51 protein-coding genes and 1 pseudogene (2 of these 52 running past the window's edge) are annotated in these 55988 nt (G+C 61.9%); 27 read left to right on the forward strand and 25 right to left on the reverse strand.

Features of this window, described 5'->3' with window-relative positions:
• The 3 genes and pseudogenes from KI237_RS03750 to KI237_RS03755 all read right to left on the reverse strand — a co-directional run.
• A protein-coding gene (locus KI237_RS03750) for a hemagglutinin repeat-containing protein (protein WP_502937104.1) crosses the window boundary here: on the reverse strand, window positions 1–4253 show its start. The gene continues 4513 nt to the left of window position 1, outside the view; only the first 4253 of its 8766 coding nucleotides appear in the window; its start codon is at window positions 4251–4253; its stop codon lies off the left edge, out of view.
• Window positions 4238–5123, reverse strand: a pseudogene (locus KI237_RS30870) (filamentous hemagglutinin N-terminal domain-containing protein); the annotation flags it as partial. The pseudogene KI237_RS30870 and the gene KI237_RS03750, both read right to left, overlap by 16 nt.
• Window positions 5124–5158: 35 nt before the next feature.
• Window positions 5159–6850 (reverse strand): ShlB/FhaC/HecB family hemolysin secretion/activation protein, encoded by a 1692-nt coding sequence (locus tag KI237_RS03755; RefSeq protein WP_212798858.1) that lies wholly within the window; start codon window positions 6848–6850, stop codon window positions 5159–5161.
• A gap of 333 nt (window positions 6851–7183) precedes the next feature.
• Between KI237_RS03755 and KI237_RS03760 the strand changes: the two genes are divergently transcribed.
• Window positions 7184–8194 (forward strand): DUF6515 family protein, encoded by a 1011-nt coding sequence (locus KI237_RS03760; RefSeq protein WP_212798859.1) that lies wholly within the window; start codon window positions 7184–7186, stop codon window positions 8192–8194.
• A gap of 45 nt (window positions 8195–8239) precedes the next feature.
• Here KI237_RS03760 and KI237_RS03765 read toward each other — a convergent pair whose 3' ends face one another.
• Complete coding sequence (locus KI237_RS03765) at window positions 8240–9148, reverse strand: cation diffusion facilitator family transporter (RefSeq protein WP_212798860.1); 909 nt, start codon at window positions 9146–9148, stop codon at window positions 8240–8242.
• A 28-nt stretch (window positions 9149–9176) separates the two neighbouring features.
• Window positions 9177–9596 (reverse strand): periplasmic Zn2+ metallochaperone PmcY, encoded by a 420-nt coding sequence (gene pmcY / locus KI237_RS03770; protein WP_212798861.1) that lies wholly within the window; start codon window positions 9594–9596, stop codon window positions 9177–9179.
• Window positions 9597–9691: 95 nt separating this feature from the next.
• Between pmcY and hrpB the strand changes: the two genes are divergently transcribed.
• Complete coding sequence (gene hrpB / locus KI237_RS03775) at window positions 9692–12208, forward strand: ATP-dependent helicase HrpB (RefSeq protein ID WP_212798862.1); 2517 nt, start codon at window positions 9692–9694, stop codon at window positions 12206–12208.
• Window positions 12209–12347: 139 nt separating this feature from the next.
• Here the strand turns inward: hrpB and KI237_RS03780 are convergent, their stop codons facing one another.
• A complete protein-coding gene (locus KI237_RS03780) occupies window positions 12348–13427 on the reverse strand; it encodes an endonuclease/exonuclease/phosphatase family protein (RefSeq protein ID WP_212798863.1) in 1080 nt (359 codons plus the stop codon).
• A gap of 90 nt (window positions 13428–13517) precedes the next feature.
• Window positions 13518–14180: a YciC family protein gene (locus KI237_RS03785; protein ID WP_212798864.1), complete on the reverse strand. Its 663-nt coding sequence runs from the start codon at window positions 14178–14180 to the stop codon at window positions 13518–13520.
• A gap of 174 nt (window positions 14181–14354) precedes the next feature.
• Here KI237_RS03785 and KI237_RS03790 point away from each other — a divergent pair, with 174 nt between their 5' ends.
• The 3 genes from KI237_RS03790 (at window position 14355) to KI237_RS03800 (ending at window position 16355) form a co-directional block, all read left to right on the forward strand.
• On the forward strand, window positions 14355–15113 hold the full coding sequence (locus KI237_RS03790; RefSeq protein ID WP_212798865.1) for a DUF2076 domain-containing protein: 759 nt from the start codon (window positions 14355–14357) through the stop codon (window positions 15111–15113).
• Window positions 15114–15241: 128 nt separating this feature from the next.
• A complete protein-coding gene (locus KI237_RS03795) occupies window positions 15242–15721 on the forward strand; it encodes a LabA-like NYN domain-containing protein (RefSeq protein WP_053182045.1) in 480 nt (159 codons plus the stop codon).
• A 22-nt stretch (window positions 15722–15743) separates the two neighbouring features.
• Window positions 15744–16355, forward strand: coding sequence for a 3'-5' exonuclease (locus KI237_RS03800; protein WP_116833518.1), 612 nt, complete (start codon window positions 15744–15746; stop codon window positions 16353–16355).
• Between the two features lie 45 nt (window positions 16356–16400).
• Here the strand turns inward: KI237_RS03800 and KI237_RS03805 are convergent, their stop codons facing one another.
• On the reverse strand, window positions 16401–16853 hold the full coding sequence (locus tag KI237_RS03805; RefSeq protein WP_003205835.1) for an Lrp/AsnC family transcriptional regulator: 453 nt from the start codon (window positions 16851–16853) through the stop codon (window positions 16401–16403).
• A gap of 161 nt (window positions 16854–17014) precedes the next feature.
• Between KI237_RS03805 and yedA the strand changes: the two genes are divergently transcribed.
• A complete protein-coding gene (gene yedA, locus KI237_RS03810; RefSeq protein WP_212798866.1) occupies window positions 17015–17917 on the forward strand; it encodes a drug/metabolite exporter YedA in 903 nt (300 codons plus the stop codon).
• A gap of 58 nt (window positions 17918–17975) precedes the next feature.
• Complete coding sequence (rhlE1, locus tag KI237_RS03815) at window positions 17976–19313, forward strand: RNA helicase RhlE1 (RefSeq protein ID WP_212798867.1); 1338 nt, start codon at window positions 17976–17978, stop codon at window positions 19311–19313.
• Between the two features lie 134 nt (window positions 19314–19447).
• Here rhlE1 and KI237_RS03820 read toward each other — a convergent pair whose 3' ends face one another.
• The gene (locus tag KI237_RS03820; protein WP_212798868.1) at window positions 19448–20689 is read right to left on the reverse strand and encodes a TIGR03862 family flavoprotein; all 1242 of its coding nucleotides are present in this window, start codon (window positions 20687–20689) and stop codon (window positions 19448–19450) included.
• Window positions 20690–20966: 277 nt separating this feature from the next.
• Window positions 20967–21887 (reverse strand): histone deacetylase family protein, encoded by a 921-nt coding sequence (locus KI237_RS03825; protein ID WP_212798869.1) that lies wholly within the window; start codon window positions 21885–21887, stop codon window positions 20967–20969.
• 73 nt (window positions 21888–21960) lie between these two features.
• Here KI237_RS03825 and KI237_RS03830 point away from each other — a divergent pair, with 73 nt between their 5' ends.
• The 3 genes from KI237_RS03830 (at window position 21961) to KI237_RS03840 (ending at window position 24094) form a co-directional block, all read left to right on the forward strand.
• Window positions 21961–22530, forward strand: coding sequence for a GNAT family N-acetyltransferase (locus KI237_RS03830; RefSeq protein WP_212798870.1), 570 nt, complete (start codon window positions 21961–21963; stop codon window positions 22528–22530).
• A 104-nt stretch (window positions 22531–22634) separates the two neighbouring features.
• Window positions 22635–23504 (forward strand): acyl-CoA thioesterase II, encoded by an 870-nt coding sequence (gene tesB, locus KI237_RS03835; RefSeq protein ID WP_003205823.1) that lies wholly within the window; start codon window positions 22635–22637, stop codon window positions 23502–23504.
• Complete coding sequence (locus KI237_RS03840) at window positions 23501–24094, forward strand: HAD family hydrolase (protein ID WP_212798871.1); 594 nt, start codon at window positions 23501–23503, stop codon at window positions 24092–24094. The genes tesB and KI237_RS03840 overlap by 4 nt, the downstream gene beginning before the upstream one ends.
• A 143-nt stretch (window positions 24095–24237) precedes the next feature.
• Here KI237_RS03840 and KI237_RS03845 read toward each other — a convergent pair whose 3' ends face one another.
• Both KI237_RS03845 and ypfJ read right to left on the reverse strand, forming a co-directional pair.
• Complete coding sequence (locus KI237_RS03845) at window positions 24238–25185, reverse strand: alpha/beta hydrolase (RefSeq protein WP_212798872.1); 948 nt, start codon at window positions 25183–25185, stop codon at window positions 24238–24240.
• Window positions 25186–26076, reverse strand: a complete 891-nt coding sequence (gene ypfJ, locus KI237_RS03850) for a KPN_02809 family neutral zinc metallopeptidase (RefSeq protein WP_212798873.1) — start codon at window positions 26074–26076, stop codon at window positions 25186–25188.
• 211 nt (window positions 26077–26287) lie between these two features.
• On the opposite strand from ypfJ, the gene KI237_RS03855 reads away from it, so the two are divergent.
• Entirely contained in the window at window positions 26288–27064 is a 777-nt protein-coding gene (locus tag KI237_RS03855; protein ID WP_212798874.1) for an IclR family transcriptional regulator, read from the forward strand.
• Window positions 27065–27125: 61 nt separating this feature from the next.
• On the forward strand, window positions 27126–28004 hold the full coding sequence (locus KI237_RS03860; RefSeq protein ID WP_212798875.1) for a DMT family transporter: 879 nt from the start codon (window positions 27126–27128) through the stop codon (window positions 28002–28004).
• Window positions 28005–28139: 135 nt separating this feature from the next.
• On the opposite strand, the gene KI237_RS03865 is transcribed toward KI237_RS03860, so the two are convergent.
• Entirely contained in the window at window positions 28140–29477 is a 1338-nt protein-coding gene (locus KI237_RS03865) for an MFS transporter (protein WP_212798876.1), read from the reverse strand.
• 117 nt (window positions 29478–29594) lie between these two features.
• Window positions 29595–29750, reverse strand: coding sequence for a hypothetical protein (locus KI237_RS03870; protein ID WP_212798877.1), 156 nt, complete (start codon window positions 29748–29750; stop codon window positions 29595–29597).
• Between KI237_RS03870 and quiC the strand changes: the two genes are divergently transcribed.
• A complete protein-coding gene (gene quiC, locus KI237_RS03875) occupies window positions 29749–31650 on the forward strand; it encodes a 3-dehydroshikimate dehydratase QuiC (protein ID WP_212798878.1) in 1902 nt (633 codons plus the stop codon). The two genes, KI237_RS03870 and quiC, sit on opposite strands and share 2 nt — an antisense overlap.
• A gap of 103 nt (window positions 31651–31753) precedes the next feature.
• A complete protein-coding gene (locus KI237_RS03880) occupies window positions 31754–32431 on the forward strand; it encodes a TetR/AcrR family transcriptional regulator (RefSeq protein WP_212798879.1) in 678 nt (225 codons plus the stop codon).
• A gap of 133 nt (window positions 32432–32564) precedes the next feature.
• On the opposite strand, the gene KI237_RS03885 is transcribed toward KI237_RS03880, so the two are convergent.
• The 4 genes from KI237_RS03885 to KI237_RS03900 all read right to left on the reverse strand — a co-directional run bounded on the left by KI237_RS03885 (window position 32565) and on the right by KI237_RS03900 (window position 36478).
• On the reverse strand, window positions 32565–33416 hold the full coding sequence (locus tag KI237_RS03885; RefSeq protein WP_502937075.1) for a shikimate dehydrogenase: 852 nt from the start codon (window positions 33414–33416) through the stop codon (window positions 32565–32567).
• A 5-nt stretch (window positions 33417–33421) separates the two neighbouring features.
• Window positions 33422–33862: a type II 3-dehydroquinate dehydratase gene (aroQ, locus tag KI237_RS03890; RefSeq protein ID WP_212798881.1), complete on the reverse strand. Its 441-nt coding sequence runs from the start codon at window positions 33860–33862 to the stop codon at window positions 33422–33424.
• Between the two features lie 244 nt (window positions 33863–34106).
• The gene (trmA, locus tag KI237_RS03895; RefSeq protein WP_212798882.1) at window positions 34107–35186 is read right to left on the reverse strand and encodes a tRNA (uridine(54)-C5)-methyltransferase TrmA; all 1080 of its coding nucleotides are present in this window, start codon (window positions 35184–35186) and stop codon (window positions 34107–34109) included.
• Window positions 35183–36478, reverse strand: a complete 1296-nt coding sequence (locus KI237_RS03900) for an NCS2 family permease (RefSeq protein ID WP_212798883.1) — start codon at window positions 36476–36478, stop codon at window positions 35183–35185. The genes trmA and KI237_RS03900 overlap by 4 nt, the downstream gene beginning before the upstream one ends.
• Window positions 36479–36682: 204 nt before the next feature.
• Here KI237_RS03900 and KI237_RS03905 point away from each other — a divergent pair, with 204 nt between their 5' ends.
• The gene (locus KI237_RS03905) at window positions 36683–37138 is read left to right on the forward strand and encodes a DUF4879 domain-containing protein (RefSeq protein ID WP_212798884.1); all 456 of its coding nucleotides are present in this window, start codon (window positions 36683–36685) and stop codon (window positions 37136–37138) included.
• A 139-nt stretch (window positions 37139–37277) separates the two neighbouring features.
• A complete protein-coding gene (locus tag KI237_RS03910) occupies window positions 37278–37844 on the forward strand; it encodes a DJ-1 family glyoxalase III (protein WP_212798885.1) in 567 nt (188 codons plus the stop codon).
• Between the two features lie 6 nt (window positions 37845–37850).
• Here the strand turns inward: KI237_RS03910 and KI237_RS03915 are convergent, their stop codons facing one another.
• On the reverse strand, window positions 37851–38138 hold the full coding sequence (locus KI237_RS03915; RefSeq protein WP_018606762.1) for a HigA family addiction module antitoxin: 288 nt from the start codon (window positions 38136–38138) through the stop codon (window positions 37851–37853).
• Window positions 38139–38153: 15 nt separating this feature from the next.
• Window positions 38154–38432, reverse strand: a complete 279-nt coding sequence (locus KI237_RS03920) for a type II toxin-antitoxin system RelE/ParE family toxin (protein WP_212798886.1) — start codon at window positions 38430–38432, stop codon at window positions 38154–38156.
• A 190-nt stretch (window positions 38433–38622) separates the two neighbouring features.
• Here KI237_RS03920 and KI237_RS03925 point away from each other — a divergent pair, with 190 nt between their 5' ends.
• From KI237_RS03925 to KI237_RS03935, 3 genes are read left to right on the forward strand one after another with little or no spacing between them, the layout of a single operon-like run.
• A complete protein-coding gene (locus KI237_RS03925; protein WP_212798887.1) occupies window positions 38623–39147 on the forward strand; it encodes a (2Fe-2S)-binding protein in 525 nt (174 codons plus the stop codon).
• On the forward strand, window positions 39144–40145 hold the full coding sequence (locus KI237_RS03930; RefSeq protein WP_212798888.1) for an FAD binding domain-containing protein: 1002 nt from the start codon (window positions 39144–39146) through the stop codon (window positions 40143–40145). Before KI237_RS03925 ends, KI237_RS03930 begins: the two co-directional genes overlap by 4 nt.
• On the forward strand, window positions 40145–42346 hold the full coding sequence (locus tag KI237_RS03935) for a xanthine dehydrogenase family protein molybdopterin-binding subunit (protein ID WP_212798889.1): 2202 nt from the start codon (window positions 40145–40147) through the stop codon (window positions 42344–42346). Before KI237_RS03930 ends, KI237_RS03935 begins: the two co-directional genes overlap by 1 nt.
• Here KI237_RS03935 and KI237_RS03940 read toward each other — a convergent pair.
• Window positions 42343–43581 carry an MFS transporter gene (locus tag KI237_RS03940; RefSeq protein ID WP_212798890.1) on the reverse strand — a complete coding sequence of 413 codons (1239 nt, stop codon included), beginning with the start codon at window positions 43579–43581 and terminating at the stop codon, window positions 42343–42345. The genes KI237_RS03935 and KI237_RS03940 overlap by 4 nt on opposite strands.
• A gap of 526 nt (window positions 43582–44107) precedes the next feature.
• Between KI237_RS03940 and KI237_RS03945 the strand changes: the two genes are divergently transcribed.
• The 3 genes from KI237_RS03945 to KI237_RS03955 are packed head-to-tail and all read left to right on the forward strand — an operon-like array spanning window position 44108 to window position 46734.
• A complete protein-coding gene (locus tag KI237_RS03945; protein ID WP_212798891.1) occupies window positions 44108–45547 on the forward strand; it encodes a cytochrome ubiquinol oxidase subunit I in 1440 nt (479 codons plus the stop codon).
• Window positions 45548–45550: 3 nt separating this feature from the next.
• Complete coding sequence (gene cydB / locus KI237_RS03950) at window positions 45551–46558, forward strand: cytochrome d ubiquinol oxidase subunit II (protein WP_018606753.1); 1008 nt, start codon at window positions 45551–45553, stop codon at window positions 46556–46558.
• A gap of 11 nt (window positions 46559–46569) precedes the next feature.
• On the forward strand, window positions 46570–46734 hold the full coding sequence (locus KI237_RS03955) for a DUF2474 domain-containing protein (RefSeq protein ID WP_003205785.1): 165 nt from the start codon (window positions 46570–46572) through the stop codon (window positions 46732–46734).
• Window positions 46735–46789: 55 nt separating this feature from the next.
• Here KI237_RS03955 and KI237_RS03960 read toward each other — a convergent pair whose 3' ends face one another.
• Together KI237_RS03960 and KI237_RS03965 are read right to left on the reverse strand one after the other, a co-directional pair.
• Window positions 46790–47929, reverse strand: coding sequence for a methyltransferase (locus KI237_RS03960; RefSeq protein ID WP_212798892.1), 1140 nt, complete (start codon window positions 47927–47929; stop codon window positions 46790–46792).
• A 183-nt stretch (window positions 47930–48112) separates the two neighbouring features.
• A complete protein-coding gene (locus tag KI237_RS03965; RefSeq protein WP_212798893.1) occupies window positions 48113–48826 on the reverse strand; it encodes an autoinducer binding domain-containing protein in 714 nt (237 codons plus the stop codon).
• A gap of 290 nt (window positions 48827–49116) precedes the next feature.
• Between KI237_RS03965 and KI237_RS03970 the strand changes: the two genes are divergently transcribed.
• On the forward strand, window positions 49117–49893 hold the full coding sequence (locus tag KI237_RS03970) for a ferredoxin--NADP reductase (protein ID WP_212798894.1): 777 nt from the start codon (window positions 49117–49119) through the stop codon (window positions 49891–49893).
• A 34-nt stretch (window positions 49894–49927) separates the two neighbouring features.
• Here the strand turns inward: KI237_RS03970 and mscL are convergent, their stop codons facing one another.
• The gene (gene mscL, locus KI237_RS03975; protein WP_072411386.1) at window positions 49928–50341 is read right to left on the reverse strand and encodes a large-conductance mechanosensitive channel protein MscL; all 414 of its coding nucleotides are present in this window, start codon (window positions 50339–50341) and stop codon (window positions 49928–49930) included.
• A gap of 282 nt (window positions 50342–50623) precedes the next feature.
• On the opposite strand from mscL, the gene katB reads away from it, so the two are divergent.
• The 3 genes from katB to radA all read left to right on the forward strand — a co-directional run bounded on the left by katB (window position 50624) and on the right by radA (window position 54276).
• Complete coding sequence (katB, locus tag KI237_RS03980) at window positions 50624–52165, forward strand: catalase KatB (protein ID WP_212798895.1); 1542 nt, start codon at window positions 50624–50626, stop codon at window positions 52163–52165.
• A gap of 151 nt (window positions 52166–52316) precedes the next feature.
• Window positions 52317–52865, forward strand: coding sequence for an ankyrin repeat domain-containing protein (locus KI237_RS03985; RefSeq protein ID WP_212800551.1), 549 nt, complete (start codon window positions 52317–52319; stop codon window positions 52863–52865).
• A gap of 43 nt (window positions 52866–52908) precedes the next feature.
• Window positions 52909–54276 carry a DNA repair protein RadA gene (gene radA, locus KI237_RS03990; RefSeq protein WP_212798896.1) on the forward strand — a complete coding sequence of 456 codons (1368 nt, stop codon included), beginning with the start codon at window positions 52909–52911 and terminating at the stop codon, window positions 54274–54276.
• 147 nt (window positions 54277–54423) lie between these two features.
• Here the strand turns inward: radA and KI237_RS03995 are convergent, their stop codons facing one another.
• On the reverse strand, window positions 54424–54780 hold the full coding sequence (locus tag KI237_RS03995) for a PilZ domain-containing protein (RefSeq protein WP_212798897.1): 357 nt from the start codon (window positions 54778–54780) through the stop codon (window positions 54424–54426).
• 159 nt (window positions 54781–54939) lie between these two features.
• On the opposite strand from KI237_RS03995, the gene KI237_RS04000 reads away from it, so the two are divergent.
• Window positions 54940–55988, forward strand: partial view of a carbon starvation CstA family protein gene (locus KI237_RS04000; RefSeq protein ID WP_212798898.1) — the 5' portion only. The gene runs 1018 nt beyond the window's last position; 1049 of the gene's 2067 nt are visible here — the first part of the coding sequence; its start codon is at window positions 54940–54942; its stop codon lies beyond the right edge, outside the window.

A 55988-nucleotide genomic window follows, 5' to 3' on the forward strand; every position in this document is an offset into this window, starting at 1 on the left:
CCGACGCTCAGTTGCAACGAGGCCTTGGAGGCGATGGCGTTGTCCATCAGGTACTGGTATTGCTCGTAGTCGCTGGTCAGGCTGGCGGCGAGGAAGCGCTGACCGGTCTGAGCCAGCACCGCTTCGCGGATCAGGCGGGTTTCGTACAAGCCATCACCCAGGCGACGCCAGCTGCGGTCGTCGTTGTAGCCCAACTGGCCGAGCATGTAGTCGGAACTCATGAACCGCGAGAGGTTGGTCAGGTTCGGGTTTGTCTCGATCAGGTAGCGGCTGTCCGGATTCTGGCTACGCACGAACAGGCCATAGTCACCTTCCGGCAGTCGATAGGTGGCGAGCGCTGTGGGGTCGACGGCGGCGAAAGGTACGCCGGCAAAGTCCACCGGTACAAAACTGAGCTGGGTGCTGCCGTCGGCTGTGACGCGCTCGACGCGTCGTACATCCGCCGCGACCTGGGTGCTGCCGCCGCTGCCCAGGGCATTGACGGTGATGGTCTGGCCGCCGACCAGGCCAACGGTGTTGGTCAGGCTCTGGCCGGTCAACTGGGCGCTGGCCTGTTGAGTCAAGGTGCCGTTTTCAAGGTTGCCGGTGACGGTGAGGTTCAACTGGCGACCGGACTGCAAGGTCGAAGCGTAACCCGCCTGGGTGCCGTTGTGTACGACGCTGCTCTGACCAATGAGTGGGTACTGGGTGATCGCCGTCGGAATGGGTTGCTGCTGGTCGGGAGCGCTGCCGGCATTGGCCGCGTTCCAGGCATTGGCGTTTGATTCCGCCCAACGGAAGTCGTCTTGTTTCACCCCGTGCAGGAAGTAAGTGGTGCTTTCGACACGCTGGTCGAGGGTTGCCCCTCGGTTATAGAAGTTTGTCGCGTTGACGAAGGCGTCGCGGTTGGCGGCGAGCAGGCTTTGTTTGTTTTCCACAGTACCGGCATTGATCAGCAGGTCACGCCCGGCAATCAGGCGCGCGGCCGGGGAATCCTGGATGACTTTACCCAGGTAGGTGCTGTTGACGATAAATGTCGCGGTGTGGTGCTTGCCGGAACAGTCGGTACAGTTGATGTCGATGCGGCGGCTGACAAGGGATTCGCCGATTTCGAATGTGTCCTTGGTGTTTTCCAGGCTGGCAACGTTGAGGCTCATGTCGCCTTCGCTTTCGATGTTCGCCGAACGGTTACTCAGGCTCTGCGCCTGGCCATTGTCCAGGGCGGCGAAGCTCAGGTTGCCCTTGCTGTAGATATCGCCGTAGAGGTTGCTCAAGGTGGCGCCGCGCAGGTTCATGTCGGCGCCGCTGTAGATCAGGGTATTGGCTGAGGTGCTGATGCCGTTGCCCGCGAAGATGTCCAGTTGGCCCATGGCCCCGAGGGTTCCGCGGTTACTGACTTGTGCGGCATGGATGTTGAGATTCTGGCTGGCGATCAGGCGTCCGAGGTTGTCCAGGTTGCCGCGCAGGTTGAGGACGGTATCGCCGGCGCTGGCGATGCGTCCGCCATCTTGGGTCAGGTTACCCGCCGAGATGCTGACGGCTTTGGCCGCCGACACCAGGCCGTTATTATTCAGGTCGCCGGTGAGTGTCAGGGCCAGGTCACCGTCGCTGAGTACTTCGCCGCTGTTGTTCAGGGTCGTGGCGCTTAGCGCCAGGCCGCTGGCACTGGCGATGCGGTCGCCGGCCAGCAGGGTGAGGTTGTCGTTGACGGCCACATCCAATGCACCATTGAACTGCAGGCGCCCGGTGCCATTGATCGAGCTAATGTCCACATCGGCGCTGCCCAGGCCCGTGATGCTGCCCTGGTTGCCGGTCAGGCTGGCAAGGTCGATCTTGAACAAACCCGCTCCGGTGTGTTCGACGCTGCCAGCAAGGTTATTCATCGCGCCAGCTTTGAGGTTGAGCGCCTGGCCAGTGACACCGATGGAACCGTTCTGGTTATTCAGGGCGCCCGTGAGCAGAATCTGGCTCAGGTCGCCGCCAATGGCGCGGATGCGGCCGGTGCTGTTATCCAGGTTGCCGCCGGTCAGCAGCAGGTTACCGCCCGATTCGATCAGGCCGGTCTGGTTATAGGTGTTCAGCGCGTTGAGGTTCAGGGTCCTGGCGCTTATTTCACCGCCCGCGCGGTTGTCCAGGATCTGGCCCTGGCTGCTGAGCAGTCCTTGGGCATAAAGTCGGCCTGCCTGGTTGGTCAGGTTGTCGACCGTCAGTTTCAAATCGCCGACTTGGGCGTTGATGATGCCGGCCTTGTCAGCCAGTGCGCTGTTGTTCACAGCGGCGGCTTTCACTTCGACACTATCGCCTTGCAACGCTCCAGCCTGATTGTCCAGCGTGCCTTGATCAAGCTGTAGATTGGCGTGACCACCGCGTGCCAGCACAAGACCTTCGCTGTTATTGACGGTGGTAGCGGTGACTTTCAAACCTTCGGTACCGGATAGGAGCTGGCCCTTGCGGTTGTCCACCGCCGTAGCCTGTACGTCCAGGCGTTTGCCGGTGAGGGTGCCGCCCTGATTGTCGAACTGGGTGGCCTGGGTCACGCGAACCGTCGACTCGCTGCCATCGATCAGGCCCAGGGCGTTGTTCAATACGCCGGAGACCGCCAGCTCAATCGCGCCGGCGGTGGCGATCGCCGAGCCTTGTGCGCTGTTGTCCAGGTTGGAGACATTGGCCCCGACGCTGCTGCCCAGCAGCACGCCGCCGTGGTTGTCGATGTCGCTGCCATTGATCTGCAAATGGCCGTCGCTCTGCACGCGCCCCTGGTTGTTGAGCAATTGTCCCCGCGTCACGCCCTGATCCATGAGCGTCAGCTGCGCACCACCGGTCCCGGCCAGCAGCAAGCCGCTGGCGCTGTTGTCGATGCGCCCCGCACCAACGGTCAGTTGATCGCCCACCACGCGACCGCCGCGGTTATCCAGCAAACCGCTTTGAGTCAACAGCAGATGCTTGCCGACGATCACGCCTTGCTGGTTGTTTAACGCAGCAGCGGTGATGTCGAGATCACCGACTTTGGATTGGAGGTGACCGGCGCTGTTGTTCAGTTGTTGGGTCACGACCATTGTCAGCTTGCCGGTTTCGGCGCTGAGCACGCCTTGGGCGTTCTGGCTGAGACTGTCCAAGCCGGTGCTGAGCTGTCCGCCGTTGACGTTGCCCTTGAGGTTGTTCAGGTCACGGGCGGTCAGGGAGGCGCTGCTTGTGCCTTGCAGCAAGCCTTCGGTGTTATCCACGTCCAGGGCGGTGACGGCCAGTTGATCGGCGCTGATCTTGCCTTGTCGGTTGTTCAGGTTACCTTGGCTGACGAAGGTCAGCTGTTGGCCCACCAGCGTGCCGCCCACATTGTCCAGGCTCCCAGCCTTGATGTTCAATGCGGAAGCTGCCTGGATCCGGCCGCCCTGATTGGTCAGGTCTTTTGTAACGGTCAATACGTTGTTGCCAAGCTCGGCGCTGATCAAGCCATTGGCGCTGTTGTTCAGACGCTCGGCGGTGAGCTTGAGGTGATCGGCGACGAGTTTTCCACCTTGGTTCAAAACCTCGGCGGCGCTGACATCCAATAGGCTTTGGGCTTGCAGCACGCCGCCGGTGTTGTCGAGTTGGCCGCTGACGTTGAGAATGGACTGGCCGACGCTGGACGCAATCAGGCCGCCTTGGTTGTCCAGGCGCTCGGCGGTCACTTGCAGTTGATCGGCGATCACTGAGCCACGCAGGTTGGTCAGTCGGTTGGCGTTGAGAGCGAGGTTGCCGCCGGCCAGTTCGAGGTGGCCGCCGGTGTTGTCCAGGGTGTCGAGATTGAGGATGGCGGATTGGCCGTCGCCGAAGCGGATCAAACCGCCCAGGTTGGCGATCGCCGGCGTCAACAGGGACAGCGTATTGATCCCCAATACTCGCGCCGCCGTGCCTTGGTTGACCAGGCGAGCGCTGGTCAGGCCAACGTTGGCGCCTTGGATGATGCCGTTCTGATTGTCGATCACCTCGCTGGCACCCACCTCAAGGTGACGGCTGGCAACGACGTTACCGGTGTTGCTCAGTTGCCTGGCGGTGATGGCTACGTCACCACGCTGGTTGCGGGTATTGTCCGGATTCACTCCGGCTTCGACGATGCCGTTGTTGATGACCTTGCCGGCGCTGGTGACGGTGACTTTGTCGCGAGCGGCGATGCTCTTGCCTACCGTCACATTACCGCTTGTGTTCACGTTGACCTGGGTACCGTAGACCTTGCCTTGCACGTCCAGGCTTTGTCCATTGACGGTGACTGCCTGGTTGGCGCTGGCGTTGGTCATGCTGACCTTGCCGCCGGCATCGATCTGGATGTCGCCCACGCTGGCTGCCATGTCGCCCGCCAAACGCACGCCCACGCCCTTTTCGGTGCCCACCAGACGAATCGCCCCGGCGTACATGCCGCCCAGGGCCGAGCTGTCGATGGCCAATTCGGGTTTTTCGCTACCATTCTCGGCGCGTGCGGTGGCGCTCAGGTTGTCGGCGTTGACGTCGTTGCGGCCAGTCACCACATTGAGGTTCTTCGCGTAAATATTGGCGTTGAGTTTGGCGCTGCGGGTAATCAAGTCGAACTGGTCGACGTCGCTGGCGTCCAGGCCCGCCCCCTCAATGCTGATATCGCCACCGTCGACCTGGAAGTGGTCCAGGCGCTGGCCGTCCATGACGGGTTTGCCGGTGGTCAGGGTGGCGCGCGGTGTGTTGATAAAGCCGCAACCGCTGCAGGTGATGCCATTGGGGTTGGCGACGATGACACGTGCCGCTTGCCCGGCTACTTCGGTGTAGCCGGCCATCTGGCTGCGATTGCCGCTGGTGATTTCGTTGAGGATGACTTGCGCGGCCTGACCCTTGAGGTTGTCGTTGCCAAGGATGATTCCGCCTAGCTGAGTGTTCTGCGTCTTGCCGGTGGCGTTATTGAGGATTACGCCGTTCTTGCCGACGTTGTAGTCGGTGAACTTGTTGTGGGAAAGCCCGCTGCCATTGGCGCCGTTGATGTTGATCACCGGCACGCCGTTACCCGCTGCCCCAATGGTCGTCTTACCCCCCGCCGCCGCGTCGACCGCAAGACCCGCCGCCGCCGCGACGATGGGATTGAGAAACACGATCGAGGCCAAAGCCAGGGCAATACTCTGAGACAGGGGGCTACGGACGTCCATGTGAAAGTCTTCCATTTACAAAAGCGAGTCGGGTGTCAGAAAAACAGATCGACGCGGAAATACACCGGGCGTTCACGTTTTTCGATAATCCCCGGGCGTTCCAGTGAGCGGGCAAAACTCACGGAAGTTGCGAGGTTCTTGCCCCTGGCGTTGAACTCCAGGGCGTTACCGGTGACGCGGCCGCGCTCGTCAGGATTCGAGGATCTACCCTCGATCACCCCGACGTCGTAGGCAAACGCCACTCCGTACTCCTGCAATAGCGGTTGCAGAGGCTGCCAGGTGACAGCTCGGCGCCAGCGCAACTGGTTTCGCCAGTAGCCACCGCTATCGCCGGTCAAGGTCTGGTCTTGCAGACCTCGTACTGAACTGCTCCCACCCAGACTGATTCGTTGCGGGCTGTAAAGTTCATCTTCACTGCGCTGACCCGTTGCAAGGCTGTCGAAGCTGAAGCTTTCGCCCCACAATCGAAACGGCTGCAAGTAGCTCATTGTGAGGCTGTATTTGTTGTAGCGCGATTGCGGCCCGTGGTGGGAGCTGTCCCGCTGGGCATCCAGCATGCCAATCCCCTGTTGCCAGCCGGCATCCAGGTTAATGAACGCCGAGCCGATGCGCCGACCATGGTTGAGGTTCAATTGGGTCTCGGTGATGGTCACGCTCGAGGTGTCGATGAAGTTATCGTCCACGAAGTTGCGTGTGCGCAGTTGGCTGAGGCCGAAACTGATGCCGGTCTTGCTCACGTTGTCGCGATGCAGCACGCGCTCGGCGCGCAATGCATGGTTCTTGCTGGTACCGTCATAACCGAATTTGTAGCCTTGGGCGTTGCCGCTGGCGCGGTAGAAACTCTGGCTGTAGGCGTAATTGAAGGTCCACCAGCCGTAGGGCACGCTGTAATACAGGCTCTGATTGTCGGAGTGACGCCAGTGATCGCTGACAGCGTCCTGATTGGCGCGCAGGCTCAATTGGTCGGCCAGGCCCAATGGGCTGTCCCAGTCCAGGCCCAGACCCATTTGCTGTTGGCCAGTGCTGCGGTCGCCGTCGTTGTTACGCGTGGCCGATACGCGCCAGGGTTTTTCACGCTCGCCCTTGAGGCCGATACGGCTGCCACCGACCTGCTCGCCCGGTGCCAGTTCGAGCTGGGCCTGACGGGACGGCAAGCGGCTGAGCTGATCCACCAATTGCTCCAGTTCCCGCAGGTTCAGCGGCTCGCCGGTCTGACCGGGGAAAGTCATTGCCAATTCGCGAGGGGTGGCCAGGGCGGAGCTGTCGAAACCTTCAAGTCGCCCTTCGACTACCACTATTTTCAACACGCCGCCCGACAGATCCTGTTGCGGCAGATAGGCTCGCGTTGTGACGAAGCCGCGCTCGAGATAGTGATGGGTCAAGGCCTTGAGCAAAGTATTGATCTGTCCGACCGACAGGCATTGGTTCTGATAGGGCTTGATCAACTGCTCGCGCATGCCTGCGTCAAGGTGGGCCGCGCCCTCAAGCTCAATGGTCTTTATGTCGAAGCAACGTTTGTCGTCGGGGGTGGCAGGGGCAGGCGCGGGCAAGGTATTGCCGGGCAGTTGTTGGAGTTCGTCGAGGCGTTTTTGTTGTTCCTGCAGCAGTTGCTGCTGACGATCACGAATCAGATCGCGGTCACCGGGTGTTTGGATGGGAGCGGCATGGACCAGGGATGTAAACACCGCACAAAAAGCCAAAACGTGCGTAATGCCAAAACGTGACATGCCTTCATTCCCTTGAATGGCTAACTGCGGCGGATGCCGGCGGTTGTTTCAGGCGAATAGGAAGTCCCTGTCGCCTGGCGAAAAACGGTGGGTATCTTAAATGGTAGTGCTTCTTATCTTGAAAAATTACTTGTGAATCCGACGAGCGGTAGTTGTCGGTTCGATTTTGATGATGGCACTTCGCCTTGGCTGATGTGGCCCTGCGCAAGGTGGTGGCCTGGTCGGGGGAAAGCAAATACCTGCGAAATAAACCCCGTGACTGATAATCTGTCGTAGAACCGGCCTGGGCTTTTCCAGTCTTACGATCAGGCCCCAACCGTTGTGAGGAATTTCATGAAGTCGCGCATCTGGCGTTTGGCAGGTGTTGGTCTGTTGTGGGCAAGTGTCAGTGCGCAGGGAATGGCCGATGATCAGCAAAACCGTGGCGGCCCGGACGGCGGTCGCGGGCAGGACGGGCGCGGTGGCAACGGCCAGGGTTACTCGGGCCAGCCGCGGGGGCAGAGCAATGAAATCATTCGGGGCGACAACAGTCGTCAGTTCGAGGTCAAGCCACAGCCGCAATACCAGGGCGGCCAGCACTATGATCGCGGGCCCCAAGACCCCAACGACCATGGCCGCCCGCAACCGCAGCCCGGCAACAACTTGCCGATCCAGGGTCGGCCCGACAGCGTGACCCAGACCCGCGAACCGCAACCGGGGTATTACCGTGACATTCCACGTCGCAATGACGGTTATCCAAATGGCGGGCCCCGTCCGGGGCGCGACAACCGTCCCGAACAGCATTGGTCCGGCCGGCCGGACGGCCATGGCAATGGCTGGGGCCCGGGGCCGCAATACCGTCCGGGTTATGTGATCGACCGTTTCCCGGATCGCAACTACCGTGTGCCTTATCGTGGCCAGGATTATTTCTACTCGGGCGGCTACTGGTATCGCCCTCAAGGGCCGCGTTACGTCGTGGTCGAGCCGCCGCGGGGCATTCGTACCCGTTACCTGCCCGATTACGCCAGGGAAGTGTGGATCGGCAGCTCGCTGTTCTTCCTCGCCGCCGGCGCCTATTACATCTACGAAGCCAATACCCAGGACTACGTGGTGGTCGAGCCGCCGGTGGCCAACCCGCAACCTCAGCCCCAGGGCAACAGCTTTGACGTGGTGGCCTACCCGGCCAACGGCCAGTCCCCCGAGCAGGTCAACCAGGATGGCTACGACTGCTATCGCTGGGCGGTGCAGCAGAGCGGTTTCGACCCGCGCAACTACACCTACCCTCCGGCACCGGAAGTGGTGCAGACCTATCGGCAGGCCCAAGGCAGTTGCTTGAGCAGTCGTGGGTATCAGGTGACGTACTGAGGCGCGGTAAAGATCGTGCGGACGCCGCTTTTTGTGGCGAGGGGATCAGGTACTCGCCGGGTTAGGCGTGGCGCCTCTCACCACTTCCGACGGATCGGCATGCACCAGCACTTCGGCCTTAGGATAAGCATGATGGATCGCATCGGCGGCCTGGTCGCTGATGCCGTGGGCCACTGACAGGGTCAGTTCCCCCGGCAACTCCAGGTGCAGTTGCACGAACCAGTGGTTGCCGGAGATCCGCGTGCGCAAATCATGGGCACCGAGTACGCCGGGCACGGCGCAGGCCAGTTCCAGCATGTGCTGGCTGACGTCGTGCGGCAGTTCCTCATCCATCAGCACCGCGAAGCTTTCCCGGGCGATCTGGATGGCGCTCCACAGGATGTACGCCGCGATCCCCAGGCCGAACCAGGCGTCGAGTTGATACCAGCCGAATCCGGCCAGGACCAGCGCCACCAGGATGCTGCCGTTGAGCAACAAGTCGGAGCGATAGTGCAGCGAGTCGGCGCGCACGGCGTTGGAGCCGGTGGCGCGGATGACCCGATGCTGCAACGCCAGTAACGCCAGGGTCAGCCCGAGGGAAAACACGATCACGCCGACGCTGAGCCAGGGTGCCTCCACGGGCACCGGGTTTTTCAGGCGCTCGAAGGCCTGCAAGGCGATCAATACCGCACTGCCGCCGATAAACAGCGCCTGGGCCATGCCGGCCAAGGATTCGGCCTTGCCGTGACCGTAGCGATGGTCATCGTCGGCGGGACGCAGGGCGTAATGCACCGCCAGCAGATTGAGCAGCGAGGTGACGCCGTCCAGTGCCGAGTCGGTCAGCCCGGCGAGCATGCTCACCGAGCCGCTGAGCCACCAGGCCAACGCCTTGGCGACGACCAGGATAAGTGCCACGGCCACCGAGGCTCGGGTGGCCAGGCGTAGCAGACGAGCGTGTTCAGTGCTGACGGTCATGGCGCGATCGTTCCTTGTGTGGCGCCTGTCATGCGGCCGGTTTGAGACCAAGCGCGGCCAGTTGCTGTGCGCTGCCCTTGTGCTGGATCAGCCGTGGGTCGTCCAGCGGGAAGCTGCGGCCCAGTTCGCGTTCCAGGATCGCCTGCAACTTGTGGTTATTGACGGTGCCGTCGGGGTTGATGGCCGGTTTGAGTTTTTCTGGCTCGATCTGGACGCTTTTGCCCGGTTCGAAGTAAATGGCGCCGGTGGCAAAGTCCACGGCGAACGCGATCAGGCCGGGAATGATGTAGAACAGCAGGCCGACGGCATCGAGCGCGGCAATTGCCGGGTCGATCTTGCCATCGATCTGGCCGCGACGGTCCGGGTAGAAGATCGAGCCGCAAGCGCTGATTTGAGTCAGCAGGGCGGCGACCAGGACGCCACCGATCACGCGAAAGGGAATACGCATAGCAATCTCCTGAACAGGTAAAGACGTTGCTGGTTGGAGTCCAGACCACGCTAAACAGTTCGCCGTTATACTCGGCCCTCTGTTTTGGAGCCAGCATGATTTCTTTGCCGATTGATGAAGTTTTACCCGCCCTGCGTCAAGCCTTGGCGTCGCGCCACGAAGCCGTGCTCGAAGCGCCGCCCGGTGCCGGTAAAACCACCCGTGTTCCCCTGGCCTTGCTGAACGAGCCCTGGCTGGCCGGGCAGACCATCCTGATGCTCGAGCCCCGGCGCCTGGCGGCACGGGCGGCGGCCGAGCGACTGGCCAGTGAACTGGGGGAAAAGGTCGGGGAAACCGTCGGCTACCGGATTCGCCTCGACAGCAAGGTCGGCCCCAAGACCCGCATTGAAGTGGTCACCGAAGGCATCCTCACCCGTCGCTTGCAGGACGATCCGGCGCTGGAAGGCGTGGGGCTGCTGATTTTCGATGAATTCCACGAACGCAGCCTCGATGCCGACCTGGCCCTGGCCTTGAGCCTCAACGGCCGGGAGCTGTTTCGCGAAGACCAGCCACTGAAGATCCTGCTGATGTCCGCCACCCTGGAAGGTGAGCGCCTGGCCGAATTGCTGGACAATGCGCCGATCCTGCGCAGCGAAGGCCGCATGTTCCCGGTGACGGTGCGCTGGGGTCGGCCGTTCCAGCCCGGCGAGTTCATCGAACCGCGGCTGGTGCAGACCGTTCTGGAAGCATTGCACGATGAAACCGGCAGCGTCTTGGTGTTCTTGCCCGGGCAGGCCGAGATTCGTCGGGTCCATCAGCAACTGGCCGAGGCCTTGGGCGAGGGCGGCAATGTGTTGCTCTGTCCGCTGCACGGTGAACTGGACCTCGCCGCCCAGCGCGCCGCCATCGACCCCGCGCCGCCCGGCCAGCGCAAAGTGGTGCTGGCCACCAACATCGCCGAAACCAGCCTGACCATCAATGGCGTACGCGTGGTGATCGACGCCGGACTGGCGCGGGTGCCGCGTTTCGACCCGGGCAGTGGCATGACCCGTCTCGACACCCAACGCATTTCCCGAGCCAGCGCCACCCAGCGGGCCGGTCGGGCCGGGCGCCTGGAGCCGGGGGTGTGCTACCGGTTATGGTCCGAAGACCAGCATGAACAATTGGCCGCTTACGCCAGCGCGGAGATTCTGTCGGCGGACCTGGCCGGGTTGGCCCTGCAATTGGGGCGCTGGGGCGTGACGCCGTCGCAACTGGTCTGGCTCGATGTTCCACCCTCCGCCGCGTATGCCCAGGCCCAGGACCTGCTGCAACGCCTCGGCGCGCTGGAGGGCGAGCAACTGACCCGCCACGGCCAGGCCATGGCCCAATTGCCGGCTCATCCGCGTATCGCTCATCTGCTGTTGCGCGGTCAGGCGCTGGGGCTGGCGGACATGGCCTGCAACGTCGCCGCACTGTTGGGCGAGCGCGATATTCTGCGTGGCGCCGGCGCGGATCTGCACAGCCGCCTGGCCTTGCTGTCCGGCGAAGAACGAGCAGCGCGCGGCGCCCAGGGCGGGGTGCAGCGGGCGCGACAACTGGCCCGGCAATATCGCGGTTACCTGCGAGGCAAGGCCGAAGAAGCCGTGGCCGATCCCGATCATCCGCGTTGGCTCGGCGCCTTGCTAGCGCTGGCCTACCCGGACCGCGTCGCCCAGCAGCGCCGGCCCGGCGGCGCTGAATATCGTCTGGCCAACGGCCGTGCGGCGCTGTTTGCCGAGGCTGACAGCCTGATGAAGCAAGCGTGGCTGGTGATCGCCGACCTGGGCAGCCGCCAGGGCCAGCGCGAAGAGCGGATCTACCTGGCGACGGATTTCGACCCGGCGCTGTTCGATTCGGTGCTGGCTGAGCAAGTGCGCACCGTGGACCAACTGGATTGGGATGAGCGCGAAGGCGTGCTGCGCGCCGAGCGCCAGCGCAAGGTCGGCGAACTGGTGCTCAGCCGCGAACCGCTGACCGGCCTGGATGAGTCGGCCCGTAGCCAGGCCCTGGTGAACCTGGTGCGGCGCAAGGGCCTGGAATTATTGCCCTGGACCCCGGAACTGCGGCAATGGCAGGCGCGGGTGGCGCTGCTGCGTCGCCTGGACCTGGACGCCAAGGGCGAGAGTGAGTGGCCGGACGTCAGCGATGGCGCATTGCTGGACAGTCTCGAGCATTGGTTGATGCCGTATCTGGGCCGCGTCTCGCGCCTCAGCCATTTCGCCAACCTGGACGTGTCGAGCTTCGTTCATAACCTGTTGCCCTGGCCCTTGCCGCAACGCTTGGATGAACTGGCGCCGCACCATTTGAGCGTGCCCTCGGGGTCGTCGATTCGCCTGGACTACAGCGAGCATCCGCCGATCCTGGCAGTGCGCCTGCAGGAACTCTTTGGCCTGGCCGACACCCCGCGTATTGCTGGCGGGCGGCAGGTGGTCAAGCTGCACCTGCTGTCCCCCGCACGGCGGCCGGTGCAGGTCACCCAGGACCTGGCGAACTTCTGGCGCAGCACCTACGCCGAGGTGAAGAAGGACCTCAAGGGGCGGTATCCCAAGCATTACTGGCCAGACGACCCACTGGTGGCGGAGGCGACGGCGCGGGTCAAGCCGCGCAAGTGAACTGACTCCAATCCACCCCCCAACCACTGTGGGAGCGAGCTTGCTCGCGATAGCGGTGTGTCAGCCAATAGTCATGGTGCTGATCTAGCGCTATCGCGAGCAAGCTCGCTCCCACAGGTGTTCGGCGGCGATGCGCCGATCACGGCGCTACCGGCAACAAAAACCGCGCAATCACCGGCAAATGGTCGGAGATGCGCAAGGTGTCGTCCTGCCTTACCCGGGCTTCGACCCGTTTGAGGCGCGGGCTGTAGAACTGGTAGTCGACGGTGCGGTCGGGGCCGTTGAGGCCGGGGTCGTTCGGGTAGTGGGTCAGCCAGTGTTCGCGGTCGATGCCGCTGGCCTCGTTGTTGGTGGGGATCATCGGGTATTTGTCCCACAGCAGGTGCAGGGGGCTGTCGGCGGAGTAGGGCTCGCGTTGCTCGGCCGGCAGGCGCCGGTACTGGCCCAGGGGCAGCAGGTTGAAGTCGCCGCCGATCAGCCAGGGTGTGCCAGCGGATTCGAATTTATCCAAGGCCTTGGCCACGGCGGTGATTTGTTTGGGCAGGGTTTCGTCCGGCTCGCTGGCCCGTTCCAGGTGGGTGTTGAGCACCGCCAGTTGGCCGCCGCCGCTCAGCGGCAGATAGCTCACCAACAAGGCATTTTTCGGCTGGAACTGACGGCTGATGAAGTGGGTGTCGGCCACCGGCAGTTGTACCCGTTCGGCATGGTCGATGCGGTAGCGACTCAGGGTCGCCAGTTGCCGGCCGACGCTGCCGAAGATGTGTGGATCGGGGACGAAATCGGCCTTCCAGTCGAAGGCACTGGTGCCGCACGGATAGAGGTCGGCCAGCCGCTCCTGCAACAGCTTGAGCTGGTCCTGGTAATCGCTGGCCTTGGCGCCCTTGTCCAGTTCCTGGAGCAGCACGACGTCCGGTTGCTCGTCGCGGATGACCCGTGCCACTTCGTCGAGGCTGAAGGCCATGTCTTCCAGGGTCGGGCTTTCATCGTTGCCCTGGGCCAGGTCGTGCCAGAACACGTAGCGTTTGCCGGCGAGGAACTGGACGTTCCAGGTCATCACCTTCAAGGCCTGGCCGGGCACCAGCGGTGCTGCGTTGGCGGTGCAACTGACCGGCACGGTTTCCCGAGGTTGTGGCCGCCAGGTCAGGCCGTAGATCGACAGGGCGGCCAGGCTGAGGATCAACAGCAGGCCCAGCAAGGTGTAGCGCAGTAGACGGGTCATGGCTCGGCTTATGGGCGAAACGCGAAAGTGATCCCGAGCATAACCGAGAGCGGTTCTCAAGCCCAAGCCCGGGGCCTTCGCAATGTGCGATCAGCGGTTGTCAGGCTTGGCTTCGATCAACATGAACAGGCGGAACAGCACCACGCTGGTGAACAGTTGCAGGAAACTGTGGACGCTGTCGATCAGCAGGCCGAGCACAGGGTTCTGAGGCGACGGATACACCGAGACGCTGACACCCTTGAGCAGCCACAGCGGGCCCATCACCGCCAGAATGCACAACAGCACCCGCCAGAAGTTGCCGCGGGACATGTTCAGGCTTTCCTTCATCGCCGCCAGGGGTGTCAGGCCCCTGAGGACCAACAGGTACTCACTGAAGGCCAGGGTCACCATCAGCCACAGGCCCGGCAGGAAGTACAACGACAGTCCCACCAGGATCAACAGCGTGTTGAGGGCCGTCAGCAAGGCAAAGCGAGGCCACAGGGTGAGGGCCGTGGCGAGCAGGTCACGGGTGCGTGGTGCTTCACCGCGGCTGCGGGCGTCGAGAAACAGGATCAGCGCGGCGGTATACAAGGGGTACACCAAGAGCCCGACGATCACGCTGTAGCCGGGGAAGCCCTCGGGTCCGACGGCGCTGTCCACGCCTTGCTGCAGCACAGCCTCGAGTATGACCAGCGGCAGGCACAGCTGGGCGATCCGGCCCAGATGGCGCTTGAAGAAATACAAAGAGTCGCGCAGCACGTCAAACGGATTCATGAGTCGGTATCGCAGTTCAAAAGCGGTCCGACACTTTAACCGATCAGGTGCCCGCACAAGCAAACGTAAACATCAGGTAAAGACCATTGAAACCTTTGCGGCGAGCCCCATTACTGGTGGGCACCGGTCGTAAGGACCGGAATGGTTTCTACCCGGCAATCTAATGAGGTCGCCATGAACAGCGAAGAACAAACCCTGATCGATGGACTGTTTTCACGGCTGCAACAGGCCGAAAAGGATTCAGCCCCGCGTGACGTCCAGGCCGAGGCGCGGATCAAGGAACACCTGGCCAGCCAGCCAGCGGCGGGCTATTTCATGGCCCAGGCGATTCTGGTGCAAGAGGCCGCGATCAAGCACCTCGATGAACAGAACAAGCAACTCACCCAGCAAGTCGATCAATTGCAGGCCGATCTGCAACGGGCCCGTTCCCAGCCATCGGCACCCAGCGGTGGCGGAGGCTTTCTCTCAAGCATTTTTGGTGGCAGTGCCCGGGATTCACGCCCGGCAAGCGCACCGACGTCCAGTGGGGGAGGCTGGCGCGAACCGGCACAGCCGTCCTTCAATGCTCAGCCCCAGCAGGGCTTCGGCGCGCCGCCCGGCAATTATGCTGCACCGCAGCAGCAGGCCCCGGCAGCGGGCAGCTTCCTCGGCGGTGCCCTGAAAACCGCGGCGGGCGTGGCCGGCGGCGTGATGCTGGCCCAAGGCATCAGCAGCCTGTTTCACAGCAGCCAGCAACCCCAGGAAATCGTCGAGGTCATCAAGGAGGAGCCGGCCCAACCGGTCAACGACACCGCCAACAGCGGCGACAGCGGTTGGGGCGATGACCAACGGGTGGCCGATAACGACAGCTATGGCAACGACCCGGGCGGTTTCAGCGACGCGGACTACAGCGACGATTCTTCTTCCTTCGGCGACGACGACTCCTTCGTCTGACCCGCCATTCGTCCGGGGCGCCCTGGCGCCTCGGGCCGATTATTCGCGGAACAATCCTTCGGGCTGGCATACTGGGCGACTTTTCGGCCCTGGTGGCCTGTGTGCGTGTGCATCCAAGAGGAAACGCGGTGAAAAAAATTGCAGTGTTCGCCGATGTCCAGAACCTCTACTACACCGTGCGCCAAGCCTACGGTTGCCATTTCAACTACGCCGCGCTGTGGGCTGATGTCAGCAAGCAGGGGCAGATCGTCGAGGCCTATGCCTACGCGATCGATCGCGGTGACAGCAAGCAGCAGCAATTCCAGCAGATCCTGCGCAACCTGGGCTTTGTCGTGAAGCTCAAGCCCTACATCCAGCGCAGCGACGGCTCGGCCAAGGGCGACTGGGACGTGGGCATCACGCTGGACATCATGGACGCCGCCGACCACGTCGACGAAGTGGTGCTGGCCTCCGGCGATGGCGATTTCGACATGCTGCTCGAACGCATCATCCAAAAGCACGGTGTACAGGCCGTGGCCTATGGCGTGCCGGGGTTGACCGCCAATTCGCTGATCCGCGCCGCCAGCCGCTACGTGCCCATCGAAGGCGCCTTGCTGCTCAAGAATTGATTTTTACGGAGCTCAGACAGGTTTGGAACGCATCGCAGTCATCGACTTTGAAACCACCGGCATCACGCCAAGCAGCAGTTGCCGGGCCACCGAAATTGCCGTGGTGATCCTTGAACAGGGTCGGATCGTCGACCGCTACCAGAGCCTGATGAATGCCGGTGTGCGCGTCCCTGCATTTATCGAGCAACTGACCGGCATCAGCAATGCCATGCTGCGCAGCGCCCCGTCGGCGGAAAAAGTGATGAACGAGGTCAACGAGTTCGTCGGCATCACGCCGCTGCTGGCGCACAACGCCGCGTTCGACCAGAAGTTCTGGGATTTTGAGCTGGGGCGAATCAAGCGCACCCGCTTGCAGAATTTTGCCTGCTCACTGTTGCTGGCCCGGCGCCTGATGCCGGCGGCGCCGAACCACAAGCTCGGCACACTCAACGCGTTCGCCGGCCTGCCCCATACCGGCCAGGCTCACCGGGCCATGGCCGACGCCGAAATGGCCGCCAACCTCACTGCGCACCTGGCCTCGGAACTGCGGCAAAAGCACGGGTTGCGGGAGTTGTCCCATGATTTGCTGTGCAGCTTGCAGAAAGTGCCGGCGGCGAAGATCAACGAGCACCTCAAGCGCCATCGCGGATTCTGAACACACTACAAAACAAAAACACAGTTTTGATTTGTGTTGGGTCGATTATTTCCCATTGCCTTCCAATTGCCCCAACGGCACGCGCTTCTCAATGGCGCTGGACAGCACGATCGAGGTCTTGCTGAAGCCGAACTTGGCGATGCGGTTGATCAACTCCTCCAGTTCCGGCATTGAGCCAACCGCCGCTTGCATGATCACGCAGGGATCCCCGGTGACCCGGTGGCACTCGGTCAGTTGTGGGATCTTGCACAGTTCGTCGTAGGTCTTCTGGTTGCCGTGCTGGTTCATCCGCAGTTCGATGACGCACTGAACCGGCAGGCCGATTTTCGCCATGTCGACTTTGGCTTGATAACCGGTGATGACGCCGCTGGCTTCCAGTTTGCTGACCCGCTCGGCCACGGCGGGGGCTGAGAGGTTCACTTTGCGGGCCAGTTCGGCGTAGGACGCACGACCGTTTTCCAACAGGGCGCTGAGCAACATGCGGTCGTATTTATCCACAGGAGGGGTTCCAAATGACGTGGCTTTCGAAAGCATGGTTTATAGCGCTGATCTCCGTGTTTTGAAAAGTGTACGGCTCGGATAAACAGGTTTTGTAACTTATTTTCCGTCTGTCGCCTTTCTAGAATAGCGTCTCTCATTGTCCTGACTTCGAGCCGACCATGCCTGGCCCACGCCGTTTTCCCTTGCCATTGATCGCAGCCTTTTTTGCCTTGTACGTCATCTGGGGGTCGACCTACCTGGTGATTCGCATCGGGGTGGAGCATTGGCCGCCGTTGTTGCTGGCCGGGATTCGTTTTGTGCTGGCCGGTTCACTGATGTATGGCTTCCTGCGCTGGCGCGGGGCACCGGCGCCGACTTGGGCGCAATGGAAGGCCGGGGCCATCATCGGCGTGCTGTTGCTCAGTTTCGGTAACGGTGCGGTCAGTGTGGCCGAGCACACGGGCGTGGCGTCCGGGGTTGCGGCCCTGGCGGTGGCGACGGTGCCTTTGTTTACCTTGCTCTGCGGTTATTTCTGGGGCGCGCGTAATACCCGTCTGGAATGGGCGGGGATTGTGCTGGGGTTGATTGGCATCGCGATGCTCAACCTGGGCTCCAACCTGCAGTCCAGCCCGTTGGGTGCGACCTTGCTGGTATTCGCGGCGGCCTCCTGGGCCTTCGGTTCGGTGCTGAGCAAGCACGTGCCGTTGCCGGCCGGGGCGATGGCCAGTGCCGTGGAAATGCTCGTGGGCGGTGTGGTGCTGTTGCTCGGCAGTTTTGCCAGCGGCGAACACCTGGAGCGTGTCCCGCCGTTTGAAGGTTGGTTTGCGCTGGCTTACTTGACCTTCTTCGGTTCGATCATCGCCTTCAACGCCTATATGTACCTGCTCAAGCATGTGCGCCCGGCGGCGGCCACCAGCTATGCCTACGTCAACCCGGCCGTGGCGGTGTTGCTGGGGATCGTGTTCGCGGGTGAAACCATTGGCGCTGAAGAAAGTATGGCGATGTTGGTGATCATCAGTGCCGTGGTGTTGATCGGTTTGCCGCAGTGGCGTAAACCCAAGCCTGCGCCGGCCGCTTCCTGATTTAGGGTAAACTGCCGCGCATTGCACACCTTGCGCTGATTTTTCCTACGGTACTTCCATGACTTTCGCCACCCTTGGCCTGATCGAACCCTTGCTGCGCGCCCTCGAGACGCTCGGCTACCAGACCCCGACCCCGGTGCAGGCCCAAGCCATGCCGGCGGTGCTGGCCGGTCGCGACCTGATGGCCGCGGCCCAGACCGGCACCGGCAAGACCGCCGGTTTCGCCGTGCCGCTGTTGCAGTTGCTGACCACCGAAGGGCCGAAGGTCGCCGCCAACTCGGTGCGGGCGCTGATCCTCGTGCCGACCCGTGAGCTGGCTGAGCAGGTCCATGAAAGCGTGCGTCAGTACGCGCAAAACCTGCCGCTGAGCACCTACGCCGTGTACGGCGGTGTCAGCATCAACCCGCAGATGATGAAGTTGCGCAAAGGCGTCGATCTGCTGGTCGCCACGCCGGGTCGCTTGCTCGACTTGTTCCGCCAGAATGCGCTGAAGTTCAACCAGTTGCAGACCCTGGTGCTGGACGAAGCCGACCGCATGCTAGACCTGGGCTTCTCCGAGGAGTTGGCGAATATCTACAAGGCCCTGCCGAAGAAGCGCCAGACCCTATTGTTCTCGGCGACCTTTTCCGATGCGATCCGCTTGTTGGCCGGGCAGATGCTCAATGATCCGCTGAGCATCGAAGTGAGCCCGCGCAACGTCGCCGCCAACACCGTCAAGCAATGGGTGGTGACGGTTGATAAGAAGCGCAAGCCGGAATTGTTCGTGCACCTGATGCGCAAGAACAAGTGGAAGCAGGTGCTGGTCTTTGCCAAGACCCGCAACGGTGTCGATGCACTGGTGGAAAAACTCCAGGGCCTGGGCGTCAACGCCGACGGCATCCACGGTGACAAACCCCAGGCCACCCGCCAGCGGGCACTGGACCGCTTCAAGGCCAGCGAAGTGCAGATCCTTGTGGCGACCGACGTCGCTGCCCGTGGCTTGGATATCGAAGATTTGCCGTTGGTGGTGAACTTCGACCTGCCGATCGTCGCCGAGGACTACATCCACCGCATCGGCCGTACCGGTCGGGCGGGCTCGACCGGGGAAGCGATTTCCCTGGTCTGCGCCGACGAAGTGAACCTGCTGTCGGCCATCGAGATGCTGACGCGCCAGGCGCTGACTCGTCAGATGGAACAGGACTTCGAGCCTGAACATCGGGTACCGGACACCGATGCCAGCGGACAGGTAATCAAGAAACCGAAAAAGCCGAAGAAACCGAAAACCTCCGGTAGCGGCGGCAAGCGCAACCTGGGCAAGTGGGTGGACAGCGGCGACGCTGGGCCTGTGGAACCTTCGGTCAAGCCTGTGCGCAAGGTGCCGGTGTTCAATACCGGGCCGCGTAAGCGTAAGCCTTGAGGATCCGTTGCGCCTGATACACCGCTATCGCGAGCAAGCTCGCTCCCACAGTGGTGTTCAGGTGTTCACAAATCCGGTGTCCATGCAGATATCCTGTGGGAGCGAGCTTGCTCGCGATGGGTGCGCTTGGGTCTTCAATCCAGGCGCTGCAACCACTCCAGAATTCCTAAACCCGCCGCCCGGCCACTGGCAAAGCACGCCGTGAGCAGGTAACCACCGGTCGGCGCTTCCCAATCGAGCATTTCCCCGGCGCAGAAAACGCCGGGCAATTGCTTGAGCATCAAGCGTTCATCCAAGGCTTCGAACGTCACGCCTCCAGCGCTGCTGATGGCTTCGTCCAGGGGGCGGGTCTTCACCAGCGTGAGCGGCAGGGCCTTGAGCGCCTGGGCCAGTTGCGCCGGGTCAGTGAAACTCTCGGCTGGCGCAAGCTCGCGCAACAGCGCAGCCTTGACCCCGTCGATCCCCAACTGGCTGTGCAAGTGCTTGGCCATTGAGCGCGATCCGCGAGGCTTGTTCAGGGCTTGCTGGATTTTATCCACAGGCCGGCCCGGCAGCAGATCCAGGTGAAGGGTCGCGCGGCCGTGTTGGTTGATCGCTTCGCGGATAGCTGCCGAAAGCGCGTAGATCAGGCTGCCTTCGATGCCGGTGGCGGTGATCACGCACTCGCCGAGGCGCGGCTTATCGTCGTTCAAACCAATGGCGATATTTTTCAGCGGGGCGCCAGCGAATTTGCTGATCATCAGGTCGCTCCAGGCCTCTACCTCGAACCCACAGTTGCTCGGTTGCAATGGCGCCAGGGCCACACCGCATTGTTCCAGCGCCAGCATCCAGGCACCGTCAGAGCCCAGGCGCGACCAACTGCCGCCGCCCAGGGCCAGCAGTGTCGCGTCGGGGCGTAGCGTTTTCTCGCCTTCCGGACTCGCTATTCGCAAGCTGTCATCGGGGTTCCAGCCGAGCCAGCGATGGCGAGTGTGGATCATCACGCCGGCATCGCGCAGGCGCTTGAGCCAGGCGCGCAGCAACGGCGCGGCTTTCATGTCGGTAGGAAATACCCGTCCGGAGCTGCCGATAAACGTGTCGATGCCCAGTCCGTGAATCCAATCGCACAATTGCTCGGCGCCGAATGCCCGCAGCAGCGGGGCAATGTTCGGCGCCCGTTCACCGTAGCGGGAGAGGAAGGCCGGGAAGGCTTCTGAGTGGGTGATGTTCATGCCGCCCACGCCGGCCAGCAGGAATTTGCGGCCCACCGATGGCATGCCGTCGTACAGGTCGACCCGCAGGCCGGCCTGGCTCAACACCTCTGCCGCCATCAGGCCGGCGGGGCCGCCGCCGATGATGGCGATGTTGGGGGCGGAAGGCTTGGGGGCTTGGGTCATGGCGAGCTGCGAGGGGTAAGGAAGAAGCCGGGCATTCTACCAGCACAACTCTTTGTGGGAGCGAGCTTGCTCGCGATAGCGGAAGGTCAGCTACATGAATGACACTGACACACCGCTATCGCGAGCAAGCTCGCTCCCACAGGGTGGGGTGGTGCTTTCCAAGAAGTGATCAAAAAACAGCCAAGCCTCTGCAGGCTATATGCGCCATAGCCTGTAAGCCGTTTCGCTCAGGTTATCCACAGGCCGCTCCACAGGCATTGTGGGTAAAGCCCAGGTTTCAGTGACAACCTGATGACGTCCAGACCTTTTGTGCGCTGTGGTGCAGGATCCCATGGCGGCGGGCCAGGGCCTTGCGGTCCTTGCTATAGCCGCCACCGATCACGCCGACCACCGGGATGTCGCGTCCCAGGCAATGGCGCATGACGCTCTCGTCCCGGGCGGCGAGGCCTTCGTCTGTCAGCTTCAGGTAACCGAGGGCGTCATCCTTGTGTACGTCGACGCCAGCGTCATACAGCACCAGGTCTGGCTGATAGAGTGGCAGCAAGTAGTTGAGCGCATCGTCCACCACTTTCAAATAAGCCGCGTCTTCCATGCCCATCGGTAGGGGGATGTCCCAATCGCTTTGCGCCTTGCGTGCAGGAAAATTCTTTTCGCAGTGCAGGGAAACTGTCACGGCGTCCTGGGTGTCATGGAGTATTCGGGCGGTGCCGTCGCCCTGATGGACATCGCAGTCGAAAATCAGCACCCGCGAAACTCGGCCGCTGGCCAGGAAATAGCGGCTGATCACCGCCAGGTCGTTGAAGATGCAGAACCCGGCCGGGTGGTCGTAGTGGGCGTGATGGGTGCCGCCGGCCAGGTGGCAGGCCAGGCCGTGCTCGAGGGCTTGTTCGGCGGCCAGGAGCGAGCCGCCCACGGCGCGCACCGTTCGGCGGGCCAGGGCTTCGCTCCAGGGCAGGCCAAGTCGCCGTTGGTCTTCGCGGGACAACTCGCCGCCCATGTAGCGTTCGATATAGGCTCGGTCGTGGGCCAGGGCGAGAATGTCCGGTGGGCACAGCGCTGGGCGCAACAGGTCGGCGTCGCGGGTCAGGCCGCTGTCCACCAGGTGATCGCGCAACAGGCGAAACTTGTCCATGGGGAAACGGTGTTCCGCCGGGAATTCGGGACTGTAGTCTTCGTGATAGATCAGCGGCAGCGACATGGTGTTTTCAGTAGTGATTGAGTGACGGATCCTACCAGCGATGTAGACTCTGGGGCATGGAAGGGGAGTGAATATGGAGCCGATACTGGAACTGGAAAGCGCACGGCTGCTCTTGCGGCAGTGGCGCGATGATGACTTGCCGGAATTTGCCGCCATGTGCGCAGACCCGCAGGTGATGCGTTATTTTCCGGCGCCCCTGAGCCGCCTGGAAAGCGCCGCCCTGATCGGTCGCGTACGGGGGCATTTCGCCGAGCATGGTTTTGGTTTGTGGGCCCTGGAACGCAAGGACACAGGCGCTTTCATTGGTTTCACCGGGCTGGGTGTGGTCGGGTTCGATGCGCCTTTCACACCGGCTATCGAGATCGGTTGGCGCCTGGCCCGGGAGCACTGGGGCCTGGGGTATGCCAGCGAAGCGGCGTGGACCGCCCTGCGTTGTGCCTTCGACCAATTGACGCTGGACGAAGTGGTGGCGTTCACTGCCGTCGATAACCTGCCCTCGCAAAAGGTCATGCAGGCCATTGGCATGCAGCACGACCCGGCTGACGACTTCGAACACCCGACACTCGCCGTCGGTCATCCATTGCGTCACCATGTGCTCTATCGCATCAATCGTGAGCAGTGGTTGCAGACCCTGCACGGTTAGCCGACACGGACGTTTACAATGCCCGCCAGAGTGGCCCGGGCCAACAATCGATCCACCGCCGCAGCGTAGACTGCGCGGTATTGCGCTGTGTGAGGAAAGTCTGAATGAGCCACGTGTTGGAAGATCTGGTCGACCTGCTGACCCTGGAACCGATCGAAGAGAACCTGTTTCGCGGGCGTAGCCAGGATTTGGGGTTTCGCCAGTTGTTCGGCGGCCAGGTACTGGGCCAGTCGTTGTCGGCGGCCAGCCAGACCGTGGAAGAGGCGCGCCATGTGCATTCGATGCACGGTTACTTCCTGCGTCCGGGTGACGCGGCATTGCCGGTGGTCTACCAGGTGGACCGGGTGCGTGACGGTGGCAGCTTCAGCACTCGCCGGGTGACGGCGATCCAGAAGGGCAACCCGATTTTCACTTGCAGTGCGTCGTTCCAGTACGACGAAGAGGGCTTTGAGCACCAGAGCAGCATGCCGCAAGTCGTCGGGCCGGAGAACCTGCCGTCCGAGCTGGAACTGACCCAGCAACGTGCGCACTTGCTGCCTGAGCACATGCGCGAAAAACTGCTGTGCCCCAAGCCGATCGAAGTGCGCCCGGTCACCGAAAAAGACCCTTACAACCCGCAGCCGGCCGATCCGGTCAAATACGTGTGGTTCCGTGCCGATGGCGCCCTGGCGGATTCGCCGGCCTTGCACAAATACCTGCTGGCCTACGCGTCGGACTTCGGCCTGTTGACCACTTCGCTGCTGCCCCACGGCAAATCGGTTTGGCACAAGGACATGCAGGTCGCCAGCCTCGATCACGCCTTGTGGTTCCATGCCGACCTGCGCGCCGATGACTGGTTGCTCTACGCCATGGACAGCCCGTGGGCCGGCAATTCCCGCGGGTTCTCCCGTGGCAGCGTGTTCAACCGCGCCGGGCAACTGGTGGCCTCGGTGACCCAGGAAGGCCTGATTCGCCATCGCAAGGACTGGGCATGAGCCTGGCCGAGGTTCGTCACTGGGTGTTCGACATGGATGGCACGCTGACCATCGCCGTGCATGACTTCGCGGCGATCCGCGTGGCCCTGGCGATTCCGGCCGAAGACGACATCCTCACCCATCTGGCGGCGTTGCCGGCTGATGAAGCCGCGACCAAGCATGCCTGGCTGCTGGAGCACGAACGGGACCTGGCGTTGGGCTCCAAGCCTGCACCGGGGGCGGTCGAGTTGGTGCGTGAACTGGCGAGGCGCGGTTATCGCCTGGGCATCCTCACCCGCAACGCCCGCGAACTGGCCCACGTGACCCTTGAGGCCATCGGCCTGGCGGACTGTTTCGCCGTGGAAGATGTGCTGGGGCGCGACGAGGCTCCGCCCAAGCCGCATCCCGGTGGCCTGTTGAAACTGGCCGAGGCCTGGAACGTGGCGCCCGAGGCGATGGTGATGGTGGGTGATTACCGCTTTGACCTGGACTGCGGTCGCGCGGCGGGGGCGCGGACGGTGCTGGTGAACCTGCCGGACAATCCGTGGCCGGAGCTGACGGATTGGCATGCGCGCGATTGTGCCGAGTTGCGGCGGATGCTGTTGGCTTGAGAGTGATAGCGGCTGGCTAGCCGCTATCGCGAGCAAGCTCGCTCCCACAGTGATTTGTGGGTGAGCACAGATTCTTTAATCGACAGAGAACCCCTGTGGGAGCGAGCTTGCTCGCGATGAGGCCCTGTCAGGCAACACAAGGCTTACTGACCAAACAACGCCTTCAACCCCTCAGGCGAAGTCAACATCCCATCCCCGTTATGCCCCACCCCGGGCACCTCGATCAGCCGCTGGTTCAACCCGACGGGGTGACGCCGGCTCAGGTAGTCGAAAAAGAAGTGCCCGCGCAGTAACCGATACGCCCCCTGGGTCTGCGCTTCGCAGCCCTTATCCAGCGCCGGGTGCTCCGGGTCGATGTCCTGTTGCCCGAGCAGATAGACGATATCGCGCCTGACGTAGTTTTCTTCTAACTGAGCGGGTGTTTGCCCGGCGGCATAGGCGGGCAAGTGCTGCAGGCCGTACTTCCAGTGATTGAAGCCAGGGCAACTGGCGAGGTCGAAGGCCATGGGCCGTTGCGCATCGAAATAGGCGTAGGACGACGGGTTGGCAATGACAAACCGCGGGCTGATCCGGTACTGGCCGTGGGCGAGCAAGGCATAGCGCTGCACTACCTGGGCGCCACCGGAATGGCCGGCGATGACGATCTCCTTCACTTCGGGAAACTGCTGCCGGTCACTGACGCGTGCAACGATGTCGTCCAGTACTTGGAAGGAACTGACTGGGTTGGGCCCTGTGGACAGGCCTCCGGCCATCCAGTCGTTGCCTTGCCAGCGCAGGATGTCATTGGGCAATTGATGGCGCGCCACGTCCTGTTCGTTGAGAAACTGCGGGGCGATGATCAGGGTGGTGTCCAGTTGCCCGGCCTGCCCGGCAGCCTTTTCGGCGCTGTGCAGGTAGGTGTCGGCATTGCGCAGCCGACCGTGGAGGATGATCAACACGCGCTGGATGGACGCCGGGGGCGGGCTTACGGCGACGGCCATGGCGCCGCCCTTGAACTGCAGTCGTCCTTGGGCGACGACGTTGACGCCATGTTCCTCGGCCTGGGCAACGGCGCAGCACAGCACCAACCCGATCAGCGCCCCCCACTTCATCTACAGGTTTTTCGCCGCGAACGTGTCGCACTGGCTGACCTGGCCCTGGGCGAACCCGGTCTTGAACCAGCGCACTCGCTGCGCCGACGTGCCGTGGGTGAAGGAATCCGGTACCACACGGCCCTGGCCTTGTTGCTGCAAGCGGTCATCGCCGATGGCATTGGCGGCGTTCAAGGCTTCCTCGATGTCTCCCGGCTCCAGCCAGTTCAGGCGTTTTTGCGCGTGATTGGCCCACACACCCGCCAGGCAATCGGCCTGTAACTCCTGGCGTACCAACAAGCCGCCATCGCCTTCCATCTGCCGGCCTTGCTGGCGCGCTTCCTGGATTTTCGCCGACACGCCGAGCAGCGTCTGTACGTGGTGTCCGACTTCGTGGGCAATGACGTAGGCCTGGGCGAAGTCCCCGGCGGCGGAGAAGCGTTGGGACATTTCCTTGAAGAAACTCATGTCCAGGTAGACTTGCCGGTCTGCCGGGCAATAGAACGGACCGGTCGCCGACGAGGCAAGGCCGCAGGCCGAGTTGACCCGACCGCTGAACAACACCAGTTTGGGTTGCTGGTATTGGCGTCCGGCTTGCTGGAAGACCTGGCCCCAGGTGTCTTCGGTATCGCCGAGAATCGAGCGCACGAACTCGGCCTGTTCATCGTTGGCCGGTGGCGCCTGGCGGGTTTGTGACGTGGCGGGCGCGGACTGGTCCATCTGCCCGGCCAGTTGCCCGAGAATCTGCATCGGGTCCTGGCCGGTGATCCAGCCGATGCCGACGATCAGGAGGATGGCCGTCAGGCTCAGTCCCTTGCCGCCGCCGAAGCGCATCCCGCCACCGCCACCGCCCCCACCGTCGTCGCGGGCGTCCACCACGTTGTCACTGCGGCGACCTTTTTTCCATAGCATGTGGGCGTTCCTCTGGTTGACCGGGGTGTCACTGTACTGCCGTTGCGGTGAGTCTAGCTTTTGGGGCGTCAGGATGCGCGTGTCGCCTGAGCTTTCAGGCAATCGTCGTGGGGTTTGGTTCATCAGGGCATGAATGAAGGGCTCATTGGTTCCAGAATTTGCATTACACTTTGCATATTCTAGAATCGATGCACTTGTCTTTGGATCGCTCATGGCCGGCAGTCAAATCGAACGGGTTTTCAATGTGCTGGAAAGCCTCGCCAGCGACCCACGCGGGTGGCCGCTGCTAGGCTTGGCCGAACAGCTGCAGATTCCCAAGAGTGCCACCCACCGTTTGCTCGCCGAACTGATGCGCCTGGGCTATGTACGCCAGAATCCCGAGAACCTGCGTTATCACTTGTCGACCCGACTGGTTGCCATGGGCTTTCGCTATTTGTCGCGAAGCGGTGCTGACATCGTGCAGCCCGTGCTCGATCGCCTGGCACAGGAAACGGGTGAACTGGTGCGCCTGGGTGTCATCGAAGGGGAGTGCCAGACCTGGATCGCCAAGTCTCAGGGGGCCCGTTCCGGCTTGCGTTACGACCCGGACATGGGGCGTGAGACGCCGTTGTCCTATACCGCGTCGGGCCATGCCTGGCTGGCTTGCATGAGTGACGCCGAGGCGTTGGCCCTGGTGGCGCGCCAGGCCGTGCAAGTGCCGGAGGACGCCGGGCCAAACGCACCACGCAGCCCGGCTGAACTGCTCCAGTACCTGCACCAGGCCCGCGAACAAGGCTATGCCTGTGTCGAGGAAAGCTCGGCGATCGGCACGTCGGCCATTGCCGCTGTGGTCCGTCATCCATTGGATGGCCGAGTCATCGGTGTGTTGAGTGTTGCCGGCCCCAGCGCACGGATGACGCGGGCGCGGTTGCATGAGCTGGCACCGACCTTGCTGGCGTTTGCCGAGGAGTTATCGCAAGCCAGCCAGGCCTCGGAGTTGTTCAGCTGAATGCGGTCTCATCCGTCACAGCAAGCCTTGCTCCCTACATCACGCAACGCAGGATTCCTACATGACCGTTAGCACTCCGCTTTCCGGCGTCAATCAGGCTTTCAAGGGCATCCTGCTTATTCTGGTGGCGACGTTTCTGTTTTCCAGTCATGACGCCTTGGCGAAATATCTCTCGGGTTTCTACCCGATCATCATGGTGGTCTGGGCACGCTACGTGGTGCACACATTGTTGATGGCGGGTATTTTCCTGCCGCGCTCGGGGCTGCGGGTCCTGCGTACCAAGCGCCCTTTGTGGCAACTGGCCCGGGCGCTGTGCCTGCTGGGTACCAGCCTGTTCTTCACCACGGCGCTGTTGTATATCCCGTTGGCCGAGGCGACGGCGGTCAACTTTCTCGCGCCCGTGCTGGTCACCGCGTTGTCGGTGCCATTGCTGGGTGAACACGTGACACGCGGCCAATGGATCGCGGTGATCTTCGGCTTTATCGGGGTGTTGATCATCGTCCATCCGGGCGGTGATCTGTTCACCCCGGCGGTGATATTGCCGTTCTGTTCGGCGCTGTTCTTCTGTTTCTACCAACTGCTCACGCGCAAGCTCAGCGAGATCGACAGCCCGACCACCAGCAACTTCTTCGCCGGCCTGTGCAACACCTTGGTGATGAGCGCGCTGGTGCCGTTCTTCTGGCAAGTGCCGAGCTTTTTGCACGGCGCGATGATGCTGGCGCTGGGCGCCTGCGGGATGACGGCGCACCTGATGCTGACCCAGGCCTTCCGTTTTGCCGCTCCGGCGCTGCTCGCACCGTTCGGGTACTGCCAGATCGTGTTTGCCGGGCTGCTGGGCTGGTTGTTGTTCAACCATACGCCGACGCTGACCACGGTGGTGGGCATCGCTCTGATTTGCTTGAGTGGGCTGGCGGCGGCGTGGCAACAGCGGCGGGGGTAACACGGATTGTGGAGAGTTGATTGTGGGAGCAAGGCTTGCCCGCGATGAAGACGATGCGGTCCCAAGTGAACCGAGGCGCCTGCATCGCGGGCAAGCCTTGCTCCCACAATCGGGATGAATCCCGGGCGACTGGAATCAGCTTTCCAGCGTAGGCACCTTGCGCGGCGCCATGAAGTACAACCAGGTCAGGGCAATGAAGTACATCGCCGGGATCAAGGTGAACAGCACGGTGTAATTGTTGTTGGTAACGGTGAGGATGTGGCCGACCAACTGGGTCATGAACATCCCGCCGATGGCCGCGCACATGCCGCCGAAGCCAAACACCGTACTCATCATGTGCTTGGGCGTGTAGTCCATGACCAGGCTCCAGATATTGGCGGTCCAGGCCTGGTGTGCGCCGATGGCCAGGGAAATGGCGAACACCGCTATCCACAGGCTGCTGGAGCCTGCGGCCATGATCACGCCGATGATGCAGCAGGCGAACAGCAGCATGGACACCAGTCGTGCCTTGATCGGATCAAGGCCGCGGCCGATCAGGAATGAAGACAGGATGCCGCCACCCACGCTGCCGAAGTCGGCGGTGAGGTAGATGATGATCAGCGGGATACCCATCTGGGTCACATTGATGCCCAGGTTGTATTGCTGGTTCAGGAACGGCGGCAGCCAGTAGAGGTAGAACCAGAACACCGGCGCGGTGATCGAGTAGGCCAGGGCGAAGGCCCAGGTGCCGCGCATGCGCAGGATACGGGAGAAAGGCACGCGGACCTGGTCCGGTTCGTCCTGGGCCTGGATGTAGTCCAGTTCCGACTGTTTGACGCTGGGATGGTCTTCGGGGTTGAAGTATTTCAGGCCCCAGAACAGCAGCCAGATCCCGCCCAGCGCGGCCATGCACAGGAACGCGGCTTGCCAGCCCCACACGTGCAGGACCAACGGCAGCAGCATCGGGGTGAACATCGCGCCGACGTTGGTCCCGGCGTTGAAGATACCGGTGGCCACGGCCCGCTCGCCTGCCGGGAACCACAGCCGTGTGGTCTTCACGCAGGCCGGGTAGTTGGCGGCTTCGGTGAGGCCGAGGATGAAGCGGCAGACCATGAAGCCCAGCGCCGAGGTGGCCAGGCCGTGGGCACCGGTCGCCACGCTCCAGAGCAGCACGGCGCAGAAGAACACGCGCTTGACGCCGATCCGGTCAATCAGCCGCCCTTGCAACACGAAACCGACGGCATAACCGACCTGGAACCAGAAGTTGATGTTGGCGTAGTCCATCGCCGTCCAGCTCATTTCCTTGGCCAGGATAGGCTGCATGACGCCCAGGGCGGCGCGGTCGATGTAGTTCAGCGTGGTGGCAAAAAACACCAGGGCGAGCATGCCCCAACGGGTCTTGCCCACGGCCATGGCGCCGCGAATCTTGTCACCGATGCCGCCGGAGGAGACACCCAGGCCGGGGGCCAGGCGGGAACTTTGGGAAGGGATCATAGCTTGTACCCGTTTTTGAAATTCTTATGGTTGGTCTGGGTCTGTCCATTGATGCCGGCGGCCAGGGCCTGCGTCAATGTGGAAGCGATGGTGCGCAGTGAGCAAAAAATCGTCAATTCAGCAATCGGCATATTGTTCGATAATCGCCCAAAAAACTAACCGAATGGTACATATTAAATTGCTGAAAGAAACCGGCAGCTCAATAATCGGCTGACTCTTTAAAAAGCGGCGCACCTTTTTGTAGCCGATGCCTGTCCCGGGAGCCGAAGTCATGCAGCGTTCCATTGCCACCGTATCCTTGAGCGGTACCTTGCCGGAAAAACTCGAAGCCATTGCCGCCGCCGGTTTTGACGGGGTGGAAATCTTCGAGAACGACCTTCTCTATTACGATGGCAGCCCTCGGGAAATCAGGCAGATGTGCGCCGACCTGGGCATCGCCATCACGTTATTCCAACCGTTTCGCGACTTCGAAGGCTGCCGCCGCGACCGCCTGGCGCGCAATCTGGAGCGCGCCGAGCGCAAGTTCGACTTGATGCAGGAGCTGGGCACCGACCTGGTGCTGGTGTGCAGCAACGCCTCGGCCGACAGCGTCGGCGATGAGCAGATCCTGGTCGATGACCTGCGGTTGCTCGCCGAACGTGCCGGTGCGCGGGGCTTGCGTATCGGTTACGAAGCGCTGGCCTGGGGTCGGCACGTGAATACGTATCAACAGGTCTGGAACATCGTGCGCCAGGCCGATCACCCCAGCCTCGGCGTGTTGCTCGACAGCTTCCATACCTTGTCCCTCAAGGGCGATCCGAGCGCGATCGCCGAGATTCCCGGCGACAAGATCTTCTTCGTGCAAATGGCCGACGCGCCGATCCTGGCCATGGATGTCCTGGAGTGGAGCCGGCATTTCCGTTGTTTCCCGGGGCAGGGCGAGTTCGACTTGCCGGGTTTCCTGGCACCGATCATCAAGAGTGGCTACACCGGACCGCTGTCGCTGGAAATCTTCAACGACGGTTTCCGCGCCGCGCCGCCACGGGCCAATGCCGCCGACGGCCTGCGCTCGCTGCTGTACCTGGAAGAAAAGACCCGCCAGCGCCTGGCTGAAGAAGCGCCGGCCGCCAGCAATGCCGATATTCTTTTCGCCACGCCGCCGGCCAGTGAATACAACGGCATCGAATTCCTCGAGTTCGCCGTGGACGATAACCTCGGTGCCAAGCTGTCCCATTGGCTGGAACGGCTGGGGTTCGTCAAGGCCGGCCAGCATCGCTCCAAGAATGTGAGCCTGCTGCGCCAGGGCGATATCAACCTGATCCTCAACAGCGAACCGTACTCGTTCGCCCACAGTTTTTTCGAAGCCCACGGACCTTCGTTGTGCGCCACCGCCGTGCGCGTGAAAAACAGCGCCAGCGCCCTGGAACGGGCCGTTGCCTACAAAGGCCAGCCTTATCGTGGGTTGGTGGGCCCCAATGAACTGGAGCTGGCGGCGGTGCGCGCACCGGACGGTAGCCTGATTTACCTGGTGGACCAGCAGGCCGATGTCTATGGCACCGATTTCAATCTGCAGCCGGGTGCGGTCATTGGGGCCGGGCTCAAGCGCATCGACCACATGGCGATGGCGCTACCGGCCGACAGCCTCGACAGTTGGGTGCTGTTCTACAAGAGCCTGCTGGATTTCGAGGCCGACGACGAAGTCGTCCTGCCCGATCCTTATGGCCTGGTCAAAAGCCGCGCGCTGCGCAGCCGCTGCAGTTCGATCCGCTTGCCGCTGAACATTTCCGAGAACCGCAACACTGCAATCTCACACGCCTTGTCGAGTTATCGCGGCTCTGGCGTGCATCATATCGCCTTCGACTGCGACGATATCTTCGCTCAGGTCAGTCGTGCCAAAGAGGCGGGCGTACCGTTGCTGGACATCCCGCTCAATTACTACGACGACCTGGCGGCGCGGTTCGATTTCGACGACGAGTTTCTCAGCGAACTGGCCTACTTCAACGTGTTGTACGACCGTGACGCCCAGGGTGGCGAGCTGTTCCACGTCTACACCGAGCCGTTCGAAGGGCGGTTTTTCTTCGAGATCATCCAGCGCAAGAACGGCTATGCCGGTTATGGCGCTGCCAATGTCGCGGTGCGCCTGGCGGCCATGGCCAAGTCCCGCAGCGGTGGTTTGCGGCACGCCAAGTTGTAGGGAAATCGTAAACGTGGCGGTAAAGGGCAATGTCGTGGCTTCCTTCACTGCACGGTGCGGCCCATAATCGCCGATCTGTGCAGTGATGGCCGTGAGCCCCGCAATGACCATGAATCCAGAGCTTTCCGCAACGCTCGACGAACCCGTCGCCGCGCCGCGCAAGAGTCGCAAGAACAACCCGGAGAAGACCCGGGAGAACATTCTTCAGGAAGCCATCGTCGAGTTCGTCCAGCAAGGCCTGGCCGGTGCCCGGGTCGACGCCATCGCCGAGCGCATCCACACCTCCAAGCGCATGATCTACTACTACTTCGGCAGCAAGGAGCAGTTGTACGTCGAGGTGCTGGAAAAACTCTATGGAGATATCCGCACCACCGAGAGCCGCCTGCACCTGGCGGAACTGGCCCCGGTCGATGCGATCCGGCGCCTGGTGGAGTTCACCTTCGATCACCACGATCGTAATGTGGATTTCGTGCGCATCGTCTGCATCGAGAACATCCACAACGCCGAGTACGTGAAGCAGTCAGGTGCGATCAAGGCGATGACCAATACCATCCTCGATTCCCTGGGCGTGATCCTGCGGCGCGGCGCTGAAGAGGGCGTGTTCCGTGCCGGCCTCGAGCCGCTGGATGTGCATCTGCTGATCAGTTCGTTCTGTTTTTACCGCGTGTCCAATCGCCAGACATTTGGTGAGATCTTTCAGATCGACCTGTCGGATGATGCGATCAAGCAGCGGCATCGCGCGATGGTCTGTGAGTCGGTGCTGCGGTATCTGCAGCCCTGACACCGAACCCTGACTCTGAAACCTTTGTGGGCGCGAGCTTGCTCGCGATGACGGTGTTTCAGTCAACATTGATGCTGACTGATCCAACGCTATCGCGAGCAAGCTTGCTCCCACAGGGGATTGTCACCAGGCTTTAGTGATTCATGCTTTGGAAATGCGCCAGCATCCGCTGCGCATCTGGCGCCACGCCGCTGAACAGTTCGAAGGCCTTCACCGCCTGGAACACGGCCATGTTGCCGCCATCCAGGGTGCGGCAGCCGACCGCGCGGGCGTTGCGCAGCAGTTCGGTTTCCAGTGGGAAGTAGACGATTTCCGCGACCCACAAAGTGCCGCGCAACAGTTCGACCGGCACCGGCATGCCCGGTAATTTTGCCATGCCCATGGGCGTGGTGTTCACCAGGCCGTCGGCCTCGGCCATGGCGGTGGGCAGGTCATGCCCGGCACGGGCGCGGCCAGCGCCGAAGTGTTGATTCAAGTTGTTGGCCAGCGCCTCGGCACGGCTGACCTCGACGTCAAAAATGCTCAGGGTTTCTACGCCTTCCATCAACAGCGCGTGGGCCACCGCCGCGCCGGCGCCACCAGCGCCCATCTGGACCACACGCTTGCGCGCCACATCCCCCAGGCCGCGACGAAAACCTTCGGCGAACCCCAGGCAGTCGGTGTTGTGGCCGATGCGCTTGCCGTCCTTGAGCACGACGGTATTGACCGCGCCGATACCGCGGGCCTCGGGTGACAATTCATCGAGCAGCGGGATGATCGCCTGCTTGCAGGGGAAGGTGATGTTCAGGCCGGTGAAGTCCATGCGCTCGGCTGCTACCAGTAGATCGGCCAGGGCGCCGCTGTCGAGTTTCAGCACGTCGAGGTCGATCAGGCGATACAGGTAACGCATGCCCTGGGCATCGCCTTCGCGCTCATGCATCGCAGGCGTGCGAGAGGCCTGGATGCCCGCGCCGATTAGGCCGGCCAGCACAGTGATATTCGACATGCTCATCAACCCTTCAACCGCTGACTGAAATGTTCCAGGGCCAGGCGATAACCGTGGCTGCCAAACCCGCACATCACGCCAATGGCAACGGATGAGACGAAGGAGTGATGGCGGAAGGTTTCGCGGGCGTGGACGTTGGACAGGTGGACTTCGATGACCGGTACTTCGCTGGCCACCAGGGCATCGCGGATCGCCACGGAGGTGTGGGTCCAGGCCGCCGGGTTGATGACGATACCGGCGCATCGGCCACGGGCGCCGTGAATCCAGTCCAGCAGTTCGCCCTCCTGGTTGGTCTGGCGAAACTCCACCGCCAGGCCGAATTCTTCAGCGGTGCGGCCGCACAGTGCCGAGATGTCAGCCAGGGTTTCATGGCCATAGGTCGCCGGCTCGCGGGTGCCGAGCAGGTTCAGGTTCGGGCCGTTGAGCACCAGAACGATCGGAGGCATCGCAATTTCTCCACATTTTTATTGTTGGTGTCGGCGGGGTTTCAGCCGCTGCAGATAAATTGTACTAGATGGTTAATTTGGTCAAATAAAGCAGCCGACATCGGCCAATAAGTGTTCGATGATCGAACATGACTCTCAATCGAGGCAGGGATGGAATTGTGGCGAGGGTATTTATCTGTGGGAGCAAGCCTTGCTCCCACAGCGCTTTGTCCAGTCCCGCCCAGAGGGGAGGACGCCCCGGCGGTTAACGCCGAGTCAATAACACCCCGGACTCCATATGCTGGGTCCAAGGAAATTGATCGAACAACGCGCAGCGCGTGATGCGGTGGGTGTCGTTCAGTTGCGCGATATTCGCGGCGAGGGTTTCCGGGTTGCAGGAGATGTAGAGGATGTTGTCAAAACGCCGGGTCAACTCGCAGGTATCCGGGTCCATGCCCGCGCGAGGCGGGTCGACGAAGACACTGCCGAATTCGTAGCTTTTCAGGTCGATGCCGTGCAGGCGGCGGAACGGCCGGACTTCGTTCAGGGCTTCGGTCAGTTCTTCGGCGGACAGGCGCACCAGCGTGACGTTATCCACCGCGTTTTCGCTAAGGTTGCTCAGCGCGGCGTTCACCGAGGTCTTGCTGATTTCGGTGGCCAGCACTTTGCGCACGCGGGTGGCCAGGGGCAGGGTGAAGTTGCCGTTGCCGCAGTACAACTCCAGCAGATCGTCGCTGCGATCGCCCAGTGCGTCATAAGCCCAGTTGAGCATCTTCTGGTTCACTGTGCCGTTGGGCTGGGTGAAGGCGCCTTCGGGTTGGCGATAACTGAAGGTACGACCGCCCACTTCGAGTTTCTCCACCACGTAGTCATGGCCGATCACTTCGCGTTTGCCCTTGGAGCGGCCAATGATGCTCACGCCCAGGTCAGCCGCCAGTTTCGAGGCGGCCGCGTGCCAGTGCTCATCCAGCGGACGGTGATAACACAGGGTGATCATCGCATCGCCCGCCAAGGTAGTCAGGAACTCCACCTGGAACAGCTTGTGGCTCAGGGGCGCGCTGGCTTGCCAGGCGGCCTTGAGTTGCGGCATCAACTGGTTGATGCGCAGGCTGGCAATGGGAAACGCCTCAATGAGGATCGGTGTGCGCTTGTCGTCCTGGGAGAACATTGCGTAGTGCCGTTCGCCGGCCTCGCGCCAGAGACGGAATTCGGCGCGCAGGCGGAAGTTCTCCAGCGGCGAATCGAACACCGCAGGTTGCGGTGCATCGAACGGCGCCAACAGGTCACGCAAGCGGGTGACCTTGTCCTGGAGCTGAGTGGCGTAGGCTTGGGAATCAAAAGTCATGCGTTGAACCAACCCAACTTGATCACGAACAGAATGGACAGAATGACCAGCGCCGGGTTCAGCTCACGACCACGGCCAGAGACCAGTTTGATGGCGGTCCAGGCGATGAAGCCGAAAGCGATGCCGTTGGCGATGGAATAGGTGAACGGCATTGCCAGGGCGGTCACCACCACTGGCGCGGCGACGGTGATGTCATCCCAGTCGATCTCCGCCAGGCCCGAGGTCATCAGCACGGCGACGAACAACAGGGCTGGGGCGGTGGCGAAGGGCGGCACGCTGGCGGCCAGTGGCGAGAAAAACAGCGCCAGCAGGAACAGGACCGCCACCACGATGGCGGTCAGGCCGGTGCGGCCGCCGGCGCTGACGCCCGCCGCCGATTCGATGTAGCTGGTGGTGGTGGAGGTGCCCAGCAGCGAGCCGGCCATGGCGGCGGTGCTGTCGGCGATCAGCGCACGGCCCATCTTCGGCATGTGGCCGTCCTTGCCCATCAAGCCGGCGCGCTTGGCAACGCCGATCAAGGTGCCAGAGTTGTCGAACAGGTCGACGAACAGGAAGGCGAAGATCACGCTCACCAGGCCGATGTCCAGGGCGCCCTTGATGTCCAGTTGCAGGAAGGTTGGGGCCAGGGAAGGCGGCATCGATATCACGCCGCCGAACGAGGTGAAGCCCATCAGGATCGAGACGATGGTCACCGCGAGGATGCCGATCAGCACCGCGCCGCGTACTTTCAAGGCTTCGAGGGCAACGATCAGGACAAAGCCGAGGGTCGCGAGGATCGGCGCCGGTTGTTTCAAGTCGCCGAGGCCGACCATGGTCGCCGGGTTCTTCACCACGATGCCGGCATTGTTCAGGGCGATCAGCGCCAGGAACAGGCCGATACCGGCGGCAATGGCCGAGCGCAGCGGCAGCGGGATGCTGTTGATGATCCACTCGCGGATGCGAAAGATCGACAGCAGGAAGAACAGCACGGCGGAGATGAACACTGCGCCCAGCGCCACTTGCCAGGTGTGGCCCATGTGCAGGACCACGGTGTAGGTAAAGAAGGCATTCAGGCCCATGCCCGGTGCGAGGGCGATCGGGTAGTTGGCGATCAGGCCCATGACCGTGGAGCCAATGGCCGCTGCCAGGCAGGTGGCGACGAACACCGCACCCTTGTCCATGCCGGTTTCGCCGAGGATGCTCGGGTTGACGAACAGGATGTAGGCCATGGCCAGGAACGTTGTGACGCCCGCCAGGATCTCGGTCCGCACGTTGGTGTTATGTGCCTTGAGTTGAAACAGCCTTTCCAGCATGTCTGCTCCCCGTGGCGCGCCCGGCGCCGTGAATGTATCGACCTCAACAGCAAAGCACAGGTCGCCAGCGGCGCCCGGGAATTTTCTGCGGGTCGGAAAAAGCCGCGCATCATACCAGCAGCGTAGCGTTGTGGCTGCGATCGTCGTCGATGTTTTGCCAACGCGCCAAGTGGGCCATACTGCGCGCGGTTCCTGGAGATCTCTATGTATTGCATGAATAAAAAGCGGCTGGCGGCGGTGGGCTGCATGCTGGGCTGGTGGTTGTCCGGCCAGGCAGCGAATGCCGCGTCGGCACCGCCGTTGAGCGAGGTCAAGGTGCTCAAGGTCGAGTCGCCGGCCTGTGGCTTCGAGGACATCGTCCCGGGGCAGGCGCAGACGCGTTGCGATCACAGTGGCCCGAATATCAAGGTCTACGTGCTGGAGGTTGGCTATGGCCATCAACCGCATGTCACCCTGGACGGCTTTGAAGTCGACGGCACCCGCTCGCCGGTGTGCGCGTTCAGCAACGGCAATCTCAATGACTGCTCCGTGCGGACCAAAGTCGTCGGCTATTTGTACATCTTCGACCTGAAGGGCAAGCAAGAGGGCACCTTCAGCTTCAGCAACCAGTCGATCAACGCACCGGGCAACCGGATGTCGACCCAGCTGTACATCAAATAACCGCTGTCCCCCGTAGGCGCTGTCGAGCGAAGCGCGGCTGCAATCTTTTCCCTGACGCTTGAATCCCAAGCGCCTATCAAAGGATCGCAGCCTTGGGCAGCTCCTACACTATAGGTATCAGCCAGTGGAGAGCGCGCCCATGATTCCAGGAACCAAGATCCCCCGAGCCCTGATCGTTGTCGCCGAAGGTGTCGATGACCTGCAGACCGTTACCCTGATCGATGTGCTGCGTCGAGCGCAGATCGAAACCGTGGTGGCGAGTATCGAAGGGCGGCGGATGCTCACCTGCGCCCGCGGCACGCGCTTGACGGCCGATGGCATGCTGGTGGACATGCTTGTGCAGGATTTCGACCTGATCGTCTTGCCCGGCGGCATCATTGGCGCCCAACACCTGGCGGCCCATCAGCCGCTGCAACAACTGATCAAGGGCCAGGCCGCCGCCGGACGTTTTTTTGCCGCCATCGCTGAAGCCCCGGCCCTGGCCTTGCAGGCATTCGGCGTTCTGCGCCAGCGGCGCATGACCTGCCTGCCCGCCGTGAGCCAGCAGTTGTCCGGGTGCAGTTTTGTCGATCAGCCCGTGGTGGTGGATGGCAACTGCATCACGGCCCAAGGTTCGGCCGCCGCCCTGGCGTTTGCCCTGGCGTTGGTGGAACAACTCAGCGGCAAGGGTGTGAGGAGCGTGGTGGCGGCGGAGTTGCTGGTCTGACAGGTATCAAGCGTGTTGTGGGAACGGTTCAATCACAGGCTGCACGCGCTGCTCGGCTTGCCACAAATCATAGTCGGTCTGGACGCCCAGCCAGACCCTGGCCTTGCCGATCCCGGCACGCTCCAGGCGCACGGCCAGGTCGGGGCTGATGGGCGCATGACCGTGCAAGACCCGGGAAAGATGAGGCCGGGCGAAACCCAGGTGCCGCGCCAGTTCGGTGACCGTGATACCCAGTTCGGGTAACACGTCCAGCCGCAAGGTTTCGCCAGGGTGTGGCGGATTGTGCATGGGCATGTTCCAGCCTCCTGATCAGTGGTAGTCCAGATAATCGACCTGTTCGATATCGGACCCGATGAAACGAAAAATACCCCGCCAGTTTCCCGAAACCCCCAGCGACCAGCAGCCATCCAGCTCACCCGTGAGCGGATGCAATCGCCATCCGGGAATATCCAAGTCGTTGGCGACCTGCGCCCTGTCCATGAACTGGAGCATGCGGGCCAGGCGTTTTCCGTGGTCCGACCGGATACCACGGGTCGACCCCGTCTCATAAAAGAGCCTGAGGCCTTTGTGCTGGAAGGATTTAATCATGGATAAGAGTGTAAGGCGATACATTACAGTCGGTGCGGTATATATGTACCGCACAGGTCACTTGAATCCGTGCTTCTTGCGTGGTCACGGCATCGCAATTGCCTTGAACGCTCACCCCACCCAGAAGTCGTACCCCTTATGACGGCGGTTTCCCAAAACGCCGCGAGTACGACCAACCGTGAGGTGTTCCATGAGCGCGACTCTGTCCGAAGCGACGTCGACGTCCTTCGTCCGTCATCCGATCCGTCTGACCCTCAATGGCCAAGTGCGAGAGTTGCAAGTGCTGGCCTGGACCACGTTGCTGGACCTGCTGCGTGAGCAACTGGACCTGGTGGGCAGCAAGAAAGGCTGCGACCACGGCCAGTGTGGCGCCTGTACGGTGCTGCGCGATGGCAAACGGATCAATGCCTGCCTGACCCTGGCGGTCATGTGCGACGGCACCGAATTGACCACCATCGAAGGCTTGGCCGGTGATGACGTATTGCATCCCATACAGCAGGCGTTCATCACCCATGACGCATTCCAGTGCGGTTACTGCACGCCGGGGCAGATCTGTTCCGCGGTGGGGCTGGCCAACGAGGGCAGGGCGCAGACCCGCGCGCAAATCAGTGAACTGATGAGCGGTAACCTGTGCCGCTGCGGGGCCTACACCCACATTTGTGATGCCATCGAAGAGGCATTGCCGCTCTGCCGGCAACCGGGAGGTGATCAATGAATCCCTTCCAGTACAGCAAGCCCGACACCGTGCAGGCGGCCGTCGATTTATCGAGCCCGGTTTCTCGCTTCATCGCCGGAGGCACCAACCTGCTGGACCTGATGAAGGAAAACCTCACCCGCCCCGAGCACCTGATCGACATCACCGGCTTGCCCCTGGCGGACCTCAGTGAAACCCCGTCGGGTGGGGTGATGATCGGCGCATTGGTGAGCAATGCCGACCTGGCCTGGCACCCTTGGATCGAGCGCCGCTATCCGCTGCTGGCCCAGGCGATCCTGGCGGGCGCCTCGCCGCAACTGCGCAACATGGCCAGCACCGGCGGCAACCTGCTGCAGCGTACCCGCTGCTATTACTTCTACGACGCGAGCGTCGTGTGCAACAAACGCCGGCCTGGCAGCGGTTGTCCGGCTCGGAACGGTTTGAACCGGATCCACGCGATTTTCGGTGCCAGCGATCAATGCGTCGCCACCCATCCCTCCGACATGTGTGTGGCCTTGGCCGCTCTGGAGGCGGTGGTCCATGTTCTGGGGCGGGGCGGGGCGCGGACCATCGAGTTCGCCGACTTTCATCGCCTGCCCGGCGACACCCCGGAACGGGACAATCAACTGGCCGACGACGAGCTGATCACCGCCATCGAGTTGCCTGCCGCCGGTTTTGCCGACCATAGCCATTACTTGAAGATCCGTGACCGCGCCTCTTACGCGTTTGCGCTGGTCTCGGTGGCGGCGGCGCTGGAACTGGATGGGCCGGTGATTCGCCAGGCGCGCCTGGCCCTGGGTGGCGTGGCGCACAAACCATGGCGTGACCGGGCGGTGGAGAGCTGGCTGGTTGGACAGACCGTCAGCCGTGAAACCTTCACCGCCGCCGCTGATGCACTGCTGCAATACGCCGAGCCGTTGGCGCACAACGGCTTCAAGATCCGATTGGCGCGCCGGGCAATTGTCCGCGCCTTGAGCGATGCCGCGCTGGGTTGCGCACCGCAGGGAGGACAAGCCTGATGAACGCTCCGAGCAAATCCATAGGGCAACCCCTCGACCGGGTCGACGGCCTGCTCAAGGTGACGGGCCAGGCCCGTTATGCCGGCGAATACCCCGAGGACGGTTTGCTGCACGGCAGTGTCGTCTCCGGTGCGGTCGCCCGTGGTCGCGTGCTGCGCATCGATGCTTCCCGCGCCCTGGCGCTGCCTGGCGTGGTCGCGGTCATCGACCACACCAACCGACCAAGGATTGCCAGCTACGACGAACCCTACCAGGATGCCGATGCGGCGGACGGCTCGCCGTTCCGGCCGCTGTACAACGACCAAGTGCTTTACAGCGGCCAGCCCCTGGCCTTGGTGGTGGCGGAAAATCTTGAGTTGGCCCGGTATGCCGGTTCGCTGATAGAAATCGAATACGCGGCCGAGGAGCATCAGACCGATCTGGTAACCCTGCAAAACGACGCCCATCCGGCACCGGCCGAACTGCCCAAGCCCCGTGGGAATTTTCAGGGCGAGTACGCCAGCTCCGCCCTCAGCGTGGATGTGTCCTACAGCACGCCGATTGAACACCACAACCCCATGGAGCCACATGCATCCACCGTGCTGTATCAGCCCGATGGCAGCCTGCACATCCACGACAAGACCCAAGGCACGCAGAACGGCCAGGCCTACGTGCAAAAAGTCTTTGGGCTTGAGAAAGAGCAAGTGCGAGTGTTTGCCGCGTTTGTCGGCGGCGCCTTCGGTTCCGGGCTGCGCCCGCAATATCAATTGCCGTTGGCGGTGATGGCGGCACTGGCCCTCAAGCGTTCCGTGCGGGTCAGCCTGACGCGCCAGCAGATGTTTACCTTTGGCTACCGGCCGCGAACCCTCCAGCGCGTGCAACTGGGGGCGGCGGCCAATGGTCGTTTGCTGGCCGTGGCGCACAGCGCCGTCGGCCAGACCTCGCGCTTCGAGGATTTCACCGAGCATGTGGTGGAGTGGAGCGGCATGCTCTATCACTGCGACAACGTCGAGTTGACTTACAAACTGGTACCACTGGACGTCTACACGCCTTTGGACATGCGCGCCCCCGGTGCCGCCCTCGGCTTGATTGGCCTGGAGTGCGCCATGGATGAACTGGCCTGTGCCCTGGCGATCGATCCGGTCCAATTGCGGTTGATCAACTACGCCGAACGCAACGAGAACGAAGGCAAGCCGTATTCCAGCAAGGAACTGCGTGAGTGCTATGCCCAAGGTGCCCGTCGTTTCGGCTGGGACAAGCGCAACCCGGAACCGCGCAGCATGCGTGAAGGCCGGCAACTGGTGGGTTGGGGCATGGCCGGTGGTGTGTGGGAGGCCATGCAGCAGAAGGCCAGCGCCCGGGCGTCGCTGGATACCCATGGCAAGCTGACCGTCAGCAGCGCCACCACTGACATCGGCACCGGGACTTACACGGTCATGACCCAGATCGCTGCGCAGGCGTCAGGCGTTTCCCTTGAGGACGTCACGTTTGTCCTGGGGGATTCGTCGCTGCCCACCGCGCCGCTGCAGGGCGGCTCATTCACCGTATCGTCGGTGGGCACCGCCGTGCAGCAGGCTTGTGAAGCGCTGAAGGAAAAACTCCTGGCCGTGGCCCGTCAGGCATGTCCGGCCTTCAGTGGCGCGACCCTTGAGCAAGTGACGTTCATGGAGGGGCAGTTGCGGCTGGGCGAAGCGAGTGTTGCATTGGCGGAGCTGGCGCAAAAAAGCGGCGAGACACCGTTGCAGGCCCAGGTCACGGCCGAGCCGGATGCAAAACGCCAGGCCTACGCCACAGCCACACACTCGGCGGTGTTCGTCGAAGTACTGGTGGACGAAGACCTGGGGACGGTGAAGGTCAATCGCGTGGTCAGCGCCATCGCCGCTGGCCGGGTCGTCAACCCGAAAACCGCCCGCAGCCAGATTCTCGGTGGCGTGGTGTGGGGCGTCGGCATGGCCTTGCATGAAGAAACCCTGACCGACCACGCCCTGGGTCGTCACATGAACCACAGCCTGGCCGAGTATCACCTACCGGTTAATGCCGACATCGGCGACATTGAGGTGATTTTCGTCGAGGAACAGGACGAGATCGTCAATGCGCTGGGGTCCAAGGGCGTGGGTGAAATCGGTATCGTCGGGGTGGCAGCGGCGGTGGCCAATGCGATTTACCATGCCACCGGCAAGCGGGTGCGGGACTTCCCCATCACCCTCGACAAGTTGCTCTAGGCTTTTGCTTCAACCACCGGTTCGTGCATCCGGTCACGGTTGGCCAGGGTCGGGAACAGTTTGATCCAGGTTCCGGTGACCAGCAGCGTGCCGACGCCGCCCATGACCACCGCCGGCACGGTGCCGAACCAGTGGGCGGTGAGGCCGGACTCGAACTCGCCCAACTGGTTCGAGGCGCCGATGAACAGCCCATTCACCGCGCTGACCCGGCCGCGCATTTCATCCGGTGTTTCCAGTTGTACGAAGGAGGCGCGGATCACCATGCTGATCATGTCTGCCGCGCCCAGCACCACCAGCACCGCCAGGGAAAACCAGAACGAGGTGGAAAGGCCGAACGCAATGGTGGCGACGCCGAACACGCCCACCGCCGTGAACATCACCCGGCCGACCTTGCGCTCCACGGCAAACCGCGCCAGCCACAGCGACATCAGCAAGGCCCCGACCGCCGGTGCCGACCGTAACAGGCCCAGGCCCCAGGGGCCGGTGAGCAGGATGTCCTTGGCAAACACCGGCAGCAGCGCCGTCGCGCCGCCGAGCAAGACCGCGAACAGGTCCAGGGAGATTGCGCCGAGAATGTCCGGGCGACTGCGAATGAAGCGAATCCCGGCGAGCAACGAATCCAGGGTCGCCTTGCCTTTGTTCAGCGGCGTCTGGCGGGCGGGCAGGTTGAGCATCAGGCCGCAGGCGATGATGTACAGCAGCACCGTCGGCCCGTAGACCCAGACACTGCCGAAGGCGTAGAGCAAGCCGCCCAGTGCGGGGGCGACGATGGTGGCCGATTGCTGGGCCGATTGCGCGGCGGCCACGGCACGGGGAAACAGCGCAGCCGGCACGATGCTCGGCAGCAGCGCCTGGGTGGTGGGCATTTCGAAGGAGCGGGCGGCGCCGAGCAGGAAGGCGAGGATGAAGATCATCTCCCGCGTGACGTTGTCGGTGGCGCTGCCGATCACCAGCGCCAGGGCGATCATCGCCTGCAACGACTGGCAGATGGCCGCGACCTTGCGCCGGTCATAACGGTCAGCCACATGCCCGGTGTGGAGCATGAACAGCACGCGCGGGGCAAATTCCACCAGCCCCACCAGGCCAAGGTCCAGGACGTTGCCGGTCAGTTGATAGAGGTTCCAGCCAATGGCCACGGTGAGCATCTGGAAGCCACTGGCGGTGAATACCCGGGCCAGCCAGAAGGCGATGAAGGGACGATGGTGACGGAGCAGCAGCGGCGCTTGGCTGGGCATCTATGACGGATCCGGTGATGAAGGCATCGAGATTATCACCGAGCTGTAACTGGAAGTTGCGGTGGCGGAAAAAATAGTTAGCCAAACATCGATCTCGGCCCGGATCATCCTGTGCGAGGGAATTCATACCCACTCTGTGGGAGCAAAGCTTGCTCGCGAAACAGTCACCGCCGATCTCAGCAAGGCCGCGTCGCCTTCGTCGCGGGCAAGCCTTGCTCCCACAGAGCGGGGATAGATCCCCTCGCCACAAGAGGTTTGCGCCGGCGCCCAGCGCTTGCGTGCGCACTGAGACAACCTGTCACGCGACAAAAGACCACGCCGTCCATCGGCAATAATGCGGCTACTCTTTGATCATTGCTTGATCCAGATCAATGCCTTTCGGGGTGTTGGGCTGGCGGCCATCCGGCCAGAGTCCTGCGTTGTGACGGTTATAAAAGAACGATTTGAAAAGCATCGCACTCCATATCCCTGGGGCTTGTGATGCAGGCCCCGCCCGCAGCCGGTTTTACCTGACAGAGGAAGACTTATGTTCGGTTTGGAGGCGCTCGATCTCGCCCGAATCCAGTTCGCGTTCACCATCTCGTTCCACATCCTGTTCCCGGCCATCACCATTGGCCTGGCGAGTTACCTGGCGGTACTCGAAGGCTTGTGGCTCAAGACCCGCGATGACACCTACCGCGACCTGTACCATTTCTGGTCGAAGATCTTTGCCGTCAACTTCGGCATGGGCGTGGTGTCCGGATTGGTCATGGCCTATCAGTTCGGGACCAACTGGAGCCGTTTCTCGGACTTCGCCGGTGCAGTGACCGGGCCGCTGCTGACCTACGAGGTGCTCACGGCGTTTTTCCTCGAGGCGGGTTTCCTGGGCGTGATGCTGTTTGGCTGGAATCGCGTCGGCCGCGGCCTGCATTTCTTTTCCACGGTCATGGTGGCGATCGGCACCCTGATCTCGACCTTCTGGATATTGTCCTCCAACAGTTGGATGCAAACCCCCCAGGGTTACGAAATCATTGATGGCCGGGTCATCCCGGTGGACTGGCTGGCGGTGGTGTTCAACCCCTCGTTCCCTTATCGGTTGCTGCACATGTCCACCGCGGCGTTTGTCGCCACGGCGTTCTTCGTCGGCTCGTCGGCGGCCTGGCATTTGCTGCGCGGCCGTGACAACCCAGCCATCCGCCGGATGTTGTCGATGGCGATGTGGATGGCGTTGCTGGTGGCGCCGATACAGGCGGTCATCGGCGACTTCCATGGCCTGAACACCCTCAAGCATCAACCGGCGAAAATCGCCGCCATCGAGGGCCACTGGGAAAATGTCGGCAATGAACCGACCCCGCTGATCCTGTTCGGTCTGCCGGACATGAAGGCCGAGAAGACCCGGTTCGCCGTGGAAGTCCCGTACCTGGGAAGCCTGATCCTGACCCACAGCCTGGACAAGCAGGTGCCTGCCCTCAAGGAATTCCCGCCTGAGGACCGTCCGAACTCGACCATCGTGTTCTGGTCGTTCCGGGTCATGGTCGGCCTTGGGTTGCTGATGATTTTCACCGGCCTTTGCAGCCTGTGGCTGCGCCGCAACGATCGTATCTACCAATCGCGGCCATTCCTCTACATGGTGCTGTGGATGGGGCCGTCCGGACTGGTCGCGATCCTGGCCGGCTGGTTTACCACTGAGATCGGCCGCCAGCCCTGGGTGGTCTACGGCCTGATGCGCACGGCCGATGCTTCGTCCGGTCACAGCTTCGCCCAGATGAGCATCACCCTGGTGCTGTTCGTCGTGGTGTATTTCGCGCTGTTCGGCGCCGGCCTGAGCTACATGATGCGCCTGGTGCGCAAAGGGCCGGAGGCCCACGAAGCCGAGCCGAGCGATGGCGGCCCGGGCCAGAAACGCACGCCGGCCCGGCCATTGTCGGCCGCCGATGACGGCGACGACATGGACGACCATAACGAACGCTCGAACAAGGGGAATTGAATCATGGGTATTGATCTTCCGCTGATCTGGGCCGTGGTCATCATCTTCGGCATCATGATGTACGTGATCATGGACGGCTTCGACCTGGGGATCGGCATTCTCTTCCCCTTCGTCAAGGGCGAGCGCGACCGCGACGTGATGATGAACACCGTGGCACCGGTCTGGGACGGTAACGAAACCTGGCTGGTGCTGGGCGGTGCCGGGCTGTTCGGAGCGTTTCCGCTGGCTTATTCGGTGGTGCTTTCGGCGCTGTACCTGCCGCTGATCCTGATGCTCATCGGCTTGATCTTCCGCGGCGTGGCCTTCGAATTCCGCTTCAAGGCCAAGGCTGAGAAACGCCACCTCTGGGACAAGGCATTCATTGGCGGCTCGCTGACGGCCACTTTCTTCCAGGGTGTGGCGCTGGGGGCGTTCATCGACGGCTTCGAGGTGGTCAATCGCCAGTTCGCCGGCGGCTCCCTAGATTGGTTCACGCCGTTCACGATGTTCTGCGGCCTGGCGTTGATCGCGGCCTATGCGTTGCTCGGCTGCACCTGGCTGATCATGAAGACCGAGGGCAAGTTGCAAGAGCAGATGCATGACCTGGCCCGGCCCCTGGCGTTCGTGGTGCTGGCCGTGATCGGTATCGTCAGCATCTGGACGCCACTGGCCCACGCGGACATCGCAGCCCGCTGGTTCACCTTGCCGAACCTGTTCTGGTTCCTGCCAGTGCCGATCCTGGTGCTGGTGACCATGTACGGATTGTTCCGCGCAGTGGCGCGCAATGCCAACTACACGCCTTTCATCCTGACCCTGGTGCTGATCTTCCTGGGCTACAGCGGCTTGGGCATCAGCCTGTGGCCGAACATCGTGCCGCCGTCCATCTCGATCTGGGACGCCTCGTCACCGCCCCAGAGCCAAGGCTTCATGTTGGTCGGTACGCTGTTCATCATTCCGTTGATCCTGGTGTACACCTTCTGGAGCTACTACGTGTTCCGTGGCAAGGTGACCCATGACGACGGTTACCATTGAGGACGTCGAGCATGGCCAAACCTGACTTGAAAGACATCGAGGCCGCCGAACGCAAGCCACTCTGGCAGCGGCTCGGCTGGCTGGCACTGATCTGGGCCGGCAGTGTGCTGGCGCTGTTCATCGTCGCCAGCCTGATGCGGATGTTCATGAATGCCGCGGGCCTGACCACGCACTGACGCCCTTGTGGGAGCCGAGGTGCTTGCATCGCGAGCAAGCGCTCCCACAGGCGATTTATTTGCGGGCTTTGAGGATCACGAACTTCGGCGTGGCGGCCACTTGCTCGACACCCCGGAACAACCGCGCCAGTTTGCTGTGGTAGCCCAGGTGCCGGTTGCCGACGATGTACAGCGCGCCACCCACCACCAAGGCTTCACGTGCCTGTTGAAACATACGCCAGGCGAGGAAATCGCCCACCACTTGCTGCTGGTGGAAGGGCGGATTGCACAGCACCACATCCAGCGACTGCGCCTCTTGCCCGGCCAGGCCATCGCCGGCCCGAATCGACACTTCGCGTTCGCCCAGGGCCGCACGCCAATTCTCGGCGGCCGATTGCACGGCCATGTATGACTCGTCCACCAGGGTGTAACGGGCCTCGGGATTTTGCAGGGCACTGGCGATGGCCAGCACGCCATTGCCGCAGCCCAGGTCCGCGACCCGGGCTGTCCCGAGGTTTTTCGGCAGATGTGGCAGGAACGCGCGGGTGCCTATGTCCAGGCCTTCGCGGCAGAACACGTTGGCATGGTTGAGCAGTTCGATCTTCGGTTCGTCCAGCCAGTAGCGAGTGGGGTAGGGCGATACGGCCGGCGCACTGCCTTGTAAAGTGCTGGCCTGTGGCGTGGCAATCAACAACCGCGCTTTTTTCACCGCCAGGGAGGCCTGCACCGGGCCGATATACCGCTCCAACAAATCGCCAGCGGCCCGGGGCAGGTGCTTGACCATGGCTCCGGCAATCACCTGGGCGCCTGGCGCCAGTTGGCCTTGCAGGCGAATCAGCTGTTCCTCCAGCAGGGCCAGGGTTTTCGGTACTTTGACCAGGACACGATCGAATGGGCCCGTCAGTAACTCGCTGGCGGGCAACGTCGGCACCGCATCGAAGGGGAGGCCGTTGCGCACCAGGTTTTTCTCCAGTGCCTGCAACGCGAGGAAGGAGTCACCGCTGCTGGTGACATCGACCTTGCCGGCCAGGCTGGCCGCCAGGGCACCGAAGCCATCATTGAGCACCAGGACCCGAGTCTGCTCGCCAGGCTGTTGTTCTGCCAGGTACGCGAGCAGGTATTCATCGGCCGCATCGAAGGCTTGCAGCGGCTCGTTCGGCTGTTCGGGTTGGCGGATCAGGTCGAGTTGGGCGAAGGGGCTGTCGAGCAGGGGCATGGCTGGGGACTCTGGAGATCAACGAATGTCCCGCTGCCTGGAGGTAGGTGTCTGTGCGGGACCGCCTGAATGAACTGCGTCGCGTGCAAGAAGCGGCATCATTCAAGTGGGACCGTAAATGGTACGTTTTTTTGTTGCACATTACTCGCGGGTTTTTTCAGCCGGGTGGTGTCACTCCACTGTTCAGATCACATGGATTTGGGCTGCTTTTGCCACCGCTGAAATTTTATTGCTGACGTTCAGCTTTCGCATGCAACTGCACACATGGAAATTCACGGTTCGTTCGGAAAGACAGAGAATCCTGCCCACTTCCGACGCTGTCTTGCCTTCGGCAGACCACCTCAACACTTCGATCTCCCTGGGTGACAGGTGGCATTTGGGCTGGTCTGCCAGGGCGTCAGACAATTTTTTGCTGGCGAGTGCGTGCAGCTTTTGACTGGCGAAGATGGCGTAGCCGAGATTTGCATAGTGCTCCTCGATATCAATGGGGCAATGGGACCGAGCCAGGCTGAACAGGCTGCAACGTACCCCTTGGTCATCATGAACGGCTTGGGTCCAGCCATACTTGAGGCCCTGTCGATTAAGTTCTCGCCATAACTTGGGGGCGTGAGCAAAAACAGTCTCATCCCACAAGATGGGGAGCGGTGATTGATTGCAATGTGCTACTAACGGATCATTCGACGCATAGCCATTTTGTTCATAAAGTCTGTCCCATCCATAAGGGTAGTTATTCAGGTTCACCTTGTTGGTGTGTTTGTCGGGGCTTCCGAGATAGGCTGCAAAGGCGCAATATTCAAACCCTTGATTATTAAAGAAATTCAGGGCCAGACGATAGGCCGTCTGCAGGTCTTTTTCACAAGACAACTCTCTCAATAGTAAGTCCTTCCACTTTTTCATCGCTCTCTCCTGGCTTGATTCGTCCCTGCGGATCCAATCCATGATGCGAGATTTGAGTGTAGGACTATTCTTAATTTGTAGTAAGTTTTTTTAGTTTGCTTACAGTATGAAATGTTTAAGAAATAAACTTTTTAATTGATTGTTTTTACGGTGTCTGTGAGTTTGTATAAGTTTGGTAGAGGTTTTGGCCTGGAGGGTGGAAACTATGGCTAAAGTGCCATTATTCGCCGTTGGTGGTGAAGATGCTCGCTTTGCGGGACACTGTAAGTCTTGTTCCATTGGAGTGGCCCATGACCGACAGTGCAGAGAAGTTCACCCGCCAGACCCTGCTCGATGTCCAGCCGTTGACACCTCATTTGTTTACTTTGCGTACGACCCGGGATCGCGGCTTTCGCTTCCGGGCGGGGCAGTTTGCCCGGCTGGGGGTTGTCAAGGCGGACGGGAACACCGTCTGGCGGGCGTATTCCATGGTGTCTTCGCCGTTCGACGAGTTCCTCGAGTTCTTTTCCATCGTGGTTCCCGATGGCGAGTTCACCAGTGAGCTCAGCCGCCTGCAGCCGGGTGACGAACTGTTGGTGGAGCGGCAGGCTGTCGGCTACCTGACGCTGGATCGCTTTGTCGATGGTCGGGATTTGTGGCTGCTGTCTACCGGGACGGGGGTGGCGCCGTTTCTTTCAATCCTGCAGGATTTTGAGGTCTGGGAAAAATTCGAGCGGATCATCCTGGTGTACAGCGTGCGCGAGGCCCGCGAGTTGGCATACCAGGAGCTGATCAAGGAGCTGCCCCAGCGCGACTACCTGGCCGAATATGCTCACAAGTTTCGTTTCATTGCGACCGTCACCCGTGAGCAGCATCCGGGGGCGCTCAGTGGGCGGATCACCACGCTGATCGAAAATGGCGAGCTGGAGCGGGCGGCCGGCGTAGCGCTGACGCCGGAACATTCGCGAGTGATGCTGTGCGGCAACCCGCAAATGATCGACGACACGCGCAAGTTGCTCAAGGCCAGGGGGCTGCAACTGAGCCTGACCCGTCGGCCAGGCCAGGTGGCGGTGGAAAACTACTGGTAGAACTCAATCAGGGTCATGTCAGTGACCGACTTCCTCAGGGCCTTTCGTTTTGGGCCTTGAGCAGGTCGCGAATTTCGGTGAGCAGCAGTTCTTCCTTGGTCGGAACCGGTGGCGCGCTGGGGGCTACGGCCTCTTCGCGCTTGAGACGGTTGATCGCCTTGACGCCCATGAAAATGGCGAACGCCACGATGATGAAGTCGATGGTGCTCTGGATGAATTTACCGTACGCCAGTACCACGGCAGGCGCATCGCCCTGGGCAGCCTTGAGGGTGATGGCCAGGTCACTGAAGTCCACCCCACCAATCAGCAGGCCGATGGGAGGCATGACCACGTCGCCAACGAATGACGAAACGATTTTGCCGAAAGCGGCACCGATGATGATCCCGACGGCCATGTCGACGACATTGCCTTTGACCGCGAAGGCCTTGAACTCGCTTAGCACGCCCATGAGCTATTCCTTGTAACAGATGAAAGATGAGTGGCAGTGTAAGTCAGCACAACGCGTCCTGCTCGAAACGTCTGCTCACAAAGCTTGAGTTATCGACCTAGTCCTGGGTGAAAAGTTTTCAAAGTGCCATCAATCGCGCGTGATACGCGGTTTCAGCCTGGCGCCCTACAACGTTTTTTCTATCGACGCGGTACGGCATTTCTATTTAGGTTTTCCTTTTTCGAGCACTAGCCTCTGCATGGCGCACATGGATGCGCTCTATAACATCAGAGGAACACGCCTATGAACACTTCCCTTGGCCACGGGGCTTATTCCCATCGCCGCGCTTTTTTGGTGCTGACAGCGAGTCTTTTGTCCTTGTCTGTCAACGCGGCCACCCTGACCCGGGACAACGGTGCGGCTGTCGGCGACAACCAGAACTCGCAAACGGCAGGCCCCGACGGCCCGACCTTGCTGCAAGACGTGCAGTTGATCCAGAAGCTCCAGCGCTTTGACCGTGAGCGCATCCCCGAGCGCGTGGTGCATGCCCGTGGGACCGGTGCCCACGGTACCTTTACGGTTTCCGAGGATCTCAGCGACCTGACCAAGGCCAAGGTCTTTGCCGCCGGCCAGGTCACACCGGTGTTCGTGCGTTTTTCTGCCGTGGTGCACGGCAATCATTCACCGGAAACCCTGCGCGACCCCCGTGGTTTCGCCACGAAGTTCTACACCGCCGACGGTAATTGGGACTTGGTGGGTAACAACTTCCCGACGTTCTTCATTCGCGATGCCATCAAGTTTCCGGACATGGTCCACGCCTTCAAACCCGACCCACGGACCAATCTGGACGACGATTCACGCCGCTTCGATTTCTTCTCCCATGTACCAGAGTCGACCCGCACCCTGACCGAGTTGTATTCCAACTCCGGGACACCGGCCAGTTACCGTGAGATGGATGGTAACGGTGTACATGCCTACAAACTGGTTAACGCCAAGGGTGAAGTTCATTACGTGAAGTTTCATTGGAAAAGTTTGCAGGGCTTGAAAAATCTCGATCCGAAAGAAGTTGTGAAAGTTCAGGGTCAAGATTACAGCCACATGACAAATGATCTGGTGAGTCATATTAATAAAGGCGACTTCCCGAAGTGGGACTTGTACGTCCAGGTGCTCAATCCACAGGACCTTGCAAAGTTTGACTTCGACCCGCTGGACGCGACCAAGATCTGGCCGGGTGTGCCTGAGCGCAAAGTCGGGCAAATGGTCTTGAACCGCAATCCGGCGAATGTCTTCCAGGAAACCGAGCAAGTGGCCATGGCGCCGGCCAATCTTGTGCCGGGTATCGAACCTTCCGAGGATCGTTTGCTCCAGGGACGAGTATTTTCCTACGCCGACACGCAGATGTACCGCTTGGGTGCCAATGCCCTGCAACTGCCGATCAACGCCCCCAAGGTGGCGGTGAACAACGGTAACCAGGACGGCGCGATGAACCCAGGCAGCACCAGCACCGGGGTGAATTATCAGCCGAGCCGCCTGATGCCGCGTGAAGAACCGCAAGCGGCACGCTACAGCCAGGCCACGCTGAGCGGCAGCACCCAGCAGGCGAAGATCCAGCGTGAGCAGAACTTCAAGCAGGCCGGTGATTTGTATCGTTCGTTCAGCAAGAAAGAGCGTGATGACCTGATCGACAGCTTCGGCGGCTCGTTGGCGACCACCGATGATGAGAGCAAGCACATCATCCTGTCGTTCCTCTACAAGGCTGACCCGGAGTACGGTACTGGCGTGGCGCGTGTCGCCAAAGGTGACTTGGCCCGGGTCAAGGCGCTGGCGGAAAAACTGAGCGACTGATCCACAGTTCGCAAGTGCATGGCCTGTGGGAGCAAAGCTTGCTCGCGAAGCAGTCGCTGCGGTCTGAAGCCAGACCGAGTTGTCTGCATCGCGGGCAAGCCTTGCTCCCACAACCATGCCTCCACAGTCATCTGCCAGAGGAGACGTCATGATGCGCAGATTGCTTTTATCGATGCTCGCGGCGTGGTCGGTGGGCGTACTGGCCGATCAGCCAATACCCACCGAACCGGCTGCGGTCCGGGAACAGTTGCAAAACTATTACTTCGACGCCGCTCGCCGCGGCAACGTGCCGATGCTCGATACGTTTATCGAGGCCGGTTATTCGCTGGACACCCGGGATGAGAAGGGCTACACCGCGCTGATCCTGGCCGCCTATCACGGACACGGCCCAGCGGTAGATCGGCTGCTGGCGGCGGGTGCCGATGCCTGTGCCCAGGACAAACGTGGCAACACGGCGCTGATGGGCGCGATTTTCAAGGGCGAAGTGCAGATCGCCCGGCGTTTGCTGTCCACCGATTGCAGTCCGGACCAACGCAACGGCGCCGGGCAGACCGCGGCGATGTATGCCGGTCTGTTCAAGCGTGATGAATTGCTCGATGCCTTGAAGGCCAAGGGCGCCGACCTGGAGGCCAAGGATCCGCTGGGCAATAGCGCGACGGACCTCGCGCGCGGTGAAATCAGAATGCCGGCCCCGCGCTGATGCCCGCCTGAGCTATCATCGCGGTTTTACCCCCGGAGTTCAGATGGCCAAGGCTAAGCGCATGTACGGCTGCACCGAGTGCGGCTCGACCTTTCCCAAATGGGCCGGCCAATGCAGCGAATGCGGGGCCTGGAACACCCTGACCGAAACCATGGTCGAGAGCGGCGGCGCGGCGGCGCCCACCGGTCGCACTGGCTGGGCCGGCCAGCAGGCGCAGATCAAGACCCTGGCCGAAGTCAGCGTCGAAGAAATCCCGCGTTTCTCCACCGCCTCCGGTGAACTGGACCGCGTGCTCGGCGGCGGCCTGGTGGACGGTTCGGTGGTGCTGATCGGCGGCGATCCGGGCATCGGCAAATCCACCATCTTGTTGCAAACCTTGTGCAACCTCGCCACCCGCATGCCAGCGCTGTACGTCACTGGCGAAGAATCCCAGCAGCAGGTCGCCATGCGCGCCCGGCGCCTGGGCTTGCCCCAGGACCAGTTGCGGGTCATGACCGAAACCTGCATCGAGACCATCATCGCCACGGCGCGCCTGGAAAAACCCAAGGTGATGGTGATCGACTCGATCCAGACGATTTTCACCGAACAACTGCAATCGGCCCCGGGCGGCGTGTCCCAGGTGCGCGAAAGCGCGGCGTTGCTGGTGCGCTACGCCAAGCAGAGCGGCACGGCGATTTTCCTGGTGGGCCACGTCACCAAGGAGGGCGCACTGGCGGGGCCGCGGGTGCTGGAGCACATGGTCGATACCGTGTTGTATTTCGAAGGCGAGTCCGACGGGCGCCTGCGTTTGCTGCGGGCGGTGAAGAACCGCTTTGGCGCTGTCAACGAACTGGGTGTGTTTGGCATGACCGACAGGGGCCTGAAAGAAGTCTCGAACCCTTCGGCGATCTTTCTGACGCGAGCCCAGGAAGAAGTCCCCGGTAGCGTGGTCATGGCAACGTGGGAAGGCACCCGGCCGATGCTGGTCGAGGTGCAAGCGCTGGTGGACGACAGCCACCTGGCGAACCCGCGCCGTGTCACCCTGGGCCTGGATCAGAATCGGTTGGCCATGTTGCTGGCGGTGTTGCATCGACACGGCGGGATTCCGACTCACGACCAGGACGTGTTCCTCAACGTCGTGGGCGGGGTCAAGGTGCTGGAAACCGCGTCCGACCTGGCGTTGATGGCCGCGGTCATGTCGAGCCTGCGCAACCGGCCGCTGCCCCACGACCTGTTGGTGTTCGGCGAAGTGGGGCTGTCGGGTGAAGTGCGGCCGGTACCCAGTGGCCAGGAGCGGCTCAAGGAAGCGGCCAAGCACGGCTTCAAACGCGCCATCGTGCCCAAGGGTAACGCGCCGAAGGAAGCGCCGGCGGGGTTGCGGATCATCGCGGTGACGCGCCTGGAACAGGCGCTGGATGCGCTGTTCGAATAGCACTGGCAATTGCGGAAGGAATGTATGTGGGAGCAAAGCTTGCTCGCGAGGCAGGCGACTCGATTTTTTAAGGACCGCATCGCCCCTATCGCGGGCAAGCCTTGCTCCCACATGGAACTCCTCGCCAAAGGGACGGGGTAGCTCAAATCAAATCTGGATCAACGCCGCCAACTCCCGCTCCAGCTCATTATGGTCGGCCAGGTTCAGCTCCACCAGCCGGCGCAGGTGGGCGATGGAGTCCAGGTCGATATGCTCGCAGACGAAACCCAGGTGGCCGTGGTCGTCGTGGGTCAATCGAACCTCCATCCTCACTTCCACCTCATTGCTCAGGTGAATGTCGGCGATAAAGGTTTTCTCGGGGTTACCCAGCCAGGGTTCGGGCTTTTCGATCAGCAGGCCCTTGAGGGACAGGTCCAGCAATTTCACCGGCCAGGTGAATGGACCCTGGGTCAGCTCAGTCCTGGCATGGAATTCAATTCGTACGAAGCGGCGACGTTCGCTCATTACGCATTCCTTCTGGAGATTCACTGAACTATAGACCCAACTGAGAGGTGATCGTCACCGTTCGGCCGCCGACAGACGAATGTCGAGTATGGCCTTTGCCTGGGTTAGCGCTAAACTCCAATGGCTGCCTTTCTTGTCCACCCTGGCTGGAATATAAAAATGAAAAACAATAATAGCCTGCTGCGCCATCTACCCTGGCTACTGCTGGCCGTCGTAGGAGCGTGCGCCCTGGGCGTCGTGGCATTGCGTCGAGGCGAGGCGATCAACGCCTTATGGATCGTCGTCGCAGCCGTGGCCATCTACCTGGTCGCCTACCGCTACTACAGCCTCTTCATCGCCAACAACGTGATGCAACTCGATGCGCGCCGGGCCACCCCTGCCGTGCTCAACAACGATGGCCTGGACTACGTCCCGACCAACAAACACATTCTCTTCGGCCACCACTTCGCAGCCATTGCCGGCGCGGGGCCGCTGGTCGGGCCGGTGCTGGCGGCGCAAATGGGCTACTTGCCCGGTACGCTGTGGCTGATTGCCGGCGTGGTGCTGGCAGGGGCGGTGCAGGACTTCATGATCCTGTTCCTGTCCACCCGCCGCAACGGTCGCTCCCTGGGCGACATGGTGCGCGAGGAAATGGGCCGCATCCCCGGCACCATCGCGCTGTTCGGCTGCTTCCTGATCATGATCATCATCCTCGCGGTGCTGGCGCTGATCGTGGTCAAGGCCCTGGCCGAGAGCCCATGGGGCATCTTCACGGTGATGGCGACCATCCCGATCGCGATGTTCATGGGCATCTACATGCGCTACATCCGCCCGGGCCGCATCGGTGAGATCTCGCTCATCGGCGTGCTGTTGCTGCTGGGCTCGATCTGGCTGGGCGGGCAGATCGCCGCCGACCCGGTCTGGGCCAAGGCCTTTTCCTTCACCGGGATCCAGATCACCTGGATGCTGATCGGCTATGGTTTTGTCGCGGCGGTGCTGCCGGTGTGGCTGATCCTGGCCCCGCGCGACTACCTGTCGACCTTCCTCAAGATCGGCACCATCGTCGCCCTGGCCATCGGCATCCTGGTGACCATGCCCGAGCTGAAAATGCCGGCGCTGACCCAGTTCACCAACGGCTTGGGCCCGGTATGGAAGGGCGGGTTGTTCCCGTTCCTGTTCATCACCATCGCCTGCGGCGCGGTCTCGGGTTTCCACGCGCTGATCGCCTC

The organism is Pseudomonas sp. St316, from assembly GCF_018325905.1.
Taxonomy (GTDB): domain Bacteria; phylum Pseudomonadota; class Gammaproteobacteria; order Pseudomonadales; family Pseudomonadaceae; genus Aquipseudomonas.

Bases quoted from the DNA above. Each gene is read 5' to 3' on its own strand.
- pmcY (WP_212798861.1), bottom strand. From the start codon at position 9,596: ATGCGTATTCCCTTTCGCGTGATCGGTGGCGTCCTGGTCGCCGCCCTG.
- mscL (WP_072411386.1), bottom strand. From the start codon at position 50,341: ATGGGCGTGCTAAGCGAGTTCAAGGCCTTCGCGGTCAAAGGCAATGTC.
- KI237_RS03935 (WP_212798889.1), top strand. From the start codon at position 40,145: ATGAACGCTCCGAGCAAATCCATAGGGCAACCCCTCGACCGGGTCGAC.
- KI237_RS03860 (WP_212798875.1), top strand. From the start codon at position 27,126: ATGACCGTTAGCACTCCGCTTTCCGGCGTCAATCAGGCTTTCAAGGGC.
- quiC (WP_212798878.1), top strand. From the start codon at position 29,749: ATGCAGCGTTCCATTGCCACCGTATCCTTGAGCGGTACCTTGCCGGAA.
- tesB (WP_003205823.1), top strand. From the start codon at position 22,635: ATGAGCCACGTGTTGGAAGATCTGGTCGACCTGCTGACCCTGGAACCG.
- KI237_RS03960 (WP_212798892.1), bottom strand. From the start codon at position 47,929: ATGCCCCTGCTCGACAGCCCCTTCGCCCAACTCGACCTGATCCGCCAA.
- KI237_RS03955 (WP_003205785.1), top strand. From the start codon at position 46,570: ATGGCCAAACCTGACTTGAAAGACATCGAGGCCGCCGAACGCAAGCCA.
- KI237_RS03825 (WP_212798869.1), bottom strand. From the start codon at position 21,887: ATGTCGCTGCCGCTGATCTATCACGAAGACTACAGTCCCGAATTCCCG.
- yedA (WP_212798866.1), top strand. From the start codon at position 17,015: ATGCCTGGCCCACGCCGTTTTCCCTTGCCATTGATCGCAGCCTTTTTT.
- KI237_RS03885 (WP_502937075.1), bottom strand. From the start codon at position 33,416: ATGTCGAATATCACTGTGCTGGCCGGCCTAATCGGCGCGGGCATCCAG.
- KI237_RS03920 (WP_212798886.1), bottom strand. From the start codon at position 38,432: ATGATTAAATCCTTCCAGCACAAAGGCCTCAGGCTCTTTTATGAGACG.
- KI237_RS03765 (WP_212798860.1), bottom strand. From the start codon at position 9,148: ATGACCGTCAGCACTGAACACGCTCGTCTGCTACGCCTGGCCACCCGA.
- katB (WP_212798895.1), top strand. From the start codon at position 50,624: ATGAACACTTCCCTTGGCCACGGGGCTTATTCCCATCGCCGCGCTTTT.
- KI237_RS03910 (WP_212798885.1), top strand. From the start codon at position 37,278: ATGATTCCAGGAACCAAGATCCCCCGAGCCCTGATCGTTGTCGCCGAA.
- KI237_RS03830 (WP_212798870.1), top strand. From the start codon at position 21,961: ATGGAGCCGATACTGGAACTGGAAAGCGCACGGCTGCTCTTGCGGCAG.
- KI237_RS03995 (WP_212798897.1), bottom strand. From the start codon at position 54,780: ATGAGCGAACGTCGCCGCTTCGTACGAATTGAATTCCATGCCAGGACT.
- KI237_RS03760 (WP_212798859.1), top strand. From the start codon at position 7,184: ATGAAGTCGCGCATCTGGCGTTTGGCAGGTGTTGGTCTGTTGTGGGCA.
- KI237_RS03985 (WP_212800551.1), top strand. From the start codon at position 52,317: ATGCGCAGATTGCTTTTATCGATGCTCGCGGCGTGGTCGGTGGGCGTA.
- KI237_RS03785 (WP_212798864.1), bottom strand. From the start codon at position 14,180: ATGAATCCGTTTGACGTGCTGCGCGACTCTTTGTATTTCTTCAAGCGC.
- rhlE1 (WP_212798867.1), top strand. From the start codon at position 17,976: ATGACTTTCGCCACCCTTGGCCTGATCGAACCCTTGCTGCGCGCCCTC.
- KI237_RS03820 (WP_212798868.1), bottom strand. From the start codon at position 20,689: ATGACCCAAGCCCCCAAGCCTTCCGCCCCCAACATCGCCATCATCGGC.
- cydB (WP_018606753.1), top strand. From the start codon at position 45,551: ATGGGTATTGATCTTCCGCTGATCTGGGCCGTGGTCATCATCTTCGGC.
- KI237_RS03900 (WP_212798883.1), bottom strand. From the start codon at position 36,478: ATGCTGGAAAGGCTGTTTCAACTCAAGGCACATAACACCAACGTGCGG.
- ypfJ (WP_212798873.1), bottom strand. From the start codon at position 26,076: ATGCTATGGAAAAAAGGTCGCCGCAGTGACAACGTGGTGGACGCCCGC.
- KI237_RS03855 (WP_212798874.1), top strand. From the start codon at position 26,288: ATGGCCGGCAGTCAAATCGAACGGGTTTTCAATGTGCTGGAAAGCCTC.
- KI237_RS03845 (WP_212798872.1), bottom strand. From the start codon at position 25,185: ATGAAGTGGGGGGCGCTGATCGGGTTGGTGCTGTGCTGCGCCGTTGCC.
- hrpB (WP_212798862.1), top strand. From the start codon at position 9,692: ATGATTTCTTTGCCGATTGATGAAGTTTTACCCGCCCTGCGTCAAGCC.
- KI237_RS03925 (WP_212798887.1), top strand. From the start codon at position 38,623: ATGAGCGCGACTCTGTCCGAAGCGACGTCGACGTCCTTCGTCCGTCAT.
- KI237_RS03790 (WP_212798865.1), top strand. From the start codon at position 14,355: ATGAACAGCGAAGAACAAACCCTGATCGATGGACTGTTTTCACGGCTG.
- KI237_RS03865 (WP_212798876.1), bottom strand. From the start codon at position 29,477: ATGATCCCTTCCCAAAGTTCCCGCCTGGCCCCCGGCCTGGGTGTCTCC.
- radA (WP_212798896.1), top strand. From the start codon at position 52,909: ATGGCCAAGGCTAAGCGCATGTACGGCTGCACCGAGTGCGGCTCGACC.
- KI237_RS03965 (WP_212798893.1), bottom strand. From the start codon at position 48,826: ATGAAAAAGTGGAAGGACTTACTATTGAGAGAGTTGTCTTGTGAAAAA.
- KI237_RS03880 (WP_212798879.1), top strand. From the start codon at position 31,754: ATGACCATGAATCCAGAGCTTTCCGCAACGCTCGACGAACCCGTCGCC.
- KI237_RS03940 (WP_212798890.1), bottom strand. From the start codon at position 43,581: ATGCCCAGCCAAGCGCCGCTGCTGCTCCGTCACCATCGTCCCTTCATC.
- KI237_RS03755 (WP_212798858.1), bottom strand. From the start codon at position 6,850: ATGTCACGTTTTGGCATTACGCACGTTTTGGCTTTTTGTGCGGTGTTT.
- aroQ (WP_212798881.1), bottom strand. From the start codon at position 33,862: ATGCCTCCGATCGTTCTGGTGCTCAACGGCCCGAACCTGAACCTGCTC.
- KI237_RS03945 (WP_212798891.1), top strand. From the start codon at position 44,108: ATGTTCGGTTTGGAGGCGCTCGATCTCGCCCGAATCCAGTTCGCGTTC.
- KI237_RS03840 (WP_212798871.1), top strand. From the start codon at position 23,501: ATGAGCCTGGCCGAGGTTCGTCACTGGGTGTTCGACATGGATGGCACG.
- KI237_RS03970 (WP_212798894.1), top strand. From the start codon at position 49,117: ATGACCGACAGTGCAGAGAAGTTCACCCGCCAGACCCTGCTCGATGTC.
- KI237_RS03930 (WP_212798888.1), top strand. From the start codon at position 39,144: ATGAATCCCTTCCAGTACAGCAAGCCCGACACCGTGCAGGCGGCCGTC.
- KI237_RS03780 (WP_212798863.1), bottom strand. From the start codon at position 13,427: ATGACCCGTCTACTGCGCTACACCTTGCTGGGCCTGCTGTTGATCCTC.
- KI237_RS03870 (WP_212798877.1), bottom strand. From the start codon at position 29,750: ATGACTTCGGCTCCCGGGACAGGCATCGGCTACAAAAAGGTGCGCCGC.
- KI237_RS03915 (WP_018606762.1), bottom strand. From the start codon at position 38,138: ATGCCCATGCACAATCCGCCACACCCTGGCGAAACCTTGCGGCTGGAC.
- KI237_RS03905 (WP_212798884.1), top strand. From the start codon at position 36,683: ATGTATTGCATGAATAAAAAGCGGCTGGCGGCGGTGGGCTGCATGCTG.
- trmA (WP_212798882.1), bottom strand. From the start codon at position 35,186: ATGACTTTTGATTCCCAAGCCTACGCCACTCAGCTCCAGGACAAGGTC.